This window comes from Turicibacter sanguinis, assembly GCF_013046825.1.
GTDB classification, from domain to species: Bacteria; Bacillota_I; Bacilli_A; order MOL361; family Turicibacteraceae; genus Turicibacter; species Turicibacter sanguinis.
The window spans coordinates 2,195,344-2,253,014 of the sequence record NZ_CP053187.1; the positions used below are offsets into that span (position 1 = coordinate 2,195,344).

The following is a 57,671-nucleotide window of genomic DNA, read 5'->3' on the forward strand; positions in this document are numbered from 1 at the left end:
ATGAAAAAGTTAAGCATCTTGGTTTTAGGAAGCTTTATTTTAATCAGTATGTTAACAGGATGCGAGAAAGCAACCAATGTCTCACTAGAGCAGATTAAAGAGGCGCTACTCGTCGATGAAACGCGGGTTAAAGAGGTGGGGAGTAAGGAGTTAAGACGGTTCATTGGAGTTAATCCAAATGAGATTTCGGGTTATGTTTATTACGTGTCGATTTCATCGATGGAAGTTGAAGAGATATTGGTTGTCGAGGTTAAAGATCGTTCGCAACTTGAGGACATCGAGTCAATGGTTGAGGCTCGCGTTGAAAGTCAAATCAATCGTTTTAGCGGCTATAAGCCAGAAAATTGTAGCTTACTAGATAACTATGAGCTAAAAGTTCGAGGGAGTTATTTGTTTTTTGCGGTATCAAACGAAGTCGACACATACTGTGATGCCTTTTTGAATGCATTTAGGAAGTAGGGTGAGAATCAATGGTTTTTAGTAGCTTGTTTTTCATGTTTGTCTTTTTTCCTATCGTGTTTCTGGCTTATTTTTTGATGCCAAGACGGGGACGAAATCTCGTTTTATTAATCGCAAGTTTAGTATTTTATGCGTGGGGAGAGCCAAAATATATCGTCTTGATGCTTTTATCCATTGTTGTTAATTACGTGTTGGTTCTTTTGATGGAAAAAAATCCGAATCAAAAAAAAATCTTATTTATGGTGGCACTTCTTTTTAATTTAGGGTTACTTGGATTTTTTAAATACTATGATTTTTTCATTGAAAATGTTAATTACCTCTTTCATTTAAGCTTAGAGGGTCAACATATCCCGCTTCCGATTGGAATTTCATTTTACACGTTTCAAATTTTATCGTATGTTATTGATGCATATACTGGAAAAACTAAAGCGCAACAAAATATTATTTCATTCGCCTTGTATGTCACGATGTTTCCACAACTTGTAGCGGGACCGATTGTCAAATACACTGACATCCAAATTCAATTAAGCGAACGTCAGGAGAGTTTTGAAAAGATTGGATTAGGTGCGGAGCGCTTTATCGCAGGTCTTGCTAAAAAGGTGTTGCTTGCGAATACTATTGGGTATTTATTTACAACGATTCAAGAGATGGAATTTGGTAGTTTGTCAGTCCTAACGGCATGGCTTGGTATGATTGCTTTTACATTACAAATTTACTTTGATTTTAGTGGATATTCAGATATGGCGATCGGTCTTGGAAAAATGTTTGGCTTCGATTTTTTAGAAAATTTTAATGATCCGTATATTTCAAAAAGTGTCACGGAGTTTTGGCGACGTTGGCACATGTCACTGGGAGGGTGGTTTCGAGAATATGTTTATATTCCACTTGGAGGAAATCGATTAGGAATAAAAAAACAAATCAGGAATTTACTGATTGTATGGTTATTAACTGGACTTTGGCATGGAGCGAGTTGGAATTTTGTGATATGGGGCGTTTATTATGGCGTCTTGCTTTTTATTGAAAAAATCATCTTAAAGCAATGGCTTGAAAAATGGCCTTCATGGTTAAGACATGCGTATACATTAATCCTTGTGAGCATAGGTTGGACGTTTTTTAGTATTGAAAATCTAGGGGACGCCTTTTCTTATTTAAAGGTGATGTTTGGATTTTCAGGACACGCGTTGTATGATAAAACGTCGATGTATTATTTGATGAGTTATGGCCTCTTATTGATTCTAGGAGTTATTTGTTCGACGCCACTTTTAAAACAGATTCAAATGACCTTAAAAAGCACCAAGTGGGGTGGATTACTGCTAGTGGTGCAAGTCACGCTCCTTCTTTTAAGTACGGCTTATTTGGTGACAACGACGTATAATCCATTTCTATATTTCAGATTTTAGGAGATGAGCTCATGAGGAAAGGGATGTATTGGAGTAGTTTAGCGTGTGTGTGGGTGATTTTTATTTTTGTGTTTTTTACGTTGAATTTATTAAGTGATAATGTAGCATTTTCAGAAATGGAGAACCGGAGCTTAGCACAAAAACCAACGTTTAAATGGGATCGGGTGCTAGAAGGTCGTTATAGCAGTAAATATGAAAAATATGTAAACGATCAGTTTTTTGGGCGAGATGCTTGGGTCCAAATGAAGTCTCAAACCGATTTGTTACTTGGACAAAAGGAGAATAATGGTGTCTACTTTGGATCTGATGATTATTTAATAGAGGCTTTTCATCCCGCTTCAGAGGAGATTCTTAATCAAAATCTGATAGCGATTAATGATTTTTCTAAGGAGTTAAAAACGTCTTTTTTAATGGTTCCCAATGCGGTCTATGTGTTAAGTGACAAACTTCCAAGAGAGGCACCGGTTATCGATCAACAGGCGTCTATTTTAAATTTTGCGAGTCAGTTAAGAGAGGATATCTTATTTGTAAATGCTACTGAAGCATTGAAATCGCATAAAGAAGAAGCGATTTACTATAAGAATGATCACCACTGGTCAACTCTTGGTGCCTACTATACATTTTTACAGTTGGCAAAGAGTTTGGATTTAGAAGTGGATTTGGACTATCATGTTTTGACGGTCACGGAGTCATTTGATGGAACGTTGAGTGCGAAAAGTGGATTTGAAGCGAGAAGTTTAGATACGATTGAGGTGTATTTACCACAAACGGATGTTTTGTATGTCGTAACGTATGTAGAAGAACAGCAAAAAAGCACTACGGTTTATCAAACAGAGGCGTTAGAGGGAAGAGATAAATACACTGTTTTTTTAGGTGGCAATCATTCGCTAGTTAAAATTCAAACGACCTCTTCAAGTGAGAATCGGTTGCTAGTCCTTAAAGATTCTTATGCCAATGCCTTGATTCCTTTTTTGATTCCGTATTATGATGAGATTTTAGTGGTGGATCCGCGTTATTATTTTGATGATTTAGAGGCACTCATTGAAAAGGAAAAGATTAATGAATTGTTATATGTCTATAATGCGAATACTTTTTTTAGCGATAATTCTTTGAATTTAGTCTTAAATAATGACTAAAAAAAGCAGAGCAAAAAAGAGACATTGGCAAAACGCCCATTCCTCTATTGTGCTTTTCGCATATATAAATAGTGGGCACTTATTAAAATAGAGGAGTGATAGAATGCCTTATATTGTAGTGGATGCAGGACATGGTGGACATGATAAAGGAGCTCATTATCATGGGTATAATGAAAAAGATATTACCTTAACAGTGGCAACCAAAGTAACAGCTCGCTTAAGAGAGCTTGGATTTAAGGTGACACAGTTACGAACAGATGATACATATGTTGGAAATGCCTCAGCCAGAGGACGCGAAATTGCTGAATTACAACCTAATTTAGCGATTAGTATTCATGTTAATAGCGCAGGTGGTGGAGGGGAATCAAGTGGAGCGGAGATCTATACCCCACTTAAAGAAGATAGTGCACGTTTTGAATATTATTTAAAACAAGAATTAAGTCGTTTAAATAATTTCCGTGCGATTTATTCAAAAGCCTATACAGGTGAGCTTTATGAACGATTTATTGATCCTGAAACCTTAAGATATACACAAACGTATAATTATACGGATTATTATGGAATTATCCGTGAATCTTGGCGTGGAGGTGTTTCAACGGATATTATTGAAATGTTTTATTTAGATAATGAAGCGGATTTATATACGTTCTTAAATCAAGAAGATGCTTATGTTGAAGCAATTGTTGTCTCATTATGTAAAGCGTTTAATGTAGATTATGAACGTGGAGGACTACGAACAGAAGAATCAGACTTAGTGAAAGAAACGAAAAAAGAAACCTATTATCGTGTGATTTGTGGTTCTTATTCAAGCTTAAATGATGCGAAACAAGTTCAACAAAATTTAGTGAATCAAAATTATTCAGGGGTATGGATTCAACCGGTTGAAATGAAACGTTAACGAAATGAAAAGGTAAGATTCTCTTACCTTTTTTTTTATGTTATCATAAATTTAACGAGGTGAATCAGGAGCGTTTTACATGTGTTAAATGGAAGGATGCAGTTTAATGAATTTAAGTGAGCGAATCGGATGAAACCAGGAGAGGGATATGTTTTATTTAATCAAGCAATGTATGTGAAAGGGAAAAGCTATTATCTTTTCTGAATCATCTAGTTAAACTCGAATTAAAGCGTGAAAAATCACCTCAAAAGAATATTAAGCTATTGTCCTACAGTTGTTCATTCCATTAGTGATAAATTTATTTAGTCAAATCAGATTTTATTTTAAACACGATCTGTTTGGTCAACTGAATCAGTTGAGATTAATTGCTCTTTTAGAATAGATTAACTTTCAAGGAATGATTTCTCTAAAAGCTCAAGGCTAAAGGAAACGGGCGCTTTAATTTACTATCGTCAGTTCGTTTGTCAAAGGAAATGAAAAGTCTTTTTATCAAAAAGAAGCGGTGATTCAATGTTTGAGTTACGTTGAAGAAGGATAAAAAATTAAGGCTTACATCAAGTTAAACCCCAATAAGAGCAAAGAGGACTTGATCTTGTCCTTGGTGAAACAAGGTGAAGCTGATGGACTGCGTTAATTGATGAAGGTCGAAAAAAATAAAGAAAAGGTTAGCAAGGATGGGGAAGCAACATGAAATTACAATTCGAGACGTTTGAAGTTTTACTTGAACGTAAAAATATTAAAAATATGTACTTAAAAATTAGACCAAGTGGTGAAATTGTCGTGACGGCGAATTCGAAGATGGAACTTTCGTTTATTAAAGACTTTATTTTATCTAAAGAAACTTGGATCCATCAAAAGCTGCAGCAGATAGCGAATACTTCAACGGTTCTGTCAAAAGATGAGATTCGTTATTTGGGGCAGACATTAAAAAAGCGTCGATTGGCTTCTAATCACACGTGTTTTTCAATTGAGGCAGATAGTTTACGACAAGAAATGCCGCCAAGTGTCAGCGAAGAGAGGGCTGAACGGTTATGTGAGGCGTGGCTTCAAAAGCAGTTAGAAGCGTTAATTCATCAATATATGAGAAAGTATTGGCGATATTTTGAGCAGTCAGGAATTCGGCCTGTTGAAGTGAAATATCGTCAAATGACATCAACATGGGGTGTTTGCCGTCCTGTTAGAGGGAGTATTACGTTTAATAAGCGTTTGATCCATGAGAAAGAGACGTTTATTGAATATGTGGTGGTTCACGAATTATGCCATTTGATTCATCCTAATCATAGTACGAAGTTTTATGAGTTAGTCGCTTGTTTATTACCTCAGTGGAAAGTATATGCTAAAAAATAATTTTTCAAAAAAAACAGTAAACTTTTCCATAAAATGGTAATATAATGAGGTATAGACAAAGAGGTCTTAGATAAAAGATAAAAGGTGGACAAAGGCGTTCTCAAAAGAGGACGCCTTTTTGATTTTCTTCTGACGTCAAAGAACAATCGTAACTCACCCCATTTCGTTAAAGAAAACAGTTTTTTAAAAATTGAGGAGGGAATGAATATGACGATTGATTTAAGTGTAGTGATTGATACGCTATGGATGGTCATAGCATCCATTTTAGTGTTTTCGATGCAAGCTGGTTTTGCTTTAGTAGAAAGTGGATTTACACGGTCTAAAAATGCCGCCAACATTATGATGAAAAACTTTATGGATTATTCCATTGGAACGATTATTTTCTTTATTGTTGGGTTTTCACTTATGTTCCATGGTAGTGTTGCCGGTTTATTTGGTATTCCGGATTTATGTGTAAGTGGTGATTATACCTCTTTAGGATTGATAGTTCCGCTACTTGCTTTCGTCTTTTTCCAAAGTGTGTTTTGCTCAACTTCAGTGACGATTGTTTCAGGAGCCGTAGCTGAACGAATGAAATTTTCAAGCTATCTGATTTTTAGTTCCTTGATGACGGCTATTATTTATCCGATTAGTGGTCACTGGGTTTGGGGTGGCGGTTGGTTAGCACAACTTGGATTTCATGATTTCGCTGGTTCATCAGTTGTCCATGCGCTAGGTGGATTTGCCGCTCTTGCTGGTATTATATTGCCTGGAGCTCGGCGTGGAAAATTTAATCAAGATGGGAGTTCAAATACTATTCATGGTCATAGCCTAACAATGGCTGCTCTTGGTGTTTTTATTTTATGGATTGGATGGTTTGGATTTAATGCAGGTTCAACATTAACTGCGAGCGATCCATGGGCCATTGCTCATGTTGTCATGACCACCAATTTAGCACCAGCAGCGGCGGCTGTTACAACGTTGATGATGTCATGGTTCAAAGGCAAACCAAGTGTGGGAGCGGCATTAAATGGTTCATTGGCTGGATTAGTCGCTATCACGGCAGGTTGTGATTTAGTTTCACCACTAGGAGCGATTGCGATTGGGGTCATTGCCGGAATGGTTATGATGTTTGGAAATGATTTATTAGAGCGAAAATTTAAACTTGATGATGCAGTAGGGGCAATTCCTGTTCACGGTTTTTGTGGGGTTGTCGGAACAATTTTGACTGGACTATTTAGTACAAGCAACGGCTTGTTTTATACCGGAAGCTTTAGCTTTTTAGGAATTCAAATAATAGGTGCCTTCGTGATTGCTTTGTGGGGATTTGTCATGGGATATCTTCTACTAGCTCTTTTGAAAAAAATCAGTGGAATACGGGTAAGTGCAACAGAGGAAGAGAATGGATTGGATTTATCTGAACATGCTGAATCTGCTTACGGTGAATTTTTACTCAAAGAAGATGTCAAAACATCTGAAAACTAAAAAAACACCCTAGCTCTGAATTGAACTAGGGTGTTTAACTATCAAAAAGGAGGCCAATAGGCCTCATGAAAAGTAAATAAATTTGGGGTAAATTTATTGGTTCTCTGGAAAAGAGAGTAAACTAGATTGGTTCATCTAATTTTCAAAATATAGAAAAGAACAGCCATTCAAGTGGCTTGTTTCAATAATAACATATTTTTCCTTAAAATGAAAGTGTTTTTGGATAAAAATGTAATAAAAAGCCAATAAATGTAATAAAATGTTATCTAAAAGAGGTGCAATTCTTTCTAAACTCTAAAATAGAGGATTTAATTGAAAGGGGAGTGAAATTGTAAAGAAAGGAAGCAAGTGAAGATGAGATCAATGCGTTTAAATAGTGTTAGCTATCTTATTTTAGTTGGAACTCGTTTAGTTGTTTAATGAAAAAACTAAACGACCTAGCGTAAATAAATAATATGACTATTTATGAAACCTTGTTAAAGGATTAGAAAAAAGAAGTGTTCTCTCGGACACTTCTTTTTTTCGGAGTTTTAATGGTATATTTTTTCACAATCCGAACAAAAGTTTAGTTTTCATTGACACAAAAGGTAAATCTTATGCTATACTATAACAAACAAACGTTCGAAAGAAGTGGTAAGAATGGAAACGAAAACTAGGTTTCGTTCTATTTTGTGTATTGATTTGAAAAGTTTTTATGCTAGTTGCGAGTGTGTCGCTAGAGGGTATGATCCCTTTCAGGTTTCCCTTGCCGTTGTTGGAAGAATGGGGGAATCAGGGAGCATCGTTCTCGCAGTTTCCCCCCGCTTTAAAAAGACAAGGAGCTAAATCAAGGTGTCGAGTTTATGAGTTAGAAGGTTATCAAAATGTATGGTTTGTCCCATGTAGAATGAATCACTATTTGAAAGTATCACAAGATATTTTGAAAATATATTTGAGGTATGTTTCTTATGAGGACCTTCATATTTATTCAATTGATGAGGTATTCATCGACATCACGTCATATTTGCGTTTATACAAATGTGATGCATACACGTTAGCTAAGCAGATGATGTGCGATATTTTAAAAGAGACGGGAATTCCCTCAACTTGTGGAATTGGTCCGAATTTATTACTTGCTAAAGTTGCCCTTGATATAGAAGCAAAGAAGGCCGTTAATGGCATTGCACAGTGGAGTTATACAGATGTTAAGACAAAATTATGGCCATTGACCCCGTTATCTAAGATGTGGGGAATCGGTATTCAGCTTGAAAAACGTTTAAACCGGATGGGGATGTATTGTGTTGGAGATATTGCACAATATCCACTTGACTTTTTAAAACGTGAATTTGGTGTTTTAGGTGAACAATTATATCAGCATAGTCATGGAATTGACGAGAGTGATTTACATGACGTTTATCAAAGTAGGTATCCAACAATCGGAGGAGGTCAGGTTTTAATGCGAGATTATTATGCTTATGATATTAAAACAATCTTACTAGAGCAGGTTGAGGAAGTGATGTTCCGCTTACGAAAGAAAAATCTTTATTGTGAAGTGGTGCATCTGGCAATCGGCTATAGTAAATCCGTTAGAGGTGGATTTTCTAGACAAACAAAACTTTCTCAGGCAACTGATTTGACAGAATCCGTATTTGAAGCCTGCTTGAGACTATTCGAGGCCAATTACACAGGACAACCGATTCGAAAAGTGTCCATTTCACTTGGTGGATTAGTTGAGCGTGGGCAAACTCAACTTAGCTTATTTGAAGACGTGACGAAAAAACAGCAGTTGAGTTATGCGATGGATGAAATTAGAATAAAGCATGGTAAAAATGCCTTGTTACGAGCTATTTCTTATGAAAAGGGAGCAACAGGACGTTATCGTAATACGTTAATGGGTGGTCATCAGGCAGAATAAAGAGGAGGTGATAACGATGAAAGATCGAGGGATGATGAAATGGAAAGCCTTTGTCTCGATAGTAGAACAACAACAAGCTATTGAGGAGGTTCTAAACGAATTGTCAAAGATAGAAAAACCACTACTAGATGAGTGGCAACATGAGCAAAACTCTAATTTAGTTGTTGAAGGCTTTTTAAATCAAACAACCATTACGCTTGTTTACTTTGAGCGAGGACAGTTACTTAGGGTAAAGGGAAACGTTGAAAAAATCAATGAGGCCTATCGTTATTTTATCCTATCGGATGGTCACCAAAGAAAGAAGATTTCATTTAGTAGTGTCGTCGAAGTAAAAGGATAGAAAAGGTCATCTTTATATTTTTATGGTATAATGGGGAGAAGTTATGAATTAGGAGAGATTAGTTTGGAGCAGTTTTTAGTTGAGATTGATTATGTCCTTGAATTGTTAAATCAAGCCCATTGGACTGATTATTTAGTGATTACCCTTATGTATCTAATTTTAATTTTAATGATGATAGGAAAGTGGAAAAAAAGTAAGCGACAAATTTGGTATAACTATTTGTGGCTGATGTTATGTCCACCTGTTGGAATTTATTTAGTTAGCCAGAACCGTAAAATTAAAAAGAAAGAAAAAAAACAAGTCATTACCATTTCAGTAACAGGATGGGCCATTATATTATCCTCTATTTTCATTTATTTAGGATGGATGCCAAAACCACAGTATCAAGAAAGTCTAAATCAAAGTCATGTTGGACTTGAAGTTCGGCCTAGTCATCAAGAACTCCAGGTTCATTTTATTGATATTGGACAGGGGGATTCGACCCTGATTATTTATGATGATTTTCATATTTTAATTGATGGTGGAAATAATGGAGCAGAAGATATTTTATTAAATTATTTAGAAGCCGTTGGTGTTGATGATTTAGAAATTGTGGTGGCAACTCATCCCGATGCCGATCATATTGGAGGATTGGCAGAAGTGCTACAGACATACTCGGTTGATTTGATTATTGATTCGGGCGAAGCCCATACCTCTCAAACTTATAAAGCGTATTTAAAGCAAGTTGAAGAACAAAAACAACTAGGGGCTCAATACTTAGAAGATGATGATTTAGTATTTGAACTTGCAGATGGAGTGACGTTTGAAGTAATCGAAACGGGTGATGATAACGGTGATCGTAACAATAACTCAGTTGTAACGAAGTTAACATATAATGATGTTGCCTTCTTATTTACAGGAGATATGGAATCTGACGTTGAAAAGAAAATTTTATCTCGGGATTTAGATGTAGATATTTTAAAGGCAGGACATCACGGTTCAAAAACGTCGTCTTCGATGGCTTTTTTAGAGGTGGTAAAGCCTAAAACAGTCGTGATTAGTGCTGGAAAAAACAATACCTATGGGCATCCACATCCGGTTTTATTAAACCGCTTAAAAGCTTATACGGAGGATATTTATGTGACAGCTGATCTTGGACATATCGTGATTACGACGGATGGCCAAACATATGAGGTAGAGACTGTTAAATAGCACAATATTTTACAAGTATAGACGCTTTATTAAAGTGGGAAACTAAAAGTAGCAAAAAATGCTACTTTTTTTACTTTAATGAGGTGATGGTCTTGAAAAAATCGATAAGTTTCTTACTTATTGTGATGAGTTGGTTTGTAGTCTCACAAATCATTCAAGCTCATGCTGAATCGATAGATGAGACGGCTGTAAAAGTCATAGAACCTAAAAAAAATTATCAAGGATTTTATTCGATAGATCCGGAAACATTTGATTATTTATATACGTTCAAGCAAACAGACTCCAAGCACTTTGCCAATTTTATTGATGGATTGATTGAACATGATGCGTATGGGAATTTAGTTGGCGCTGTTGCTAGTCATTGGGAAAGTAATGAGGATGCAACGATTTGGACGTTTAAGTTGAAAGAAGGAATTAAATGGTATACAGATGAGGGGAGTGTTTACGATGAAGTCAGGGCGCATGATTTTGTGGCTGGACTTTGGCATGCTGCTGATTTTCAATCTCAAACCTTATATCTTGTCAAAGATGTTATCAAAAATTTAGAAGCCTATGTCAATGGAGAAGTAACATTTGATGAAGTGGGGGTAAAAGCGATTGATGATTATACGTTACAATATGAGCTAAATTCTCCGACTCCGTACTTTCCAAGCATGACGACATACTCGATTTTACTACCGGTGAATCAAAGTTTTCTAGAATCGAAGGGAAGTGGATGTCGTCTTGGAAGTCCAGACTTATCGAATTGTTCATTTGGAAATTTAAATCCAGAGTCTATCCTTTATAATGGCGCGTATCGTTTAACAAACTTTACTTCAAAATCTGTGATTGAGTATACCGCAAATGTTGATTATTGGGATGCAGAATCAGTTTATATTCCAAAAGTAAAACTCATTTATTCGGAAAGTTTGGATCCGACTAGTCTATTTTTAGCTTTTGAACGAGGAGAAATTACATCAGCTCCGATTGATGTTTATAATGCGGCTATTTATGCCTTTGCGAAGAAAAAGTATGGCGATTCTATTTTTGTGACGGAAACAAGTAGCGCAACCTCTTTTGCTTGTTTTGTGTTTAACCGTCAAGCGTATCACTCTCCGTTAGATCCCCGAATTGACATTTCGCCTAAAACAGCTAAGCAACGTGAGGATACGAAGTTAGCGATTTTAAATCAAGCTTTTCGCCAGGCCATTTTACATGGACTGGATGTATCAGCTGTTAATGCACAAAGTGTTGGTGAAGAACTGAAAGAGATTTCCGTTCGAAACTTAATTACCCAACCTGACTTTGTTCAAACCTCTTATCATCAAACATATGGTGAGCTAGTCGGCGATTCATTAAAACGACTCAATCCAATGTTATATCCCGAAAACTTTACGGTTGAAGATGGTCAAATGAGCTATTTTAATCCAGGACTTGCAAAAGAATTGATGCAAGTAGCTAAAGCGGAATTAATGGAACAAGGGGTAGATTTTCCAGTTTATCTCGATGTTTTAATCAATGGTGAGAGTGAAATGAGTTTTAGAAGTGCCCAAGCATTAAAGAATAGTCTTGAAACTGAGTTAAAAGGAGATGTGGTGATTAATTTAATCACGACTTCAAGAGAACATCTGGCCGCGACTAAGTCAGCTAGTCTAGTGAATACCGATCTTTATTTTGCAACCGCATGGTCACCTGATTATGGTGATCCTAAAAGTTATATGGATATTTTAGATCCTAAGCAGGGAGATATGTTGAAATATTTTGGATTGAATCAAGCCGTGATTGAAACCGAAGAAGATCGTCAAATTAAAGAACAAATTGGACTAAATAAATTTGGATATTTAAAACAAGCCGCATCTGATGTTGTAAATGACCCAGATTTACGGTATGAATTGTATGCGCAGGCTGAAGCTTTTGCGATTGATCAGGCGTATTTTATTCCTCTTTCAACCTCTGGTGGAAGTTATGCCGTCTCAAAAATTATTCCGTATACCAAACCCTATAGTTCTTATGGTTTATCGACGATGAAGTTTAAAGGAATGCAAATTAGTGATCATATCATTACCGTCGTGGAAAGAAACCAATATAAAGAACAGTGGATACAAAAACGTAATCAAATCGCTCCGTCTATCAATGTCGATAAAATCCTTCCTTAACTAAAATTAACAACTGAATTTTTGAAAATGTTCTTTTCATCTTTTCAAATCTTAGATATAATCGAATAAGGAAAATTTCAGTCGAAGGGCGCAACGTCGTCACTTGGGAAAGGAGAGTCACGATGAGTGTTTTAACTGTTACCAACTTGAGTCATGGGTTTGGGGATCGTGCGATTTTTGAAAATGTATCATTCCGTTTATTAAAGGGTGAGCATGTCGGTTTAATCGGAGCAAATGGTGAAGGTAAATCAACATTTATGAATATTATTACTGGAAAATTAGTGCCAGATGAAGGGAAAGTAGAATGGTCACGTAATGTTCGTGTTGGATATTTAGATCAGCACGTGGCACTACAACCTGGTATGACCATTCGTGATGTGTTAAAAACAGCCTTTCAATATTTATTTGATATGGAAGCTAAAATTAACGATTTATATATGAAAATGGGAGAAGTTGATCCTGATGAGATGGATAAACTTCTTGAGGAAGTCGGGGTTTTACAAGATATTTTAACAAACAATGACTTCTATGTCATCGATGCAAAAGTAGAAGAGGTGGCTAAAGGATTAGGACTTCAAGATATTGGACTTGACCGCGATGTTTCAGAATTAAGTGGTGGACAACGTTCAAAAGTATTATTAGCGAAATTATTACTGGAGAAGCCAGATATCTTATTACTTGATGAGCCGACGAACCACTTAGATGAGGCGCACGTGACATGGTTAACTCGTTATTTACAAGAATATGAAAATGCTTTTATTTTAATCTCTCATGATATCCCATTCTTAAATAGTGTAATTAACTTAATCTATCACATGGGGAATCAAGAATTAAACCGCTATGTAGGAGATTACGATAACTTTGTTCGTATCTATGAAGCAAAAAAAGCACAATTAGAGTCTGCTTATAAAAAACAACAGCAAGAGATTGCTGATTTAAAAGATTTCGTTGCTCGAAATAAAGCCCGTGTTTCAACACGTAATATGGCGATGTCACGTCAAAAGAAATTAGATAAAATGGAAGTGATTGAGCTAGCTTCTGAGCGTCCAAAACCAGAGTTTAACTTTAAAGGGGCTCGTACAGCCGGTCGTTATATTTTCCAAACAAAAGATTTAGTGATTGGATATGGTGAGCCATTATCATCTCCATTAAACTTAACAATGGAACGTGGGCAAAAAATTGCGATTTGCGGAGCAAATGGAATTGGGAAAACAACGCTACTTCGTAGCCTTTTAGGTGAAATTCAACCGATTTCAGGATCTGTTGAACGTGGAGAATTTTTACACATTGGTTACTTCGAACAAGAAATCAAAGGTGGAAAAGATAAAACATGTTTACAAGAGTTCTGGGATGAGTTTCCTCATTTAACACAAGGGGAAGCTCGTGCTGCGTTAGCGAAATGTGGATTAACAACGAAACACATTGAAAGTAAAGTCATGGTCTTAAGTGGAGGAGAACAAGCTAAAGTTCGCCTTGCTAAGTTAATTAATCGTGAATCAAATGTTTTAATTCTCGATGAGCCAACGAACCACTTAGATGTTGATGCGAAAGATGAGTTAAAACGTGCCATTAAAGAATATAAAGGAAGTGTGTTACTGATTTCCCATGAACCTGAATTCTATCGTGATGTGGTGACAGATATTTGGGATGGAGAAAAGTGGACCACTCGTTTAGTTTAGTTAAAAAAGCATGAAAGCCTGTTAAAGAGCTTTCATGCTTTTTCTTATTTTATGAAAGTGCCACCTTTTGATGAAGAGCTTGTTGTTGATTGGAAAGTGACATCCTTTAATGATGTTATTTTTCTTTATAAGGAGAAGTAAAAGATGATTTGGATCGTGGATTTCTGTCTGTTTTGTCATAAGAGAGGGTTAACGTTCATAAAGACTTAGATACTGAGAATGTAAACTAAGGATAAAAACAAGGAAAATTTCGTGGAATTGCTAAGTTTCTTGTATATTTGCACTTTTTCTCTCTTATAATGAAGTGAAATGCAAAATTTTTAGGTAGGGATGAACATGAAGCGTAAAAAAAAGGTGGAATATAACGAAATTTGGGTAAAATCAAGTGTTTGTGTTTTACTTGGGATTGGCGTCATTGGAGGAGTTTGGTTAAAACGTCGCGAAGAAAAAGCGGAACAGGATTTAAAGGAAATTGGGCAGGCATTGTTGAATGAGCATATCAATGAATTAAAACAAAAATTTGGATATGAAGAGATTGACTGTCAGTGTACATTAAATCAAATTGAAGTGGTTTCTAAAAAAAGAGATGAGTTTTTGTTAAGGCTTAACTATGATTTAGTGATTGCAAATGAGATTGAGCGAGATTATAGCACTCAGACCTGGATGATGAGAGTCAAACACGTCAATGCAAAAGGATATGAAGTTATTGAGCAAGGGGAACAGTTGAATGATTTATAAAAGGGTTTACAAAAAAAGAAAAAGGTGATAGTTATTCAACGGAAAATGTGATATAATGACAGATATTTACATATTCCGGAGGGGATAGAATGAAGCAGGGTGAGTTATTAGCGACAGATGGGATTAAAATTGACTTAGAGCGCGAGGACATGCTAGATGTCATTGAAAATGATTTAGAACATCACCATCACATTATGGCCTATTTTTACGAATTTCCCAAACATTCAGTTAACCATCAAGAGATTTATTTAAGTGTGGTTGTGCAGCCCGTTTTTTATGAGAACTTTGTTAAACATAAGCGTTCTTTGGTTGCAGCTTGGGGAAAAGTTTTATTTTATGAAGAGGATTACTATGATGTCACACGATTAGTGGTTCAATATGATAGCTTAGTGAAACTACATTTAAAGTTATATGAACCAAAAGATGTAAAGCCATCTGTGCATCATAAAAAAATTGAAGTGGCGTATGACCCATATGGTTTAATGAACTATGTGGCTGAAAAGTCTGAATGTAGCGCGTACCAGTTAAATTATGAAGCATTAGATAATTGGCGTAGTAAATTCTTCGCTAGTTACTATGAACTTTATCGAAGTATCAATGCCCGTGAATCGTATCAAACCTTACATAGCTTAGATAGGATGCGTTGGTTAATTTCAACGATGTGGATTCTTAAAGCTGGAAAAGTCCCGAATCATTATTTGAATTGGTCTAGAATGGAGGGTCCAGAGTCAATTTTAACTGCTGAAGAACAGGAGAAATTAATCAGCTGGCGTGTTGAGGGGACGCTAGAGGATTTAAAAGAAAAGGTCGACCTGATTCTAGAGGAATTCAAAACTTTACATAAAGAAATTTGTTGGAAATTAGATTTAATCGAAGATGAAGCATTCATCGAACGGATTCTGACGCGAATTCAAATTAAATAATGAAAAAGTCATCTTAGTTAAGCTAAGGTGACTTTTTTGATGAAGGTGGAACAATTTATTAGCTAGGATAATGTCAAAAAAAATGATATGATGAATAATAAAAATGAAGTTTGGTGAGAAATATGGTGATTCAAAAAGGTGTTAAAGAGGTGGTGGGATATGTCTACCAACAAGGCGATTTAAACTTAGAATATTTTCAAGCTAATCGTGCACAGCATGGGACAAATGCTCATCAAGCAATTCAAAAAAAATATCTTGATGAGGAGTGCGAAGTTTATCTCGAAATGAGTGTAAAGCATCAAGAACACGATGTTATTTTAAGTGGTCGTATGGATCTATTACTTCATCGAGATGAACGCATCATTATTGGAGAAATAAAATCGACGACCCGACGATTAGAGCTCATTGAAGAAAATGACCGTCCGGTACACTATGCTCAGGCCAAAGTCTATGCTTATTTATATTTACTTAAACATCCCGAGCTAAATTCAGTCATCGTTCGGTTAATTTATTGTAATTTAGACGGGACAGAGGAGCGGGCTTTCGATCAAGAATATACACTTGATGAGTTAGAACCTTTCATGAATCACACATTAGAGGTTTACTTACAGTGGTATTTTATTTTATTAAAATCAATGCAGTTAAAATTAAAGACAGCCAAAACCCTTCAGTTTCCATTTGGGGAATTTCGTGAATATCAACGTGAACTCTCAGGTGCCGTGTATCAAACCATTAAGCAAAAAAAGAATTTATTATTAAGAGCGCCAACCGGCATCGGAAAAACAATGGGAACTATTTTTCCAAGTATTAAAGCGTTAAGTAACACAGAACAAAAAATTTTTTACTTGACCGCTAAAACGATTGGACGGGACGTGGCAGAGAAAGCATTTGACCGTTGCCATGCAAGTGGATGGCAAGCTAAAGTGACCACTATCACTGCTAAAGAAAGAATTTGTTTTATGGATGAAGTCAAATGTGATCCGAAATTTTGCCCTTATGCCGCAGGTTATTTTGATCGTATTAACGAGGCAACTAAAGATTTATTCGAATCAGAACAACTGTTTAATCGCTCAAGAATTGAAACCTATGCTAAAAAACATCAAGTTTGTCCATTTGAGTTTTCACTTGCCATGGCGTCAATTAGTGATGCGGTTATTGGTGACTATAATTATATGTTTGATCCTCGCGCTTTTTTAAGACGTTTCTTTGAGGAACCTTCGTCTCATATTGCGCTCATTGATGAGGCACATAACTTATATGATCGAGCCTGTGAGATGTATAGTGCGAGTTTGTCAAAAGAACCAATTCAAGAGCTTAAACGTTTATTTAAAGACCGTCATAAAGGCTTATCTAAGTCACTCGCTAATTTAAACATGAAATTTATTGAGTATCGTCATGAATTAGAAGAAAAGAAAGTATTTGATTTATTTAAAGAGGATATGGACTTATCCTTTTTAAATCGTGCCCAAGATTTACTTGACGTCCTAGAGAAGTATTTGTATCAGCATCAGGACACAGAATACAAACCACAATTGATGAATTTATACTTTGAATTGCATCAATTTTTAAGAATCTCAGACTATTTTAATGAAAGTTTTAGAGTCCGTTATGAACGGTTTGGCATTGAGGTCAAAGTAAGTATCGTTTGTTTAAATCCAAGTCTTTATTTGAGTGAGAAAATGGAGAAAGTTCGCTCGACCATTTTATTTTCAGCGACGCTACATCCACTAGATTATTATCAAACGGTGCTACTTCATGAAGAGGCGTGTGAAAAAATCTTTTTACCATCCCCGTTTAAACGTGAGCATCTTGATTTATATGTTCAGCACGGAATTTCGACAAAATATAAGCAACGTGAGCGTTCACTTGCTCATCTCATTCAGATGATTTATCATGTGACGAGACAACGAGTTGGTAATTATATGGTCTTTTTACCCTCCTATCAATATTTAGAAATGGTTTATGAGGCTTACCTTGCGTTAGTTCAGGATGAGCAAGAGTTACTTTTTCAGCAGCGGGATATGAGTGAAGAAGAGCGTGATGCCTTTTTAGAAAAGTTTAATGAAACGAATGTCACAACGTTAGTGGCTTTTTGTGTACTAGGAGGTATCTTTAGCGAAGGAATTGATTTGATTGGAGATCGTTTAATTGGGTCATTGATTGTAGGAGTAGGATTGCCTCAAATCAATCCGTTGACTGAGCAACGCCGTGATTACTTTGAAGAAAAGTTCCAAAAAGGTTACTTATACGCTTATGTTTACCCTGGATTTAATAAAGTCATGCAAGCAGTCGGGCGCGTGATTCGAACAGATGAAGACCGAGGAACGGTGATGTTAATTGATGAACGGTATTTAGAGCCGACTTATTTAGCTCTATTTCCTTACGAATGGCAGCACGCAAAGTTTATAAGATAAAAAAACAGCAAGTTTATTTGCTGTTTTTTAAATATATTTGGGATTGATTGACAATCTAAATAGTCTATGTTATTAATTAGATAGCTAATAATTAGATATCTAATTATATAAAAGCGGAAGGAGAATCATACCTATGAATCCTCATCAATCTAAACATTTACATCATGTTTTGTTTAAAACATTAAAAGCTCATCGTACGATTTGTCATGAACAATTTACGAAGCTTGATTTGACGGTAGGTCAGCCCAAAATATTAGATTTCTTATGTGAACACAATGGTTGTTCTCAAAAAGAATTAGCGAAACACTGTCATATAGAACCTGCTACAGCTACAAGTTTACTGGGGCATTTAGAACGCAATGGCTTAATATATCGTCAAGCAAATGATAGAGATCGCCGTGTTTTAAATGTGTATTTAACAGATGAGGGAAAGAATCGTCAACACATGGTTCAAAAAGTATTTGAACAAATAGATGAAGATTCATTTAAGGGATTTACAGAAGAAGAAAAAGCAAAAACAGTCGAGTATTTAAATCGAATTTGTCAAAATTTAAAGGGAAGGGAGTCTCAACACGATGAGTAATTTATTAAAATACTTAAAAGGGCATGCTATTTTATGTGCTATCATAGCACCTCTTTTAATGCTTGTAGAAGTAGCGATGGACTTATCATTACCGACACTACTTTCAAACATTATTGATATCGGGATTGCAAATAATGACTATGCCTATGTCGTAGCAACAGGGATTAAAATGTTAATCTTTGCCATCATCGGTTTACTTGGTGGAGTTGGATGTGGGATTTTTGCCACGATTGCTGCCCTGAATTTAGGTCAAAATCTTCGTGAGGGATTATTTTCAAAAATTCAAAGTTTATCCTTTTTAGAGATTGACCATTTAAAAACATCTTCATTAATCACGCGTTTAACAAATGATATTACTCAAGTTCAAACGATGTTTTTAATGGCTTTAAAAATCTTAGTTCGTGCGCCATTTTTATGTATTGGGGGACTATTTATGGCTTATCGATTAAGTCATAAATTATCGATTATTTTAGTCGTTGCTATTCCAATCATTTTAATCTTTGTCGCTCTAATTATGTCAAAATCATTCCCGTTATTCAAAACCATGCAAGAAAAAATTGATAATGTAAATAATGTGATGCGTGAAAACTTACTTGGGGTACGTGTAATAAAAGCCTTTAATATGGAAGAAAAACAACATGAACGCTTTGATGAAACAAATGATGATTTAATGAACCAAAGTATTAAAGCGCAAAAACTCATGATTTTATTAAATCCAGTTGTGATGCTAGTCGTTAACTTTAGCGTGATTGCCGTCTTATGGTACGGAGGATATCTCGTGAACGATGGTTTGCTTGAAACAGGGAAAATTTTAGCGTTCATTAACTACTTAACTCAAATTATGATGTCGATGATGATGGTCATTATGATTTCGATGAACTTATCACGTGCAAAAGCATCAGCTGATCGTATCAATGAAGTTTTAAAAACTGAATCAAGCATTAAAGAATCGAATCACCCGCAACACTTAGATGCCTACGATATCGAATTTAAAAATGTTTCCTTTAAATATCATGATCACAGTGAAGAGGTTTTAAAAAATATTTCATTCCATATCAAACAAGGGCAACAAGTCGGAATTATTGGAGGAACAGGATCAGGGAAAAGTTCTTTAATTAGCTTAATTCCACGCCTTTATGATGTAACAGAAGGAGAAGTTTTAATTGGTGGGAAGAATGTTAAATCTCTTCGCCTCAAAGATTTACGTGATCAAATTGGGGTCGTACTACAAGAAAGCATCTTATTCTCAGGAACGATTGCTTCAAACTTCAAATTTGGATATCATGAGGCAACAGAGGAAGAATTAAATAGGGCTGCAATAGATGCTCAAGCTTTAGAGTTTATTCAGACAAAAGAAGATGGCTATGATACGGTGGTTGAACAACGTGGGAAAAATTTATCAGGTGGTCAAAAGCAACGTGTCTCAATTGCCAGAACGTTAATTAGAAATCCTAAAATTTTAATTTTAGATGATGCCTCGAGCGCTTTAGATATGGCGACTGAAAGTAAATTACAACGTGCGATTAAAGAGCGTATGAAAGATAGTACCGTCATTTTAATTGCTCAACGTATTTCAGCAGTTATGGATGCAGATCAAATTATCGTCCTTGATCATGGTCAAGTCTCAGGGATTGGAACCCACGAAGAATTATTAAAAACGAATGAGATTTATCGTAGCATTGCCATTTCACAATTAGGAGAGGAGGCGGTTATGAATGAGTAGACCACAACCATCATTTGGACCTCGCCCTGGAGGCGGACCTGGTGCTCGATTTGGACATCAAAAAGAAAAACTTAAAAATCCTAAGCATACCATTAGACGTTTGCTTGGCTATATTGGGAATCAAAAACTTGCAATTATCATTGTTTTTATTTTATGTATTATTACAACACTCATCAGTGTCTTAGCGACTCGTCTATATGGAGATATTATTGATGATTATATTATTCCAGGTGACTTATCAGGCCTTCAAAGAATCTGTTTAATGCTTGGGGGAATGTATGTTATTAGTGTCTTAGCAACCTACATTCAAAACTTAATCATGTTAACTTTATCGCAAAAAACAACGGCAAAAATTCGCCGTCATCTATTTAGTAGTTTACAAAAGTTACCACTCCGTTTCTTTGATACGCATTCAAGTGGAGATTTGATGAGTCGTTTAACAAATGATGTTGATAACATTAACATGACCTTATCTCAAAGCATTACCCAATTATTCTCAGGTATTATCATGATTCTTGGAATGTTAGTGGCTATGATATTATTGAGCCCAGCGTTAACCATCGTTGGCTTATTAACGACACCGTTGATGTTTTTAGTTTCACGCTTTTTAGTCAAGAAAACTCAACCTTTCTTTGTGAAGCAACAGCAAGATTTAGGGGAGTTAAATGGCTATGTGGAGGAAATGGTTTCAGGTCAAAAGGCAGTCTTCTTATTTTCTCAAGAAGAATTTGCTGAGGAAAACTTTGCAACGATTAACCGAAAACTAACGAAAAGTGCAGTGATGGCCCAAGCTTTATCAGGATTTATGGGACCTGTCAACAACTTTATTAATAATATTACCTTCTTAATTGTTGCTGTTTTTGGTGGAATTTTTATTTTATCAGGAATGAATATGACGGTTGGAATTGTGTTTACGTTTATTTTATACATGCGAAACTTTACAAGACCAATCAATGAAATTTTAAACTTAGCGAATACGATTCAGTCTGCATTAGCTGGAGCAGAGCGAGTCTTTGATATTATGGATGAAGCGCCTGAAGAAGATTTAGCTGATGCTAAGGACGTTGAAAATTTAGATGGTGATGTCATCTTAAACCGTGTTAAGTTCTCTTATGATACCGGTAAAACGATTTTAAAAGATGCTTCAATCCATGCTCGCCGTGGTGAAACGGTGGCCATTGTAGGACCAACTGGAGCGGGTAAAACGACAATTATTAATTTACTAACGAAGTTTTATGATATTGAGAGTGGTGAGATTTTAATTGATGGTGAAAACATCAATGGGATGACTCGTAAGAGTTTACGCCAAAGTATCTCGATGGTTTTACAGGATACCTACTTATTCTCTGAAACGGTTCGTGAGAACATTCGTTATGGTCGTTTAAGTGCAAATGATGATGAGGTGATTCATGCGGCAAAGATGGCCAATGCTCATCAGTTTATTATGCAATTACCAGACGGTTACGACACCATCTTAGCCGATAATGGAAGTAATCTCTCTCAAGGACAACGTCAGTTACTCGCGATTGCTCGTGCGATTTTAGCACAGTCTTCTATTCTCATTTTAGATGAAGCCACGTCATCCATTGATACGAAAACAGAAGTTGAAATTCAAAAAGCGATGTTACATTTAATGGAAGGTAAAACGACGTTTGTGATTGCTCATCGTTTAAGTACGATTCGAAATGCCGATCAAATTCTGGTGTTAAATCAAGGTGAAATCATTGAACGTGGAAATCATGATACTTTATTAGCTGCAAATGGTTTCTATGCTAATCTATATAACAGTCAATTCCGTGAATAATGAAAAAAGATGTTAAGGACTTAGTCTTTAACATCTTTTTAAGTTTGAATGAGAATATCTTGTTATGAGATCATATCAGGTCCTTTACTTGAAATTCTAATCACCTATTGCAAAGTAGCTAGGTAATAAGTCGTCAAAAAAGAAAGAATTTTGCATAAAGTAATAATATAAACAGAAAAAATATGGCAAAAATTATGAAAACGTTTATAATTAAATTAGGAAGAAAAACTAATCGTTAAAAGGGGAGGCGGTTAAGTTGAAACGTTTATTTGATATTGAAATCTCATTATTGTTAATGGTATTACTTTCACCACTTTATCTCATCCTTTCCGTGATTGTTCTATGTGATTTAGGTTGGCCGATCATTTACAAACATCGTTATCCAGGATTAAATGAACAACTATTTACGATGTATCGCTTCAGAACCATGACAAATGAAACAGATGAACGAGGGCATCTGTTAAAGCCAACGCAACGATTAACACGCATTGGAGCTTTTTTGAAAAAATATAGTTTAGACGATTTGCCAGAACTTTTCAATGTCTTAAAAGGTGACATGAGTTTGGTAGGGCCACGTCCGGTATTAATTCGAGCAATTCCCTCAAAAAATCAAATTCGCATCAAAAGACATGCCGTCCGTCCTGGGATGACAGGATGGAGTCAGATTCATGGACACAAACAGTTAACATGGGAAGAAAAATTTAAACTAGATTTATATTATATCGAGCATCAAAGTTTAGCTTTTGATTTGAAAATTATCGGAATTACGATTCTTCAACTGTTCGGAGTTCATCGAATATAAAAAAAGTCATCTTAAGGATGACTTTTTTTTATATTTTATTTTGCTGCTAATTCAGCGATTTTAACAATGACTTCTACTCCTTTTTCCATTGAAGGAATTGGAATATATTCAAATTTTCCGTGGAAGTTATGTCCACCTGTGAAGAGATTAGGCGTTGGTAACCCCATAAATGATAATTTTGAACCATCTGTACCACCACGAACTGGAACAATTAACGGTTCAACCCCAACTTCAATCAATGCCTTTTTAGCAAGTTCGACAATGTGCATTTTATCTTTGATATGAAGGTTCATATTATAGTATTGGTCTTTTAATTCAAGTTCGACTGTATGAGACGGATACTTTTGATTAAAGTCTTGAACCACTTTTTCGACGAATTTTTTACGTGCATTAAATTGCTCCGTATCAAAGTCACGGATGATGTATTTTAAAACGGCTTCTTCACAGTGACCACTAATGTCAATTAAATGGTAAAATCCTTCGTAATGCTCTGTATGTTGTGGTGTTTCATTCACGGGGAATTGGTTTGCAATTTCAGTGGCGATTAACGCCGCATTAATCATTTTATTTTTAGCATCCCCTGGGTGAACGCTTTTTCCATGAATGGTAAGTTTAGCGCCCGCCGCATTAAAGGATTCATATTGTAGTTCACCTAGAACACCCCCATCCATCGTATAAGCAAAATCAGCCTTAAATTCTTCAACTTTGAAGTGATCAGCGCCACGTCCAATTTCTTCATCTGGGGTGAATGCTACTTTAACCGTTCCGTGTTTAATTTCAGGGTGTTGAATTAAATAATCCATTGCTGTCATAATTTCAGCAATTCCTGCTTTATCATCTGCCCCAAGTAAGGTTGTTCCATCTGTTGTAATGAGCTGTTGACCCACGTATTGATTAAGAGATGGGAAGTCAGTTGGGGATAAGACAATGTTTTTTTCCTGATTTAAAATAATGTCTCCCCCTTGGTAATCGATAATTTGAGGTTTAACATGGTCAGCATTAAAATCAGGGCTTGTATCCATATGAGAGATAAAAGCGATGACTGGCGCATCTGATTCACAATTTGCAGGTAATGTCGCATAAATATAGCCATTTTCATCCTTTTGAATGTCTTGTAAGCCTAATTCTTTTAACTCTTCAACTAATACATCACCAAATGCTAATTGTGATGGAGTGGAAGGAGTCGTCGTAGACTCAGGATTTGATTTTGTGTCAAAGGAAACATATTTGATAAAACGATCGACAACAGTACGCATAATAAACCCTCCAATTTTTGTTTGTCTATAGTTTGGTCATCTAAAATCAGATTATGTATAGCATAGCATAGATTGGAAAATATAAAAAGAATTCATAAAAATATCCATTCTTTTTAATCGGGTGTGATGTGATATAATAAAAAGAGTCAAATAAGATGGGGTGAATGAGCGTGGAAGAAAAAAATACATTCCTAGATGATGTGATTGAAATAGGCGTTAGTTTAATGATTGGATATGCGATTTCAAGATTTGTTCGAATTGCTTTAGCACGTGGTGAGTCAATGGTTCCAACGATTAAACATAATCAAATTGTTCTGATTGATCGTCGTGCTTACAAAAGGCGAGAACCTAAAATTAACGACTTAATTGCCTTTAATGCACATGTTAAAAATCAGCATAAATTTTTCTTAAAACGTGTCATTGGGGTGAGTGGTGATCAGATTAAAATTGATCAACATCGCGTCTATGTGAACGGGAAATTAATTGATGAACCTTACTTGAATGAAACGATGATTGAAGTAGGGTCAAAGACATGGCGTGTCCCAGAGGGAAAACTGTTTGTCATGGGGGACAATCGAAATCATAGTTTAGATTCACGTGCCATCGGATTTATAGATGTTAAAGAGGATGTGTTGGGCGTGGTCAGACAAATCAAAAAATAAGTGTGTGGTGGAAGAAATGAACGTAACTCGTGAAGCAAATAACTTAAGATTTGAAATAGAAGAAAAACAAGCCGGGCAAAGTATCCGAGACTTTTTGATGACGTATCATCTTGCTCGTAAAAAGATTCATGAGTTATATATGTCAAAAAAGGTACAACTAAATGCTCAGATTGCTGATTTTAATAAAATTCTAGAAGTGGGCGATATCTTATTAATTCCCGTCTTTGAATCAGAGGGGATTGACTTCAAGCCACAAAAAATGAACCTTGATATTGTGTATGAAGATGAACATTTACTCATTTTAAATAAACCGGCGGGAGTGATGGTACATCCTGATCAAAAAGATGGACTAAATACGTTGGTGAATGGCGTAGCCTATTATTATGAGCAAAAAGGTTTCAATGAGCGGATTCGTTATATTCATCGGATTGATACTGATACAAGTGGTGGCATCATTTTTGCCAAACACTTTATGGCGCATAGCTTAATGGACTATCAATTATCTGAAAAACAAATTAGACGTTGGTATTTAGCTCTCGTCAGTGGCAATCTGAAAACGAGAAAAGGGCGTATTGATGCTCCAATCGGAAAGGATCGCCATCATCGTGCCAGACGTCGTGTCGCTAAAAATGGGGATCAAGCTGTGACTTTATATGAAGTCAAAAAACAATTTAAGACGTATTCACTCGTTGAATTAGAACTTAAGACAGGGCGTACACACCAAATTCGAGTTCATATGAGTCATTTAGGACATCCATTACTAGGGGATGTCTTATATGGAGGGGTGGCTAAAGTAGGAAAATTAAAACGCCAAGCCTTGCATTCAGCAAAAATTCAAATGCAGCATCCAATGACAAAGGAGAACTTATCATTCAGTATTCCAATGCCATTAGACATGCAATCTTTAATTAAATAGCATCAAAAAATGTCCGAAGTTCTTATTCAACTTCGGACATTTTTGATTGACGCCAATCATAAGGTAATAAATCAATCAGTTTAACCGCACGTTGACGATTAATTAAGACTTCAGCCTCAATGTTCGCATCATTTAATTGACTAATAAATTCACGACATCTCCCGCAAGGAGGAAGGATATTTCCACGCTTGTTAATTGCGACCATTTTAACAATTTCACTTTCACCAGCTGTAATCATGGCAGCAGCAGCTGAATGTTCAGCACAAAATCCCATTGAACAAGCTGTATCAATACAGACTCCTGTATAAATATGACCTTCTTTCGTTAAAATAGCAGCGGCAACACTTGATGCTTCAGCAGTAGATGATAGTCGTCTTGGTTTTAAAACGGCTTCCGCTTTTTCAATTAATTCTTCAAACATTTTAATCACTCCGATTCAAAAATCGTCAATTACCTATTTAAAGTTTATGCAATCATACTAAAAACATAAATCATGAAAGAATGTTGGTAAAAAGAAGCATATTGAGAACTCTAAATAGTGGGGTAAATAAGGTTAACATAATTTAAAAGGAAATGCAAGGGCTAAACATGGATTTTGAAGGATTTTAAAAAAATTAGTCTTTTAATGCCATTAAACTTAACTTTGAGTTTAAAGAGCGTTGATCAATTATTTTTTAAGTGATTAAAGAGGTGACTTTAAACGTTATTCAGGATTCAAGATACAAAGAAAAGGTCAATCAACTGGCCAAAAGTTTTCATCAATTAGGTGGTTCTAAAAAGCATCAGATTTTATTTTAGAAGTTAGTCGTCAATCTCACTAAACCACTCAAGGAAAGGGTTGTTTTTTTATTGAAAAATTACCGAATTTAAACAAAACAAACAGTCCTAGCAGAAGGTAATGTGGTAAAATAAGGTTAATGTTGTTTGAGATAACAGTTCAAGACTGGAGGGAAACGATGAATCGAATTTTACATTATCAGTTGAGTCTTGATGTTTTGCGACATGATGAAAAACTTAAAGGAAGAAGTATCATTCAAATAGAGGGGGAATCTGAAGATTCAACGCTTTTTTTCTTATTGTATCATGAGTTAAAAGTCCTCGAAATTAGGTTGAAGCAGGGTGCGCTCTTATCTTTTGAACAGGAAATTAAAACAGTTCAGACCAATTATCAAGTCAATGAAATCAAAGTCTTTTTACCTCAAGGAGATATTGACGAACTAGAGATCAAGTATGAGGGAACAATCAGTGGCTATGAATCAATTTTTCCATATATTAAAGATTCGCTTTCACCTGAGTTTTCAATCCTTCGAAATGATTGTCTCGTTTATCCGATTCTTGCGAAGGCGAATGAGGAAAGCATTAGACTTGGAATTTTAAATGAATTTCATTATGACATATACGTCACCGTTCCAATGCCTTATGTGGTAGCTAGTGGGGGACGATTCATTGGGGTTGAAAAAACACCTCAATTCCAAACGTATCATTATAAAAGTCATCGCAAAATGTGGCGAATTGACATTTGTGTGGCCAAGTATCAAATCATTGAAACTGAATCTATTCGGTTATTTGTCTTTGAAGAAGATGTCAAGAGAACATATGAAAAAGTTATACTAGAATTAAATCGAGTCTTTGAATTATTTGAACAACGATTTGGATGTTGTGAACGGGTGGTACCATTTAGTATCATTGAAATTAAAGAGGGATTTGGTTCTCAAGCAGGCGAAGATTATTTATTGATGGAAGAGCATGGATTTAAAGAAGGTAAATACGATCACACACCTCTTTATCATGAAATTGGACATGGGTGGAATCCTCGTGTGAACCATGAAATGAGAAAAACGCGTTTCTTTGACGAGGCCTTTGCCTCCTATTTTGAAGCCATTGCAATCAAGAAATTTTATGGAATAACCCGATATGAGGAAAAAATGGAATCCTATCGACAATCTTTTTTGCAAAGGGTTCAATATGATCGTCTAAATCTCGAACCGATTTGTGATTACGGTCAATATAATATTTCGTATAATAGTTATACAAAAGGGCCGTTTGTTTTAGCAGCGTTAGAATCGTTAATGGGAGAAGCAACGTTTAATCGATTTATTCAATTACTTATTCAAACCTCTAAAAAGCACCCCATTGATTTTAATGACTTTCAAAAACTAGCTGAAAATGTTTTATCCTATGATTTATCGACGTTTATGAATGATTGGATTTATGGGAAAGAAGCCCTTGATGCGTTAATAAAAAGGTATTTCGATGGGGAGGGTCAGAGATGAAAATTGAAAAAGTACCGAGTGGCAGTTCAATGTTTCAGGTTCATCTTCAACTTCATCATACGTGTTTTAAGATTCAAGAAGAAGATGAGGTCTATGAATACGCATTTGATATTTTAAATCAAGAACAAGCGTTATTATATGCGAGTACTGACCATTATTTAGACGAGGTCATTGAGGAATTTTTGTTTTACAGTGGCTTTATTCATGTCATAAAAGATCAGCAAGGCACTCTTTTATACGAGGCTCCTCCTAAAAAACGATTTAAAGTGTTATTAAGTGAGATTCAACCGAGCCAATTTTATATTAATGAAAAAAAGTTAACAGAGTTAGCAACCTGGGTTAAAAGTGACAAAGATATTTTGATTCCTGTAACAAAGTTTCAGGGTCAATGGGTTGCACTAGATGGACATACTCGATTGAAGCTAGCACAGTTGTTAAACATTAAAGAAGTTTATGCATATGAAGAAGAAACAGATGCATATATTGAGGACTTTGTTTTGTTTTGTAAAGAACAACAAAAAGACTCCATTTACGATCTTCCGATTATTTCAGAAACGGAATATGAAGTCTTATGGAATCAATTTTGTGAAAACTATTTTAAGTTTTTGAATCAAGAAAATTAAATAGTTGGATTTAACACAAACGTCTCAATTAATTCATCACCATTGATGATTTCAATCGGTTTATTTTGAATGAAGCTATAGCATTCAGGATTAAAAGTTCCAAGGGTAACAAAAATTCCGTGATTCACTTGGTTTTGTTTCATTTTTAAGTAAAGACGATCTAAGTAAGCCTGACCAATGCTTTGATTTTGGCCTAATAAACAAGAGACCAATACTTTGTCGTCATCTAAATACATTTCAAGATCATAAAAATGTTGATTCATGTGTGGGGTTAAAAAGACGCGTTTATAACCTTTAGCACGGAATAAATCAGCAACAAGTTCCCCAAAATCATAGGGATTCATGGATGCGATTTTATCTTTTAGTTGAGATTTTTTAAACGTTAATTGCTTCATTTCTAAATCAAGTACTTCTTTTTCTTGCTTTAATTCTAATGAAAAAGTATGGTATCTTAGGATACAAATTAATAAGAAGCATCCAACTAAAATAAGCAATGTATATTGTGTTAAATCCCAGTTTTTGATTGAAACGTTCAGTGTATAGCGAATTTGAAATAAGAAAAAGATAGAAAGTAAAATAGATAAATAGAAAAAGACGGTAAACTTAATTTTACTTTCTTTAAATTGTTTAGAAGACATTATCATCACTCCCAAAGTCATTTGCTTATATTATGATAAGAAAAAATGATATTTATACAAATAATGGACAAATGAGGTAAAAAATGAAATTCTTTTTAATTTTAATAGGAACTATTTTCTTTTCAGTAGTTGCCTATTTAGCGAAAGCTCTAACTTTATCCGGTGCTATTTTGGCCTTAATAGTAGGCATTTTAATAGGATTAGGTGGCGGCATGTATGGATATGGGTTGTTAGGATTATTTTTTATTAGTTCGATGTGGTGGTCTTACTACAAGGAAGAAAGAAAATATCATCTCTATCATTTGCATGAAAAAGGAGCTAAGCGAGATAGCATTCAAATCATATGTAACGGTGGAATTCCAGCGCTTTGTTGCCTAGGCTATGGAATCAGTCACGAAGAAGTCTTTTTAGTTGCAACGGCTGTTAGTTTAGCCAGTGCAACGGCAGATACATGGGCATCAGAAATCGGTGTTTTAAGCTCACATCCACCTCGCTCTATTTTAAATTTTAAGCCATTAGATAAAGGGTTATCAGGTGGGGTCTCAGTTATTGGAACCCTTGCTTCAATTGCTGGTGCTTGTTTAATTGCTAGTTTTAGTGCCACTTGGTTGACGGTTTTTAGCCTTTCATCACAGACTTGGGGCACGCTATTTTTAAGTGTTTGTCTCCTAGGAATCCTAGGTTCAATTCTAGATAGTTATCTGGGGAGTTTAATCCAACCTAAATATGAATGTGTGGAGTGCCACCTTATAACAGAGCGACGTCTTCATCATGATCAACCAACGAATTTAGTAGGCGGTTGGTCATTGATGAATAATGATTGGGTTAATCTATTAAGTCAATTCATCGTGACGTTACTTGCGTTCCTCTTGATGAAATAAAAAATCCCCTACTTTCGTAGGGGATGTAAGTTAGTGTTTTTGATTCATTTGACGTGTACGTCTAGTTTTGGCAGATTCTGTATAACGGGCGGCTTCAGGCGTTGATTTTTTTACATCGATACGAACATCAGCCACGTTACCTGTTCCAAACTCCACATCTGATTTTTCTTTAACACTTTGCATAGAGGCGTTCATTGGAGAACCCATTTCATTTTTACCCATTTTAGATCTTCCTTTCAAAATTCCATTATATTTGATTTGGAATTTTGATATTATTATGTGAGAAAAGAGTGATAATTATTGAAAGAAATTAATATAATCAGAAGGGAAATGGTGCTAAGATGACATTAGACTTTTATAATCAACATGCAAAGGAATACTTTTTTCAAACGGTTAAAGCAGATTTGAGCGCGACTTATAAAAAGTTTTTACCGTTTATAAAAAAGGAGGGATTGATTTTAGATTTAGGGTGTGGATCAGGTCGTGATAGTTACTATTTTAAACAAAATGGATATCAAATCGTAGCTGTAGATGGGTCGAAGGAATTAGCGACGCAAGCTAGTCTTTTACTTGGACAACCTGTCTTAAATCAATTATTTGAAGACATACAATTTAACGAAGAATTCGATGGTGTTTGGGCCTGTGCATCTTTATTGCATGTTAGCGCTAAAGAGTTACCATCAATTTTAATTAAAATAAGAGAGAGTTTGAAAAAAGAGGGTGTATTTTATATCTCAGTGAAAGAAGGGGAAGGAAGTGGGGTTGAAGACGGACGATTTTTTCAATATTACTCACCGTCGCAATTTCATCACTTAATTAGCCAATGTGGTGGATTAAAGATTGAGACAGCTTGGAGTCATACTGAATTAAGAGATGAAGGAAATAAAGTCGTTTGGCTCAATGTCATTGGCCGTAAATTATGAGATGAATAGGATTTGATTTCGATAAAAAGAAAGGACGTATCGGATGAATAGCATGGGGGCAATGAATCAAAAGAAACGTACTAATACAAAAAGAAAAAACGTTATTAATGACTCAATGAGAGGGGAGATTAATAGCAAGATGGAAATGGAAGAAACGAAATCAACAATTAGTCCAGTAGCAGGAAGTGCGCATAATTTATTAATGCGTAAACATACCAATGAGTATCAACATAATTTAGAATATTTAAAAAAATACCGTTTAGAAAATGATGAAACAGCACTTGAATGGTTAATTTTTAATAACACCAATTTAGTTCATAAAATTATTGGACGTTATACAAAGTTTTATCATCATAAATTAGATTACGATGATTTATTTTCAGTGGGACTTGAAGGGTTAATGAAAGCCATTGAAAAATTTGATTTTACATTTGATAATAACTTTTCAACTTATGCGACTTACTGGGTTAAACAAGCAGTAACTCGTACGATTGCAGATGAAGGGTTCACGATTCGAATTCCCGTTCATATGTTTGAATCGATTAATCAGGTCATGCGATATGAACAAAAAGCGGACCAAGAAGATGAACCCGTTGATGTAGATAATTTATGTGGAGAATTAAAAATTCCAATTGAAAAATACGAAGCGGTTAAGCGTGTGCAGACTTATATGTTAAAGCCAACATCATTAAATGGATTTGTATCTAAAGAAGACGAAGATACTGAACTTCAAGATTTAATTTCAAATGAAAATGAAATGTTAGTTGAGGGAATGTCGCGTATTTATGATAATCCTGAAAAACAAGCGATGGATGAAGATTTAAAAGCATACATGGATAAAATGATTTTAAGTTTAAATCCACGCGAACAATTTGTGATTATTCATCGCTTTGGATTAAATGGTGAAGAGAAGAAAACATTAGAAGAAATCGGTGAGATTGAAGGCGTAACACGTGAACGTATTCGTCAAATTGAAGCAAAAGCAATGAGAAAATTAAGAACATTATTGATGCGTTATAAAGAATACTTAGTTAATTAGATTAAAAAAAGAGACGATTTTTGTATTTAGTGCATAAACGTCTCTTTTTTTGAGTTATAATGTAGGTTGAATAAAAATAAAAAAGTAAAGGTGAAAATAAATGATTCCAATTGATGCACAAACGCCATTAGATGTGTTTGAATTTGATGCTTTAGTTTATTATCCTGAATCCACGGAGCTATTCCCTTATGGAGTCGTTGTGAAGAGACTGCGAGAGTTTCAATTTGCCATTGGCTGTTTGAATTTTAAACCGATGCCACGAGTACCCAATCAAGGGGAGTTATTTTTAAAAACGCCTGGATTTCTTTGGACCTGTCCAACGCTTTTAAAAGAAAAATTTTTAGATAACCAAGTCACAATTCGCGATGTTCTCTCGCATTATCTGCAGGCAAATATTGAAATTGGATTAATCAATACAGCGTTTCAACCTTTGAATGTCTCTGCACTCCTCGAGCTATTTCCAAGAGAGTTGCTAATCATTCCACCACTTAAAACAGAATTGTTGGAAGAATCTAAAACTTTACAAGAAGTTGGGATTCATGAGTCTATCTTTTTCAAAGATTCTTATGGTGGAGAATGGATTCTGAATCGGAATAATATTTCAACGGTTTGTTTAATTCGAATTGCTTTACAAACAGACCCTATTAAGTTGAAAATTCTTTCACAAGCCTATATCATGAATGAAATGACTTTAAACCTGGTTCGAGAAAATGAAAATCCAGATGAGTGGGATCAGTTGACTCTAAGAGAGTTATTAGAGTTAAAAAACTGGCTTGAAAATTATACGGCATTTCATCCATTATCGAAACCGTATAAGGATGCTTTTCGTACTCATTCTATTGAAGATGTTGAAGCTTGGATTAGTATGCTTAAATTTTCAAACTAAATGAATAAGTAAGTCAAAAGAGGAACGAGAAGATTCAATGAGTCTTAACGTTCTTTTTTTATCTGATGATAAAGAAAATACTAGTTTGATGAAGTGAGAAGTCATCATAAACAGAAATAAGATTCAAAACTAAAAGCTATTAGCAAGAGGGAGTATCATTTAAGTTTTGCAAAAGATTCAATGATTTTAAGGTTTGTTTGAATTTGGAAGTAAAGTTTTGGGTCGATTTATGATAGAATGGGGTATATTGCACAATTAGTTGAGGGAGGAGACGGGGCAGCATGATTAAAAAAATAGACCATACCCTCTTAGGGACAGCCTATCACACGTGGTTACAAAGTCTTTTTCATTTTTCTTATGCAGATTATTACCAACCCTATATTAATAAGTTTGGCGTAATCCGTGTTATTAATGATGATATTTTGCATGTAAATAGTGGGCATGATTTACATAAACATAAAGACGTAGAAATCATCACTTATATGATTTCAGGGGAGTTAACACATACCCCTAAGATTGGGATGCCAAAGAAATTAACGCGTGGGGAACTTTATTATATGAGTGCAGGTAGTGGAATGGAGCATGCGGAATTTAATTGGGGAGAAAAACCAGTTCGTATGATTCAACTCTGGATTAGACCGAATCAAAAAAATGTGGCGCCAAAAGTAGAATATGGATGCTTTAAGCGAGAGCAACGATTTAATCAATGGCAAAAAATCGTGAGTGACTTGGAACATGAGGCTCCCATTCAAATTCATCAAGAGGTTAATATTTGGGTTAGCGAAGTTGAAGCTAATCGAGACCTTGATTTTGACATTTTAAAAAATAGACAAGCTTATCTGATTCAATTAGAAGGTGAGTCTATGATTAATAACATTGCTATGTCAGAAAAAGATGGCATGGAAATTTTTGAAGAGCCGATTAAGATTAAAACGGTAAGACCGTCTTTATTTATGATAATTGAGATGAATATAAACGGGAAGTAGCACATAAATATAAAAGCGACATAGAATATATTGTCCCACAGCAAAACACACGATCAATCGGTTTCCTGGGCTAGGATTAAAAAGATCGTGTGTTTTTTTTTTTTTTTTTTTTTTTTTTTTTGAAAAAAGCTTAAATTAAATTAAGAATTAGGCTTCTACGACTTTAGCTGTAATTAATGGTAACCATTCAACAACAGTTTGAATGATGACTTCGTCTTGAATTTGATTAATATAAATACTTCTGATGATAAAATGACAATTTTTTTGAATTTGATATTGAACATTTTCCAGTTATTTTAATAAATTTTGCAGGTTAGTCATTTCTGAATTTGATTACTGTGATTAAAAATAATGGCTTGAATAGCTACTTGAAAGGATAATTGAATTGCTGTAAAATCTTGAATTTTCGTTGATTAGGGGTGACGTTATAGCTATCTTTAAGAATCATACGTTATTGATTAATTTGAAAGGGTTGAAGGGATTCAATCCTTTTTTGAATCCTCTTAACGTTCTCATCGTTACCATTAAAATTAAAGGCAATCACAATAGCATTAAGAGCAATTTGAAGAACGATAAGAATGAATCATTTTGGTTGTGAAATAGTTGCAGAATTAGAATCTTTAATGAAAATCCTTTGTGATTGAGCTTGTATGATTTCTGTCGTTATTTGAACAGATTTAATTGGACGGTAGTCTGGATATTTAAAATATACAGGTTTTAAAAACTTTGGAGTGTGAATATCCAGAAACTCTTTTTAGAGGGAGAAAGGATGAGACATTCTAAACGAGATTTAAAAAGAAGGAAGGTTTGAAAATAAGTAAAATTATGTTAAACTATTAGAGACTGATGAAGAATTTATCAGAAAGAGATAATAGTAAGCGAATAATTAGGGTAGCTTATTTATAGTAGAGGTGTAAATCAGAAAGGATGAAGGTCATGAAAGTATTAGTAACTGGAGGAGCTGGATACATTGGACGAACAGTTGTATCAGCACTTGAAGAAAATGGGCATATCCCAATTATTTTGGATTCATTAGTGACAGGGCGTCTTGAATATACGGAAGGAAAAATCTTCTATAAAGGAGATATCGCGGATCGTGATATTTTGGCGCAAATTTTTAAAGATCACCCAGAAATTAAACATTGTATTCACTTTGCAGCTTTAATTGTCGTGCCAGATTCAGTGGCTAATCCTTATGAATATTACACGGAAAATGTTGCAAAATCACTAGATTTATTTAAAAATTTAAATGAGTTTGGATGTAAAAATGTTATTTTCTCATCATCAGCATCAGTTTATGATGTAGTTGAAGGATTCAAAGTAACAGAATCAGCGCCATTAAAACCATCAAGCCCTTATGCACGCACAAAATTTATGATGGAAATGGTGTTAGAAGACTTCTGTCGTGCGTATGGAATGCACGGAATTGCACTTCGTTACTTTAATCCAATCGGGGCAGATCCAAAATTACGTTCAGGCGCACATGTTCAATTTCCTTCACACGTATTAGCGAAATTATTAGAAGCGGCATCAAGTGAAGACGCATTATTTAATATCACAGGTGTTAACTGGCCAACACGTGATGGATCAGGAATCCGTGACTATATCCATGTCTGGGATTTAGCGATGGCACACGTTAAAGCGGTTGAAAACTTTGATCAAGCATTCGCTAAATCAGAAAATCCAGAAGAATCATACTTAGTGATTAATATTGGAACAGGAAACGGGGTAACGGTTAAAGAACTAGTTTCAATTTTTGAAGGGGTCTTAGGCCGTCCTGTCAATAAGGCGGAAACAGAAGCACGCCCTGGAGATGTGGCAGGTGCTTATGCAAGCTGTGACCGTGCTAAAAACTTAATTGGTTGGGAAGCACAGTACTCAATTGAAGATGGAATTCGCGATGCATTCCGTTGGGATGAAATCCGTGAAACGATTTTAAATTATAATTAAGGTAAAAATCCCTCAAGGTTGATTGAGGGATTTTTAAATCAAATAGAGGTAGAGATATGAAACGGTTTATCAAATGGGGAGCGATGATTGCTTGGATGATTGTCATTTTTAGCTTTTCAGCGCAAACCGGTGAACAATCTTCACAAAGTAGTGGACTCATTGAGCGATTATTAGCTCAGTTTAGTTTTATGCCGAATCAAATCTTTGGCCTAGACATCCAATTTATGATTCGTAAAACTGCTCATTTTTCAGAATATTTTATTTTATATTTATTGATATTTAATGTCATCAAGGAATATCAACCAAAGAAACAATCACTTGCCTTTAGTTTAGTTGGTGTCTTTTTATACGCGTGTAGCGACGAGATTCATCAGGCATTCGTTCCAAGTCGTGCCTGTTTATTTACCGATGTTTTAATTGACACGGCAGGTGGAACCCTGGCGATGATTCTAGTGGCACTCCTAAAGCGAAATAAAAAGGTTTAAAGTTTGTGTACACTTTAAACCTTTTTATTTTGGTGGAGAACTATAAGTGTCAGATTGAACAAAATGAGTAGAGTTTAATTTTTCACTTGCTTCGGGACAACACGTCATCAATATTTCTTGCATCTGGGCCATTGTTTTTTTCATCTCTGCTAATTCTTTTTTTAATTCTTCTTTTTCAAGATCAGCTACCTTATCACTTCGACGATCTTGTAAGACCTGAAGATAGAGACCTTGAGCGGCGATATACTCTATATTCGTTCCAATCGATTCGAGAAAGACCCCAATGATATTTTGCTCATCTGGGTATTCGGCCTCCTTAGCAATGAGTACCGCAATTAGAATACTTAAAATCCAAAAGGTATACGGATCAAGAGATAGGAGATAAGGGAGAAATTTAGGACATTCTGGTGGAACAAGATCTTCGGCATCAAGGGTTTCAAACGAAGCTGCTGACTCATTCTCAAGTCCAATATCAGAAACAGGTGGTGGTGGTGGGGGTGTTGGAGGAGTTACACGCATAAAAAATCCTCCTTTAAAAGAGATTTTAAATTAGGTAATATCGTGATAAACAAAGAAATGGACGATACCCTAATTTTAGTTTATGTTTAGGTAGGGGAACGGTGAATAACAAAAGACATGATTCCAAAGAATCATGTCTTTTGTTATTAAAGTTGACGATTATAAAATTGAACAAATTGACTAATTTCGTCGTAAAGTAATCCATTATCGACAATATACCAACTGCCTTCGATATTTTTTAGTTTAAACGTGTTAATCATTTCGGTTGAATCTAAGTCCTCACACGAATTATTAATCATCTCATTCATGGTTGTCATGAGCGAGGTTTTCGCATTAAAGTCTTCGACATTCGTTGAGGCATAATGTTGACGATAGACTGAAATGACGTCTGGTAATGATAACTCGAGGAGTTCAGTGTAATTAGGAATGGTCATTTTAACAGCGACAGTTGCATCTTCGTTAACTTGCTGAACTTCTAAGATTTCATAAGTGGAGTTATTAACAATTGCCGCTAAATAATGAAGAATCAAAAAGTTTTCGAATGGAGAAGAGGCAAAGGGGTCTGTTGCAATATAACTTGCTGTATAATCTGTCGCCATTTGAAAAGCAGTAAATTCATGATATTTTGATATGTTTTTATCTTGGAGTGAATTAAGTGCTGCGATGACTGTTTCAACCGGTTTATGATCGGAATGATTAGCGACATAAGAAACGGGATGTGTTGATCCATTTGAACGACTACATCCAATAAGGATAAACAGATAAGCGATTAAGAGGAAACGGAATTTTCGTTTCAAAATGAACCTCTCCTTTATCAGAAATATATTTTATAGTATTTACAATAAATTCAATATTATGATAAAAAAGGTTGAATAAAAATAAAAAAAATATGAGAAAAAGTTTTGTTGAAAAATGCATGAATGAGTTGAAAAAAATAGAAAATATAAGGTATACTAAGTAATATTAAATTATATATTTTGTATATTATTAAAATATCAGTTTACTTGTAGCAGATAGGGATGACGATAAATGAAAAAAATAATGTGTTGTTTATGCTTAATGATTTTATTCATAGGAAATTCTTTCGTTATGAGAGCCGATGCAAGGATATTATTAGAACAAATCAATAATAACTTACCGGATCATTCTTATTTTCAAGAGCGAGAAATACCACTAAAGTGGAACGGAAAAGAGCTAAAAGTGGTGTATTTGACATTTGATGATGGTCCAAGTAAACGAAGTGAGGAATTTATTGAGATTTTACAACGCTATGATGTCAAAGCGACCTTCTTTTATATTGGATCAAATGTTTCAAGATATCCAGACACTGTTAAAGCGGTACATGAGGCAGGTTTTTATATTGGTCTTCACTCAATGACACACGATCGTCAAATTATCTACAATCCAGATACACCTGAGGCGCTAACGCAAGAATTACTTCAAGAACAAGATTTGTTAGAGGGGATTATTGGGGTTCGACCGACTTTGTTTAGACCACCTTATGGAAGCGTTCCAGGCATTACACCAGCGATGGCTGATTCATTGATTGAGCATGACTTTAAAATATGGGACTGGACCATCGACTCGAAAGATTGGAAACAAAAATCAGCTAATGAAATTTTAGAAACCATCAAAAAACAAACCAATGCTCCGGTTGAAATTGTTTTAATGCATGAAAAAGAACTAACGCTTGAAGCATTGGCAAACATCATTGAATTTTATCAATCTCAAGGATATGAATTTAGAATGTATGATTCAAATCACCATCTAATCAATAATTTTTTAAAAGACAATAGACTTTAATGGAAAAATTTTTAAGGATAAATGGTAATGATGTATGTTAATTTTAAAATTGGATAAAATAAACAATAAGTTTTTGAAGTATTAAAGGAGCGTTGAATGCAATGAAAATAACGAGAATTATACCGATTTTATGTTTGTTACTTTTAGTAGGTTGTGGAGGTAAGGGCGAAACACAGGTTTTTACGATTTTAAATGATCAAATTGTCAGTCAAAATAAATGTAATGAAAATAATACCCAATTAACTGATTTAATGGCTAAAGAAACAGAGATTTATAATCGTATAATTGAAAAAGGAACAGATTCTTTTGATGATATCAAAGGATTTGTTGAAGAAGGCCAACAAAATGTTGAAAATAGTAAACAATTATTAAGTGAATATGATTTATGTATTCGTGGTGCCTTAGTTGATCAAAATAAGTTAATAAAAGAAAAGGATAAAGTAAAAGATAGTACAGCTTTACAAGAGGCAACGATGTTAATTGAACAATATACGATTTATGAATCAAGTTTAGTGGATTATGTCGAATCATTAATCCGTTTAAATGAGGCTCAAGCTCAATTTTATAATCAGTTGAATGAATCAACGGATATTCAACAAATGGAAGCTCTTGTGACAAATATTAATACAGCCATTGATGAGGCTAATATAGCCTCTGAAACTCATCATGATGCATTAATTTCGTTTAATGAGTTATATAGTAACTATTATGAAACCTATATTCAATAAAAAAGTGAAAGGAGGGATTTGAGATGGAGATTGTTTTAGCAAGTACTCAAAAGCATTTTGCAGATGTATTTCGAATTCGTACGAATGTCTTTATTGGAGAACAGCATGTTCCAGCACAGGAGGAAATTGATGAATTAGATCAATTTGTACCTATTTTAGTGGCATATGAGGGGGATATGGCGTTAGGCACAGCTCGTGTGATTGAAACAAAAGAAGGATATGCCAAAATTGGTCGAGTGGCTGTCTTAAAGGAAGCGCGTCAAAAAGGCGTGGGGCGTGCCTTAATGATGGCAGCTATGGAATATATTGAAGATAAGATGTCAGTGAATCAGATTAAACTAGATGCTCAGATTAGTGCCCAAAAATTTTATGAGTCTTTAGGATTTATAGCTCACGGTGAAGTCTTTTTAGATGCAGGAATTGATCATATTTCAATGGTTAGATTTATTAAAAGATAAAAAAAGCAATGGATGCAGGGCATCTATTGCTTTTTTTAAGTAAATGAAAGTTGTGTAGAGGAAGTCAAAGAAGAAGGATTAATATGATAAGCCTGTAATTCGGGTTGGCTATTTAACAGTTGGATAAATTCTGTAAATTTGTCTGCATGGTTTGCAATATAGCTTAAACGCTCTTGAATTTCGTTTTCTGTTAGCGGGCGCAGTGAATATTCTAAAATAAACGAAGAATCATCACCAGTTGTAAAACAAACTTCATATTCACAATGAACTCTTTCAATAATATGCGATCTTTTTACGAATCCAAATCGTTCAATTCCCAAATCTGAACGGTGAAGATCTTTGTTTTTGAAAGCTATTTCTTGGACAAATTGAAAAGATTTAAATATAGGTTGTGGTTCTAACATGTAACATCCTCCTGAACTTGTATCATCATGAAAACATTTTTCCATATTTAGTATACTAAAAAGAGGTTGTCGGATGATGTAAAAAGTGCGAAAATATGTAAGTACTATATGACAAAAAACGACATGAATAATTTTTTATGAGCTCGTTAAAAATATAGTATCAACATTAATCGATGCTAATAAACTTTTTATTGGCAAAATAGATGAAGTTTTTGTTAGAGAGAAGGTAAGAAATATGTCTCAACGTCAAAGTGGTAAATTGACTTTAATGTCATTAATACTGATGATTTTTACGTCAGTTTTTGGATTTGCGAATATGCCACGTGGTTTTTATTTAATGGGATATGCTGCTATTCCCTGGTACTTGATTGCAGCCATTACGTTCTTTATTCCATTTGCATTTATGATTGCTGAATTTGGAGCTGCGTATAAAGATTCAAAAGGTGGTATTTATTCGTGGATGGAAAGTTCAGTCGGGCCACGTTATGCATTCGTCGGTATTTTTATGTGGTATGCCTCTTATGTAGTTTGGATGGTCAATGTGGCCTCAACTCTTTGGATTCCACTTTCTAATGCCATATTTGGAAAAGATACAACCGCATCATGGGGTGTCTTTGGATTATCTAGTACACAAGTGTTAGGAATTTTAGGTGTTTTATGGTTAATTCTTGTTTTATTTTTAATTTCGCGTGGACTTGAAAGTATTAAAAAGGTTACCTCAATTGGTGGATCAGCCGTTGCGTTATTAAATATTATTTTATTAATTGCAGGCATCGTGATTTTAATTTTAAATCATGGACAATTAGCACAACCAATTCAAGATGCTGCTCATGCTTTCACTGTTTCTCCAAATGCTAAATATACAAGTAATATTGCGATTCTTTCTTTCTTAACCTTCGCAATTTTCGCTTTCGGTGGAACAGAAGTTGTCGGTGGATTAGTCGATGAAACAGAAAATCCAGAAAAAACATTCCCTAGAGGATTATTAATTGCAGCAGGTGTTATTTCACTTGGATATGTCATTGGAATTTTTATGATTGGGATTTTTACAAACTGGGATTCCGTTCTTTCCGGAACTGGGGTTAACAATGGTAACGTGACATACATTATCATGCAAAATCTTGGATATGAGCTTGGGTTGGCACTAGGATTTGCTCAAAGTACAGCCTTAACCATTGGAGCATGGGTAGCACGTTTCGTTGGATTATCAATGTTTTTAGCATTAAGTGGGGCCTTTATGACATTGTCTTATAGTCCGCTTAAACAATTAATTGAAGGAACACCTAAAAAAATCTGGCCTAAGTCAATGACCGTTATTAAAAATGGGATTCCTATAAATGCGATGCGTGTTCAAGCCGTGATTGCGATTGTTTTAATTTTATTAGTGTCATTTGGTGGAGAGTCAGCTTCAGAATTCTTTGATAAATTAGTCTTAATGACTAATGTTGCCATGACGATTCCATACTTATTCATCGCGTTTGCCTTTGCTTCATTTAAGAGACGTGATGACATTCCTAAACCATTCGTCATTTATAAAAGTAAAGGGTTAGCCATTACGATTGCGTATATTGTGACAGCAGTTGTAGCGTTTGCGAATATCTTTACAATTATTGAACCTTTAACATCTGGTGATTATGTTAAAACAATTTGGATGATAGCTGGACCATTATTATTTGGTATTATTGCTTTATTATTATATGGACGTGGAGAACGTCAATAACCAAAAAGGACCTATCAGTAATGATAGGTCCTTTTTTTATTCTCCAGCAACTATTAATGATTTAATGTAAAGACTTGGTGATCCAATATTTGATGGTCCAAAATCTAAATCATTTCCAATAGCTTCAATTTGTTGAAGAAGATCAAAGAAGTTTCCTGCAATGGTGATTTCATGAATAGGATCATCTAATTTTCCGTCTTTAATCAGAAATCCACTTGCAGAAAGTGAAAAATCTCCTGAGATTCCATTTAATCCAGAATGTAGTCCTTGTACATCGGTAATATACAGTCCGTTTTGAATGATTGTTAATAAGTGATCAAATGAAGTTTGAGTTGGCTTGATGTACATATTAGTAGGTGAAATGTTGACAGAACTTTTAAAGCTTGAGCGTGAAGCATTTCCAGTTGGTGCTACGTTAAACGTTTTAGCTGTTGTTAAGGAGTGAAGATAGGTATTAAGCACCCCATTTGTCACGATTTCTTTTGTATACGTTGCGACGCCTTCACCATCAAATGAAGAACTTCCCATTCCATTTTCTAAATGGGGATCATCAATGATACTGACAATGGGACTTGCAATCACCATTCCAACTTTATCTTTTAAACGCGATAAATCTTTTAAAATGGCTTCGCCTGAGAAAATATCGCTCATGGCTTCTAAAATATCTCCAGCAACTAAGTTGCGAAGTAAAATCGGGTAAGTTCCTGATTTTACTTTTTTAGCGCCTAATTGAGCTAAAGCACGCGAGACGATTTTTTTAGCAAATGATTTAGGTTCATAGTCAGTAAAGTTTGTGCTAATGATGAAGTCTCCATCTGTTTTATTTTCACCATTTTCTGTGACAAGAACACTGACATACGTATAGGCGAAGTTTTGACGCTCTGATAAATCTAATCCCTTTGTATTTTTCAACATGATTTCTGAGGTACCATTAGAAAAAGCACAGTAATTAACCGATTTAACGCGAGGATCGAGTGCAAAACATTCTGATTCCACTGCTTTTAGGAAATTAATTTTTTCAAGTGGCGTTATTTCATTAAAGGCCGGATGATATAAATCAAGCGTGGTATAAAACTCATCACCACCATAAAGTTCTTCATTTTCCGATTTTTCTAAAATAATGGCATTATTAATGACACTAGAGATAATGAACGGAATGGAAGAATCATCACATTTTTCAGTATAGGTATAACCCATTTTTCCTTCATAAAGGCCACGGAAAGATAGACCTTGTGTGACAGATACTGAGTAGGAATCCACGTTTTGCTCGAACACCTTGCATGAAAAGTTATCATTTTTCACGACATAAATTTCCATATCTGTTAATCCGGCAGCATGTCCAGCTTCAAATAAAGTATTAAAGTTAATCATTGCTTATTCCCCCTTTGCTCCACCAACTGTAATTTCTTTAACACGTAGGGCAGGTTGACCGACATCCGTTGGAATTGAGCCACTTGAAGCCCCACACATTCCTTGTGCTCGTGCTAAATTTTCACCGACCATATCAATTTGATGTAAGATTTGAGGTCCATTTCCGATTAAAGTAGCTCCACGAACGGGTTCTGCGATTTGACCATTACGGATTATATAACCTTCGTTCACTGCGAAGTTAAAATCACCTGTTGCAGGATTAACAGAACCACCACCCATGCTTTTAGCATAAAGACCGTATTCAGTATTTGCGATTATTTCTGCACGTGTATGAGGTCCGTTAGCGATAAAGGTATTGGTCATACGAGAGGTTGGAGCAAATCGATAATTTTGTCGGCGTGAAGAACCGGTAGAAGCCATATTCATGCGACGCCCATTTAATTTATCAACCAGATAGCTTTTTAAAATCCCATTTTCAATTAAGACGTTACGCTGTGTTTTCGTTCCTTCATCATCGACATTCAGTGATCCCCAAGCATTTGGAATCGTTCCATCATCAATGGCTGTCACAAACTCACTGGCTACCTTTTGACCTAATTTACTAGAAAAGACCGACAAGCCTTTTGAAACGGAACTAGCTTCGAGCCCATGACCGCAGGCTTCGTGGAAAATCACGCCTCCGAACCCGTTATCAATCACAACTGGCATTTTACCACTTGGGCAAAGCCCAGCCTTTAACATCGTAACAGCTTGTCGAGCCGCATCTTTTGCATAGAATTCAAGGTCAAGATTTTCAATAAATTCAAATCCTTGATGAGCACCAGGTCCATGAGATCCTGTTTGCATCTCAGATTCATTTGAGGCAACAGCTGTGAGATACATACGTGTATATGTACGTGAGTCTTCAACAAGAGCTCCCTCAGAGTTAGCAATCAAAACATTTTGTTTTTTCTCAGATAGATTAATCGAGCTTTGAGAAATAGAAGCATCATAGTTTTTAATCCATTCACTCGCTTGCCGCATTTTTTCAATTCGTCTTGAAGCAGGAACATCTTCTAAATTTAATTTTATAAGATGTTGATTTACAATCTCTTGACGCACTAAGTTTAAGGGTTTTATAATTTGTTGACCAACTAAAGCTTGTGCAATTTCACGTGCGGTTTTGAGTAAGTTTTCGCGAGTGGAATCATTGGTGTAACCATAGACACAATTGGTTCCTTGAAACAATCGAATACCAACTCCATAGTCTTCACCACGATTAGCTTTATCCACTTTTCCTCCCACCATCGTGATGGTTTGAGAATCGGTTTGCTCAACGTAAAGTTCGGCAAAATCAGCGCCCATAGATAAGGCTTCATCTAACACATCTTGAATTAACAAGTGATCTAGCATCTAGTTACTCCTCCTTTGAAATAATAAGACGATGATTGCTCCCTATCAAAGTTATAGTCTGGGATCTTCATTTCCCAATCCTAATTAGTGTCTGGGGTTACAGGTCTTTTTATTTACAGTTTAAGATATTATACCACATTCTACTAAAATCTAAAGAAGGTTAATAGAAAAAATTACCAATTAAAGATGGGTTTGAAAAATGATCGATCATTAATAAAAATATCAAGTAAAGAAAAAAGGATGTATGATTCAAAACACGTAGAGGAGAAAGGTGACTAATCAGTCTTATATCTAGAGGATGATTCACTTTATATATGTGGAAGTAGATTTAGGCTTGGATTGGTACAAAAGTAAATGACGCCGTTGGCAGAGCAAGAAATACTAGAAAAAATATCAAAATCAGAGGGTGATAAACAACCGGATAAACTCAATGAAAATATGGGGGATGATTAAATGAATTAGCATTTCGCTGTTATGAAAAATTGGAGTTAAAAAAGCAGTACGAATGCAAGCGGCTCGCATGATGTCAAGCAGACAGGGATACTTTTTTGATGAATAGCTTTTAAAAGGAGTGATAAACTAAAGAAGAATGATTTGCAAGGGATGTGAATATGACGCGAAGCGGTTGCGTCTTTTATCAAATGAGACAGAGATTAAGTCAATTATTCATATTAATCGGATTCATTTGCTTTTTAATCCCGATTGGAAATTTAGCTCGGATGCAATATTATAAAGAACAAGCATCCTTAACGTGGCAACTACCACTGGGATTAAATAGCCTTGATTTATCGATGCGAGAGTTATTTTCAATGGTATATGATGAGATTCCCTCTACTAATGCTCGCATTGGAAGTGTCAGTTACTTAAAAGAAATTCCTATCCCGCTCTATCAGGGGATTGAGAATCAGCAATTGACGAAGGGGCTTGGTCATGATCCTTTATCCGTGTTACCTGGTGAAAATGGGAATTGCTTAATTTACGGGCATCGAGAGGAGTTTTTATGGGAACTTCAAGCCATTGCAGTCGGTGATGAGATTTTCGTTCAAACGATTTATGGGACATGGATTTATGAAGTGAATGAGATTCATGTGTTAAATCCGGATGATTCCTTTATTTTCGAGCAAACGAAAACTCCCACGTTAACTTTGGTAACTTGTCATCCTTTCATCTACTTTGGGCCGATTAAAAATCGATTTGTGGTTCGTGGAACATTAATTGGGAAACTTTAACTATATTTTGATGGTAAAAATCTAAATATAGTTAAAGTTTTTTTTATGACCTATGATATAATCTAATTATGAATTTGATAATCATTATCAACAGTAGATAGGAGAGAAGTGTATGATGATTAATAAACGACTCATCTCGATTTGTGAAGAGTCTAAAAAATATATGTTTTTAACCCTCCTTTGTAGTTGGATTGGGATTATATGTAACATTGCCATTATCTTTATGATGGGATTATTTATTAATGCAATGGTAGCGGGGGAGACGTTATCAAAAGGATTAAGTCATTTTTATTTGACGAAACATTTAACATTAGCGGTTGCTATTCCGTTACTTATTATCTTATTGATTGCAAAATTTATTGCTCACCATTATTATGGAAAATTCTCGTATAAATCATCAGCAAAAGCACGTAGTACCTTACGTTCTTTAATTTATGAAAAGTTATTACGCTTAGGAATGGATTATCAAAAATCACAGCCAACCTCAACAATTGTTCAGATTTCAATTGAAGGAGTTGAACAGCTAGAAATTTATTTTGGGAAATATTTACCTCAATTTTTCTATTCATTATTAGCTCCTTTAACTCTATTTGTCGTCATTTCAACGATTTCTTGGAAAGTCGCGTTAGTATTTATTGCCTGTGTCCCATTAATTCCAATATCAATTATTGCCTTAATGAAAGTCGCTAAACGTATCATGAAAGATTATTGGAATAACTATGCGGATCTTGGAGATACATTCCTCGAAAACTTACAAGGACTAACGACTTTAAAAGTTTATGGACAAGATGACATTAAGCATCTTGAAATGAATGAAGAAGCGGAAAAGTTCCGTCGTATTACGATGAAATTGTTAAGTATGCAGCTAAATTCAATTAATATTATGGATTTAATTGCTTTTGGGGGTTCAGCACTAGGAACGATTGTCGCTCTTTATCAATTCCAAAAGGGTGCCATAAATGTTGGAGAATTAATTGTCATTATTTTACTATCATCTGAATTCTTTATTCCAATGCGATTACTTGGATCTTACTTCCATATTGCGATGAATGGAATGGCGGCAAGTGATCGAATCTTTGCTTTATTGGATACAGAAGAAGTGGCAGTTAAGAACCCTTGTGATTTTAAAAAGGATTCATCTGTGAAGATTGAAGTGGAGAACATTAACTTTAGTTATGATGGAGAACGCCAAGTTCTAAATGACATTTCATTTGACTTAACAAATGGCGGTTTAACTGCAATTGTTGGGGAAAGTGGAAGTGGAAAAAGTACAATGGCGACGTTATTAATTGGACAAAAACGACCAACTAGTGGACGTATCTTAATCAATGGAGTAGATTTAACTCAGTTAAAAACTGAAGCTTTATATGAGCATGTGTCATTAGTTTCAGCGCATAGTCATATTTTTAAAGGAAGCATTAAAGAAAATTTACTAATGGCAAAACGTGATGCTACATCAGAAGAAGTGAATCAAGCCTTAAAAATGGCACGACTTGATCAGTTTATTGCTGGACTACCAAAAGGTTTAGAAACTGAAGTTTCAGAAAATGGAAGTTCATTATCAGGTGGACAAAAACAACGTTTAGCTTTAGCACGTGTGATTTTAGCGAATCGTGATGTGATTATTTTTGATGAAGCAACTTCAAATATTGATGTTGAAAGCGAAGAAGCGATTTGGGATGCTATTTATGAGTTATCACAGCAAAAAACAATTTTAGTCATTTCACATCGTTTAGCAAGCGTGAAACGTGCGAAAGCAATTCATGTGTTTAAATTAGGAACACTGGTTGAATCGGGAACACATGATCATTTAATGAGTCAAAATGGAGTTTACGCTCACATGGTTGAAAGTCAACAACAATTAGAAATGATTAGGGAGGTGGAGTAGATGAAACGTCAATCTGGATTTAAGATTATGATGCGCCTCTTAAAAGAATTAAAGCCTTTAGTTGGGGTGATGATGATTACAATTACCCTTGGAGTTTTAGGGTTTTTAACAGCTATCTCCATTGCTAGTTTTGCAGCAGTAGCACTTGGAACATTAGTTGAAGGAGCTACTATTGTTTCATTTAAAGCAGCTATCACCATCATGGCAGTTTGTGCCGTGATGCGTGGATTACTTCGTTATGGAGAACAATTATCAGGACATTATATTGCCTTTAAAATTTTATATTTATTGCGTGATAAAATCTTTGCTAAACTTCGTACACTTGCTCCCGCAAAATTAGAAGGACGTGATAAAGGAGATTTAATTTCACTGATTACATCTGATATTGAATTACTTGAAGTCTTTTATGCACATACGATTGCGCCGATTGCAATTGCGATTTTAACCAATTCGATGATTACGGTACTTTTATGGTTCATTCATCCGATTTATGGGGTGTTAGCAGCCTTCTTCTTTATTTTAGTTGGATTTGTGGTCCCTTACGCTTCTTCGAAATTAGTAAGTGAGGCTGGGGTTAATTATCGTCGTGAGTTTGGAAGTAGTAATCAATATATTCTAGATTCATTACGTGGATTAAAAGAGATTTTACTATTTAATCAAGGACAGGAACGCTTAACTCAATTAAATCAAAAGTCTGAGGAGTTAAATGAAAGTATTCGTAAAATTAAAGATCACGAAGGGATCGTGACGGGAATTACAAGTACCATTATTACGCTTGCAATGCTTGTATTCCTAGGAGTTGGAGCATACCTTTACTCAATCGGAGCCGTGACTTTAACATTAGTTTTAGTAGCGCTTGTTGTGATTGCTTCTTCATTTGGACCGGTTGTTGCATTAAGTAATTTATCGAACACATTAGCTCATACGTTTGCCTGTGCCGAGCGTTTATTCGAGTTACTAGATGAAATGCCACAAGTTGAAGAAGTGAGCGGACAAATGCCACTGACGATGAATGAGATGACACTAGATCGAGTTTCATTTGCCTATCCAAATAGTGATCACTTATTACTTGATGAAGCATCGATTCACATTGAAAAAGGTGAAAAGTTAGCATTAATCGGAGAAAGTGGAATTGGAAAAAGTACGTTTATTAAGTTATTAATGCGCTATTTTGACACAAAAAAAGGTCATGTCTTCATTGACGGAACGAATATTAAGTCAATTCCAACGGCCTCATTAAGATTGAAACAAACTCTTGTTAGTCAAGAGACGTATTTATTTAATGATACGATTGAAAATAACATTAAAATTGGTTGCAAGGATGCAAGTCTTGAAGAGGTAATAGAAGCTGCTAAAAAGGCATCGATTCATGAATTTATTGAAAGTTTACCGAAAGGTTATCAAACAAAAGTTGGGGAGCTTGGTGGAATGGTCTCATCTGGTGAGAAGCAACGTTTAGGATTAGCTCGTGCGTTTTTACATAATGGTGATGTCTTAATTTTAGATGAGCCAACAAGTAACTTAGATGCTTTAAATGAAGGATCGATTTTAAAATCAATTCAAGACTATGGACAAGATAAAACGGTTATTTTAATTTCACATCGTAAGTCAACGACTGCAGTCTGTGAGAAGGTCTATCGTTTAGAAAATCAAAAGTTATATCAAAATTAAAGAGGATTTCAATAATCCTCTTCCTTTTTAAAACTATAGTGATAATGATTATCATTGATAAGGAGGGTTTATGAAAAAGTTAGGAAGAGTGGAGAAAGAAAAACAAATTATTCAGTTAATGATTGAAATTTATTGTCATAAAAAACATCAACAACAAAAGGACCTTTGTGAAGAGTGCCAAGCATTATTAGAGTATGCGCACAAACGATTAAGTTTTTGTAAGTTTGGTGATGAAAAAACGGCTTGTCGAAAGTGTCCGATTCATTGCTATAAAAAAGATATGAAAATGAAAGTCAAAGAAGTGATGAGATTTTCAGGGCCAAGACTGTTGATTTATCGCCCAGTTGAATTTATCAAACATTGGTTTTATTAAGGAGAGGAAAAAGTATGAACAAAGTAAAAAAAGGTTTATTAGTAACGATTGGATTACTTTCAATGGGACTTGGATTGATTGGTGTAATCCTTCCAGTTTTACCCACGACGCCCTTTTTACTTTTAGCATCAGTTTGTTTTGTAAAAGGTTCGGATCGCTTTGATCGATGGTTTAAAGGAACAAAGTTATATCAAAAGCATTTAGAAACGTTTGTTGAAAGTAAAAAAATGACATTAAAACAAAAATGGATGATTTTATTATTTGCCGATTTTATGTTAATGTTTCCATTTATTTTAATTGATAGTTTACATATGCGTTTATTTTTAATCCTTTTAATTCTTTGTAAGTTTTACTACTTCTTCGTTAAAATTGAGACTATTAAAAATTAAGGAGTTGAACAAATGTTATCACATACGTGTTTTTTTGGAGCATTATTAATCTATTACATTCCTAGAATGATGAATAAAAAATCAAAGTTTTTACGAAATACTCATATTGTATTAGGATCATTAGCTATTTTAGGAATGCTTGGGGAGACCATCATGAAATTTGGAACACCAAGTTTCATGAAGTATTTAGGATTTTCAGCAGTTATGTTGTTCATTGGAATCACAGGTTATCTCATGACAAAAGCTAAAAATATGAGACGTTGGCATATTATCGCGACGTTATCATTCTTTGCTTATTTAGCTCTAATCATCATCTTATAATCAGAAAAAGCACCTAGTTTTAGGTGCTTTTCCTATACGCGAATCATGAAAAAGAATAGGGTATAGAGGGAGGGAATGAAATGGTTAATTTGCAGCGAAATATGAGTGTGACAACGACGGATACGACGTGCCAATCTTGTTCGACAACAGATACAGGAATTACAGAAAATGGTTATACAGGAAGTTCGTTTGCAAGTCTCTTGGTCATTATTCTATTTGTGATTTGGTTTTTATATCGAATGGGAAAGTTATCAAATCAATAAAAAACCTCTTATCAATCTGGATAAGAGGTTTTTTATTTTAACCTAAATTTTAAGTGAATAGTTTAGGATTTTAATTAGGTATGACAAATAGACGGATGATGGTTGAAAAAAATGATAGTTTTAATTTTTTTGGTTTAATTGTATGATAGTGAGTAACAGTGGGTAGAAAATAAATAGAAAAGAGTGAGTTGAGACGCAAAGATAGGAGCGAAGAATGGATATGCAAAAAATTCATGAGTCGGTTTTCAACAAAATGGCCTTATTTTCAACTGTATCAAAAAATACCATTCAAAAGTTAAAAGAAGAGGTACGAGTCTGTCATTTTTCAAAAGGAGAGTACGTCATTCGGGACCGTGAGGTGACAGAATTAGTTTATATTGTGTTAAGTGGAAAGGTTTCTGTTTATAAATTAAGTGAGAACGGTGAAAAGCGAATTATTTTTATTCTAGACCAGGGTCATATTTTGAATGATGATTTAGTTCAAAATCTTCCCAGTGCCGTTAATTGTGAATGTTTTGAAGAATGTTGTATGTTAGCGTATGAAAAGGCGATGTTTATTAAATTAATGCAAACAGATTTTGAGTTAACAAAAGCTGTGTTGGGTCAGTATTCATCTAAACTTCGACGAACATATCGACAATTAAAAAATGCTCCAACTAATATTGCAATGGAAAAAAAATAGCAGCTAAACTTTATCGCCTTTGTCATGACTATGGAATTCCAACATCAGATGGATATGTGATTGATATTCCGTTAAGTGTTGTTTATTTATCACAATTGGTGGGTGCACAACGAGAAACCGTCTCAAGAGCGTTGAAAAAATTAATTGATGCTGGGTTAGTTAGATATGAACATAAGAAAATATATATATCGGACCTTAAAGCATTAGGTGATTACCACAAAACTAAATAAAAGTCAAAAAAAACACTTATTTGTGATAAAAATCACCCAATGTGTGATTTTTATCACGGAATTTAGTTGTGAAATAGTATACAATAACCTCGTTCTAGTGAAAACTAAGCAACGAGTTTTTTTATTTCCTAAGAAATGAGGTTTTATGATGGGATTAAAGATGAATAAATCAGATTTTAATACAGTCTTAGCCACACTTAACAAAGAGTATCGTATTTATGCTCCTAAAAATTTTAAGGGGCAAGGGACATTTTCAGATACTGATCGTGTTCGCTATGGAGAGATTCAATCAATTGAAGAGATTATTTTTGATGTTAAATCAAGTTTTTCATATAAAGAAGTGATTCTACCAATCACACAAACGTTATTCTTCTTTACAGAGGATGAGGTAAAAGAAGCAAAGATGAATGAAGAGAAAATATTAATTTTCTTAAGAAGCTGTGATATGCATGCCGTTCGTCGTTTAGATGAAATCTATTTAAATAATGGTGGATTCGAGGATATTTATTATAAAAAGTTCCGTGAAAAAACAAAGTTCGTTGTTATGGGATGTGCACAAAGTTTTGAAAGTTGCTTCTGTGTGGATATGGAAACCAATCGCTTTGATCAGTATGACTCATATATTCATGTTGAAGGAGACGTCGTTTCATTCGATGTAAAGGATGAAGAATTAAGAAAGCTTTTAGTGGAATTAGACCATAATTCAACTGAAATTAAACCACAATTTGTGACTAGTAATCCGACTCGTGTTAAGATCCCAGAAAAATTAGATCTTCGAGTTGTCTACTCACCTGTTTGGGAAGAGTATAGTGCTCGTTGTATCGGTTGTGGACGTTGTAATTTTGTTTGTCCAACGTGTACTTGCTATACAATGCAAGATATTTTTTACAAAGACAATCAAAAATGTGGAGAACGTCGTCGTGTTTGGGCTTCTTGTCAAGTTCATGGCTTTACGGATATGGCTGGGGGACATTCATTTAGACAAACAAATGGACAAAAAATGCGTTTTAAAGTCATGCACAAAATTTATGACTATAAAAAGCGATTTGGATATCATATGTGCGTGGGTTGTGGACGTTGTGATGATATTTGTCCAGAGTATATCTCGTTTTCAAATTGTATCAATAAATTAGAAAAAGCGATGGATGAGGTGGAGTAATATGGAAATCAATGAATACATCCCATTTTTATCAGAAATAAAAGAAGTCATTCAACATACTGAAATTGAGTATACATTCCGAATGTCATTCACGGGAGATGTGAAACCAGGACAATTCTTTGAAGTATCGATTCCAAAGTATGGAGAGGCTCCCATCTCAGTAAGTGGAATCGGAGAAGATTTTGTAGATTTAACCATTCGTAAAGTGGGGCGTGTGACAAACGAAATCTTCAATACATATGTTGGTGACAAGTTATTCTTACGTGGTCCTTATGGAAATGGATTTGATGTGGAGCTATATAAAGATAAAGAATTAATTGTCGTAGCAGGTGGAACAGGATTATCGCCGGTGCGTGGTGTAGTGGATTATTTTGCGACGCATTCAGATCAAACGAAAGGATTTACATTAATCACAGGATTTAAGTCACCTGAAGATGTATTATTTAAGTCAGATTTAGCACGATGGGAAACATCAGCCAATGTGATTTTAACCGTGGATCAGGCACCAGAAGGGTATACTGGAAATGTTGGGTTAGTAACCAAGTACATTCCAGAGTTGAACATTGAGAATTTAAATGAAGTTCAAGTGATTGTGGTTGGACCTCCTATGATGATGCATTTTACGGTTCAAGAATTTTTAAAACGTGGCATTGCACAGGAGCAAATTTGGATTTCGCAAGAACGTAAAATGTGTTGTGGAATTGGGAAATGTGGTCACTGTAAAATTGATGATACGTATATCTGCTTAGATGGACCCGTTTTCAATTACACTAAAGGAAAAGATTTAATCGATTAGGGAGGTTAGTCACATGGATATGAATACAAAGTCACTTAAAAAAAATGCTTTCCGTGTTACTAAGCATCGAGGGGTTACAGCATCTAGGGTGCGTGTACCGGGAGGTTATTTAAAAGCTGATTTATTATTAAAAATTTATGATATTGCTAATACTTATGGAAATGGATCAGTGCATATTACAATCCGTCAAGGTTTTGAAATTCCAGGCATTAAATTTGAAGATATTCCGAAAGTTAATGAATTACTTCAACCGATTATTGATGAACTTGAGATCAATCAAGAAGTGGAAGGAACAGGATACTCAGCAGCGGGAACACGTAACGTTTCAGCTTGTATTGGAAATAACGTTTGTCCTTTTGCAAACTATAATACAACGAAGTTTGCCAAACGTATTGAAAAAGAAATTTTCCCAAATGATTTACACTTTAAAATTGCATTAACGGGATGTCCAAATGACTGTATAAAAGCACGTATGCAAGACTTTGGAATTATTGGGATGACAATGCCGCAATATGATAAAGATCGTTGTATTTCTTGTGGAGCTTGCGTAAGGGCTTGTAAGAAAAAGGCAACGGGAGCTTTAAGTGCTGAGAACTTTAAAGTGTTACGTGATGGATCTAAATGTATCGGATGTGGAGAATGTGTGATTCAATGTCCAACAGCTGCCTGGACGCGTAGTCAGAAAAAATATTATCGTTTAGTGATTATGGGACGTACAGGTAAGAAAAATCCACGTTTAGCGGAAGACTTTATGATTTGGGCAGATGAAGATACAATTGTAAAAGTCATTACAAATACGTATAAATATGTAACAGAATATATCGATAAAGAAGCACCAGGTGGAAAAGAACATATCGGCTATATTGTGGACCGAACAGGATTTATGGAGTTCAAAAAATGGGCACTTGACGGAATCGAGCTAAATGATGAAATCATTGTTAAAGATAATGTGTATTGGAATGGTGTTCGATACGTATAATCCATCAGATGATACCGTTGATGATGTGAGATTGAAATGTCAGGGATTATTCATGAATTTGAAAGTTTTGGATACAATAAGGAAGAAAAAATCCCGTCTTAATAAAAGGAGTTATTTATGAAAAAAGTACAATCAACTTGTAACTATTGTTCTTTAGCATGTAATATCGATTTTATGGTTGAAGATGAAACAATAAAAAAAGTCATTCCAACAAAAGGGTATCCTGTCAATAATGGATTTTCATGTATAAAAGGTCTTAATTTAGATAAACAACATTCTATCATTAAACCTAATCCATTACCTCGTTTAAAACAGGAAGATGGAAGTTTTAAACATGTTTCTTGGGATGAAGCGTTTCAATATACGGCCTCTAAATTAACAGAAATTAGCGAAAAATATGGTCGCGAAAGTGTAGCCGGAATTAGTACCGGACAATTAACTCTTGAAGAAATGGCGTTATATGGACATGTCATGCGTAACTTCATGGGGGCTAATGTAGATGGAAATACACGTTTATGTATGGCGACAAGTGTTGTTGCACATAAACAAAGCTTTGGATTCGATGCCCCACCGTATACGTTAAATGATTTTGAATTATCGGATACGATTATTTTAATTGGGGCCAACCCTGTGGTGGCACATCCAATTATTTGGGGACGAATCAAAGCTAATAAAATTCCAGGTAAAAAAGTGATTGTCATTGATCCACGTAATTCTGAGACAGCTAAACGTGCCGATTATTTCTATCGTTTAAAAGCGAAGTCAGATTTAACGTTAATGTATACGTTAGCAAATACGTTAATTGAAAAAGGATGGATTGATGAAGCTTATATCGAAGCTCATACTGAAAACTTTGAAGCTTTTAAAGAATTTGTCAAAGACTATACATTAGATCAAGTTGAAGAAAAAACACATATCACGGCACAACAAGTTCTTGAATTAGCAACGATGATTCATGAAGGAAAAAATGTTTCACTTTGGTGGACAATGGGAATTAACCAAGGCTATGAAGCCGTTCGTAATGCTCAGGCCATTATTAATATTGCTCTAATGACTGGAAACATTGGACGTCCAGGAACAGGAGCTAACTCGATTACCGGACAAAGTAATGCAATGGGATCTCGACTTTTTAGTAATACAGCCGGATTATATGGGGGTGGAGATTACGATAATTCAGTGAGACGTGCAGCTGTTGCGAATGCACTAGGAATAGAGGAGTCTTTACTTCCAACTAAACCAACGCTTCCTTATAATGCAATCATTGAGAAAATCAATGCAGGAGAAATTAAAGCTCTTTGGATTTTATGTACAAATCCTCGTCATTCATGGATTAATAATGAAACCTTTAAAGAAGCTATGGAGAAATTAGAACTCTTTATCGTTCAAGATATTTATGATGATACAGAAAGCTCAGAAAATTGTGATGTGTTCTTCCCAGTTGTTTCAGGTCTTAAAAAAGAAGGAACGATTATTAATACAGAACGTCGTTTATCAGCCGTTCGTCCTGCGTTACAAATGGAAGAGAACGAAATGAATGATTTCAATGTGATTTTAAATGTTGGAAAAGCACTTGGAATGGGGTCATTACTAGATGCGTGGCAAACCCCTCGTGATGTGTTTAACTTAATGAAAAAATGTTCAAAAGGAATGCCATGTGATATTACAGGTGTGGACTATGATGGATTAGTAGATTCTAAAGGAATTCAATGGCCATTTAAAGAAGGCGATGTTTTAACAGAAGATCAACGTCGTTTATATGAAGATGGTCAATTCTATACACCAAGTAAAAAAGCAAAATTTATGTTTGAAAATCCAATGGATAACCCATTAAAACTGAGTGAGGATTTCCCTTATATCCTAAATACAGGTCGTGGAACGGTTGGACAATGGCATACTCAATCAAGAACACGTGAAATTCCTTACGTTAATGATGCCGTGTCACATCAAGCCTACATTCATATTAATGAAAAACTTGCTAAAGAATTAGGAATTGAAAATCAAGAAATCATTGAAGTGTCTTCAATCAATGGTGTAAGTAAACAATTTATGGCCATGATTTCAGATACAGTTGCTTATGATGAGTTATTTGCACCGATTCACTATATTGAAACGAATGCCTTAACACCATCATTATATGATAGTTATTCAAAAGAACCATCTTATAAGAGTACACCAGTTCAAATCAAAAAAGTGAAGGGGGCATAAACATGGAACGCATTAAGATTGATCGCAGCAAGTGTATTAGTTGTTTAACATGTGTCACAGCATGTATTGTGTCTCATGATAGTGAAGATTCAAGAAACCGTGTCGTGATTGATAGTAAAGGAAAAAATAGTCCTATTTTCTGTCGTCATTGTGATTTACCAGAATGTGTTTATACGTGTATGACAGGTGCCATGAGTAAAAATCAAGAAACAGGATATGTTCAATATGATAAAACACGTTGTGCAAGTTGCTATATGTGTATTATGGCATGCCCTTACGGTGTCTTAAGAGCGGACCGTTTTGAACAAAAATATATTATGAAATGTGATATGTGTACTTCGACAGAATGTAAAACACCTCAATGTGTCGCAAATTGTCCAATGGAAGCTATCACACTTGAGGAGGTAAAATAACATGAACTATGTCATTGTCGGTGCCTCAGCCGCAGGTGTGAATGGTGCAAAGTATTTACGCCAAATGGAACCAGACGCTAACATCACCTTAATTTCAAAAGATGAGTACATCTATTCACGTTGTATTCTACATCATTATTTAGAGGGAATCCGAGATATCAAAAAACTTGAATTCGTAGAAGATGGATTTATTGAAAGAAATAAGATTAACTGGATTAAAGGAGTAAGTG

General features: G+C 35.0%; 58 protein-coding genes (2 of these 58 only partly in view). 49 read left to right on the forward strand and 9 right to left on the reverse strand.

The features are described from left to right. Window position 1 carries a 1-nt sliver of an SGNH/GDSL hydrolase family protein gene (locus HLK68_RS10645; RefSeq protein ID WP_006785826.1) on the forward strand. It extends 791 nt beyond the left edge of the window, so just 1 of its 792 coding nucleotides falls inside the window; the start codon falls outside the window, past its left edge; only part of the stop codon is in view: it crosses the left edge, with 1 base visible at window position 1. Next, the gene (locus HLK68_RS10650; RefSeq protein ID WP_238843651.1) at window positions 1-459 is read left to right on the forward strand and encodes a DUF4358 domain-containing protein; all 459 of its coding nucleotides are present in this window, start codon (window positions 1-3) and stop codon (window positions 457-459) included. Before HLK68_RS10645 ends, HLK68_RS10650 begins: the two co-directional genes overlap by 1 nt. Before the next feature lie 11 nt (window positions 460-470). After that, window positions 471-1,859 (forward strand): MBOAT family O-acyltransferase, encoded by a 1,389-nt coding sequence (locus HLK68_RS10655; RefSeq protein ID WP_132942646.1) that lies wholly within the window; start codon window positions 471-473, stop codon window positions 1,857-1,859. A gap of 11 nt (window positions 1,860-1,870) precedes the next feature. Then, on the forward strand, window positions 1,871-2,995 hold the full coding sequence (locus HLK68_RS10660; RefSeq protein WP_040764171.1) for a DHHW family protein: 1,125 nt from the start codon (window positions 1,871-1,873) through the stop codon (window positions 2,993-2,995). 103 nt (window positions 2,996-3,098) lie between these two features. Continuing rightward, window positions 3,099-3,893 carry an N-acetylmuramoyl-L-alanine amidase gene (locus HLK68_RS10665; RefSeq protein ID WP_006785830.1) on the forward strand — a complete coding sequence of 265 codons (795 nt, stop codon included), beginning with the start codon at window positions 3,099-3,101 and terminating at the stop codon, window positions 3,891-3,893. Between the two features lie 687 nt (window positions 3,894-4,580). Continuing rightward, the gene (locus HLK68_RS10670) at window positions 4,581-5,240 is read left to right on the forward strand and encodes a M48 family metallopeptidase (protein WP_006785831.1); all 660 of its coding nucleotides are present in this window, start codon (window positions 4,581-4,583) and stop codon (window positions 5,238-5,240) included. A 207-nt stretch (window positions 5,241-5,447) separates the two neighbouring features. Beyond that, on the forward strand, window positions 5,448-6,704 hold the full coding sequence (locus HLK68_RS10675; protein ID WP_132942645.1) for an ammonium transporter: 1,257 nt from the start codon (window positions 5,448-5,450) through the stop codon (window positions 6,702-6,704). Between the two features lie 751 nt (window positions 6,705-7,455). Further along, window positions 7,456-8,598: a DinB/UmuC family translesion DNA polymerase gene (locus tag HLK68_RS10680; protein ID WP_238843581.1), complete on the forward strand. Its 1,143-nt coding sequence runs from the start codon at window positions 7,456-7,458 to the stop codon at window positions 8,596-8,598. Between the two features lie 16 nt (window positions 8,599-8,614). Further along, window positions 8,615-8,938, forward strand: a complete 324-nt coding sequence (locus HLK68_RS10685; protein WP_006785834.1) for a YolD-like family protein — start codon at window positions 8,615-8,617, stop codon at window positions 8,936-8,938. Window positions 8,939-9,001: 63 nt separating this feature from the next. Beyond that, window positions 9,002-10,129 (forward strand): ComEC/Rec2 family competence protein, encoded by a 1,128-nt coding sequence (locus HLK68_RS10690; protein WP_006785835.1) that lies wholly within the window; start codon window positions 9,002-9,004, stop codon window positions 10,127-10,129. Window positions 10,130-10,215: 86 nt separating this feature from the next. Next, the gene (locus tag HLK68_RS10695; RefSeq protein ID WP_229040091.1) at window positions 10,216-12,264 is read left to right on the forward strand and encodes a peptide ABC transporter substrate-binding protein; all 2,049 of its coding nucleotides are present in this window, start codon (window positions 10,216-10,218) and stop codon (window positions 12,262-12,264) included. 122 nt (window positions 12,265-12,386) lie between these two features. Then, window positions 12,387-13,943: an ABC-F family ATP-binding cassette domain-containing protein gene (locus HLK68_RS10700; RefSeq protein ID WP_006785837.1), complete on the forward strand. Its 1,557-nt coding sequence runs from the start codon at window positions 12,387-12,389 to the stop codon at window positions 13,941-13,943. A gap of 336 nt (window positions 13,944-14,279) precedes the next feature. Then, on the forward strand, window positions 14,280-14,681 hold the full coding sequence (locus HLK68_RS10705; RefSeq protein ID WP_006785838.1) for a hypothetical protein: 402 nt from the start codon (window positions 14,280-14,282) through the stop codon (window positions 14,679-14,681). Between the two features lie 89 nt (window positions 14,682-14,770). Then, the gene (locus HLK68_RS10710) at window positions 14,771-15,604 is read left to right on the forward strand and encodes a hypothetical protein (protein WP_006785839.1); all 834 of its coding nucleotides are present in this window, start codon (window positions 14,771-14,773) and stop codon (window positions 15,602-15,604) included. Window positions 15,605-15,726: 122 nt separating this feature from the next. Next, entirely contained in the window at window positions 15,727-18,018 is a 2,292-nt protein-coding gene (locus HLK68_RS10715) for an ATP-dependent DNA helicase (RefSeq protein ID WP_006785840.1), read from the forward strand. Between the two features lie 133 nt (window positions 18,019-18,151). Beyond that, window positions 18,152-18,601 carry a MarR family winged helix-turn-helix transcriptional regulator gene (locus tag HLK68_RS10720; RefSeq protein WP_006785841.1) on the forward strand — a complete coding sequence of 150 codons (450 nt, stop codon included), beginning with the start codon at window positions 18,152-18,154 and terminating at the stop codon, window positions 18,599-18,601. Beyond that, window positions 18,594-20,324, forward strand: a complete 1,731-nt coding sequence (locus tag HLK68_RS10725; protein ID WP_132942644.1) for an ABC transporter ATP-binding protein — start codon at window positions 18,594-18,596, stop codon at window positions 20,322-20,324. The genes HLK68_RS10720 and HLK68_RS10725 overlap by 8 nt, the downstream gene beginning before the upstream one ends. Further along, entirely contained in the window at window positions 20,317-22,128 is a 1,812-nt protein-coding gene (locus HLK68_RS10730) for an ABC transporter ATP-binding protein (protein WP_006785843.1), read from the forward strand. The genes HLK68_RS10725 and HLK68_RS10730 overlap by 8 nt, the downstream gene beginning before the upstream one ends. A gap of 256 nt (window positions 22,129-22,384) precedes the next feature. After that, window positions 22,385-22,930 (forward strand): sugar transferase, encoded by a 546-nt coding sequence (locus HLK68_RS10735; protein WP_006785844.1) that lies wholly within the window; start codon window positions 22,385-22,387, stop codon window positions 22,928-22,930. Window positions 22,931-22,965: 35 nt separating this feature from the next. Here HLK68_RS10735 and pepT read toward each other — a convergent pair whose 3' ends face one another. Next, on the reverse strand, window positions 22,966-24,186 hold the full coding sequence (pepT, locus tag HLK68_RS10740; protein WP_009607314.1) for a peptidase T: 1,221 nt from the start codon (window positions 24,184-24,186) through the stop codon (window positions 22,966-22,968). A gap of 164 nt (window positions 24,187-24,350) precedes the next feature. Here pepT and lepB point away from each other — a divergent pair, with 164 nt between their 5' ends. Together lepB and HLK68_RS10750 are read left to right on the forward strand one after the other, a co-directional pair. Beyond that, entirely contained in the window at window positions 24,351-24,848 is a 498-nt protein-coding gene (gene lepB / locus HLK68_RS10745; RefSeq protein ID WP_039930977.1) for a signal peptidase I, read from the forward strand. A 16-nt stretch (window positions 24,849-24,864) separates the two neighbouring features. Then, a complete protein-coding gene (locus HLK68_RS10750; protein WP_006784880.1) occupies window positions 24,865-25,764 on the forward strand; it encodes an RluA family pseudouridine synthase in 900 nt (299 codons plus the stop codon). Window positions 25,765-25,786: 22 nt separating this feature from the next. On the opposite strand, the gene HLK68_RS10755 is transcribed toward HLK68_RS10750, so the two are convergent. Next, window positions 25,787-26,185: a cytidine deaminase family protein gene (locus tag HLK68_RS10755; RefSeq protein ID WP_009607312.1), complete on the reverse strand. Its 399-nt coding sequence runs from the start codon at window positions 26,183-26,185 to the stop codon at window positions 25,787-25,789. A gap of 535 nt (window positions 26,186-26,720) precedes the next feature. Here HLK68_RS10755 and HLK68_RS10760 point away from each other — a divergent pair. Both HLK68_RS10760 and HLK68_RS10765 read left to right on the forward strand, forming a co-directional pair. Next, window positions 26,721-28,037, forward strand: coding sequence for a M1 family aminopeptidase (locus tag HLK68_RS10760; protein WP_132942643.1), 1,317 nt, complete (start codon window positions 26,721-26,723; stop codon window positions 28,035-28,037). Continuing rightward, window positions 28,034-28,660: a hypothetical protein gene (locus HLK68_RS10765; protein WP_006784877.1), complete on the forward strand. Its 627-nt coding sequence runs from the start codon at window positions 28,034-28,036 to the stop codon at window positions 28,658-28,660. The genes HLK68_RS10760 and HLK68_RS10765 overlap by 4 nt, the downstream gene beginning before the upstream one ends. Here HLK68_RS10765 and HLK68_RS10770 read toward each other — a convergent pair. Beyond that, window positions 28,657-29,298 (reverse strand): restriction endonuclease, encoded by a 642-nt coding sequence (locus HLK68_RS10770; RefSeq protein WP_006784876.1) that lies wholly within the window; start codon window positions 29,296-29,298, stop codon window positions 28,657-28,659. The genes HLK68_RS10765 and HLK68_RS10770 overlap by 4 nt on opposite strands. Window positions 29,299-29,381: 83 nt before the next feature. On the opposite strand from HLK68_RS10770, the gene HLK68_RS10775 reads away from it, so the two are divergent. Continuing rightward, window positions 29,382-30,179, forward strand: coding sequence for a DUF92 domain-containing protein (locus tag HLK68_RS10775; RefSeq protein WP_009607313.1), 798 nt, complete (start codon window positions 29,382-29,384; stop codon window positions 30,177-30,179). Between the two features lie 30 nt (window positions 30,180-30,209). Here HLK68_RS10775 and HLK68_RS10780 read toward each other — a convergent pair whose 3' ends face one another. Next, window positions 30,210-30,401 (reverse strand): hypothetical protein, encoded by a 192-nt coding sequence (locus HLK68_RS10780; protein WP_006784874.1) that lies wholly within the window; start codon window positions 30,399-30,401, stop codon window positions 30,210-30,212. Between the two features lie 119 nt (window positions 30,402-30,520). On the opposite strand from HLK68_RS10780, the gene HLK68_RS10785 reads away from it, so the two are divergent. The 6 genes from HLK68_RS10785 to HLK68_RS10810 all read left to right on the forward strand — a co-directional run bounded on the left by HLK68_RS10785 (window position 30,521) and on the right by HLK68_RS10810 (window position 36,448). Further along, complete coding sequence (locus HLK68_RS10785) at window positions 30,521-31,102, forward strand: class I SAM-dependent DNA methyltransferase (protein ID WP_006784873.1); 582 nt, start codon at window positions 30,521-30,523, stop codon at window positions 31,100-31,102. A 43-nt stretch (window positions 31,103-31,145) separates the two neighbouring features. Continuing rightward, window positions 31,146-32,141: a sigma-70 family RNA polymerase sigma factor gene (locus HLK68_RS10790; protein ID WP_006784872.1), complete on the forward strand. Its 996-nt coding sequence runs from the start codon at window positions 31,146-31,148 to the stop codon at window positions 32,139-32,141. A gap of 100 nt (window positions 32,142-32,241) precedes the next feature. Next, a complete protein-coding gene (locus tag HLK68_RS10795; RefSeq protein WP_132942642.1) occupies window positions 32,242-33,027 on the forward strand; it encodes a hypothetical protein in 786 nt (261 codons plus the stop codon). A 281-nt stretch (window positions 33,028-33,308) separates the two neighbouring features. Further along, complete coding sequence (locus tag HLK68_RS10800) at window positions 33,309-34,013, forward strand: pirin family protein (protein WP_006784870.1); 705 nt, start codon at window positions 33,309-33,311, stop codon at window positions 34,011-34,013. A 936-nt stretch (window positions 34,014-34,949) separates the two neighbouring features. After that, entirely contained in the window at window positions 34,950-35,963 is a 1,014-nt protein-coding gene (gene galE / locus HLK68_RS10805) for a UDP-glucose 4-epimerase GalE (RefSeq protein WP_009607604.1), read from the forward strand. A 56-nt stretch (window positions 35,964-36,019) separates the two neighbouring features. Then, window positions 36,020-36,448 carry a VanZ family protein gene (locus HLK68_RS10810; RefSeq protein WP_006783514.1) on the forward strand — a complete coding sequence of 143 codons (429 nt, stop codon included), beginning with the start codon at window positions 36,020-36,022 and terminating at the stop codon, window positions 36,446-36,448. A 24-nt stretch (window positions 36,449-36,472) separates the two neighbouring features. Here HLK68_RS10810 and HLK68_RS10815 read toward each other — a convergent pair whose 3' ends face one another. Together HLK68_RS10815 and HLK68_RS10820 are read right to left on the reverse strand one after the other, a co-directional pair. Then, a complete protein-coding gene (locus HLK68_RS10815) occupies window positions 36,473-36,967 on the reverse strand; it encodes a hypothetical protein (protein WP_006783515.1) in 495 nt (164 codons plus the stop codon). Between the two features lie 146 nt (window positions 36,968-37,113). Then, entirely contained in the window at window positions 37,114-37,764 is a 651-nt protein-coding gene (locus tag HLK68_RS10820) for a hypothetical protein (RefSeq protein WP_009607605.1), read from the reverse strand. A 232-nt stretch (window positions 37,765-37,996) separates the two neighbouring features. Here HLK68_RS10820 and HLK68_RS10825 point away from each other — a divergent pair, with 232 nt between their 5' ends. The 3 genes from HLK68_RS10825 to HLK68_RS10835 all read left to right on the forward strand — a co-directional run bounded on the left by HLK68_RS10825 (window position 37,997) and on the right by HLK68_RS10835 (window position 39,956). Then, on the forward strand, window positions 37,997-38,770 hold the full coding sequence (locus HLK68_RS10825; RefSeq protein ID WP_229098567.1) for a polysaccharide deacetylase family protein: 774 nt from the start codon (window positions 37,997-37,999) through the stop codon (window positions 38,768-38,770). A gap of 101 nt (window positions 38,771-38,871) precedes the next feature. Beyond that, a complete protein-coding gene (locus HLK68_RS10830; protein WP_132942770.1) occupies window positions 38,872-39,498 on the forward strand; it encodes a YkyA family protein in 627 nt (208 codons plus the stop codon). A 23-nt stretch (window positions 39,499-39,521) separates the two neighbouring features. Next, on the forward strand, window positions 39,522-39,956 hold the full coding sequence (locus HLK68_RS10835; protein ID WP_006783519.1) for a GNAT family N-acetyltransferase: 435 nt from the start codon (window positions 39,522-39,524) through the stop codon (window positions 39,954-39,956). 35 nt (window positions 39,957-39,991) lie between these two features. Here the strand turns inward: HLK68_RS10835 and HLK68_RS10840 are convergent, their stop codons facing one another. Next, the gene (locus tag HLK68_RS10840) at window positions 39,992-40,360 is read right to left on the reverse strand and encodes a hypothetical protein (RefSeq protein WP_006783520.1); all 369 of its coding nucleotides are present in this window, start codon (window positions 40,358-40,360) and stop codon (window positions 39,992-39,994) included. 235 nt (window positions 40,361-40,595) lie between these two features. On the opposite strand from HLK68_RS10840, the gene yjeM reads away from it, so the two are divergent. Then, on the forward strand, window positions 40,596-42,080 hold the full coding sequence (yjeM, locus tag HLK68_RS10845; RefSeq protein WP_006783521.1) for a glutamate/gamma-aminobutyrate family transporter YjeM: 1,485 nt from the start codon (window positions 40,596-40,598) through the stop codon (window positions 42,078-42,080). Between the two features lie 36 nt (window positions 42,081-42,116). On the opposite strand, the gene HLK68_RS10850 is transcribed toward yjeM, so the two are convergent. Then, window positions 42,117-43,451 (reverse strand): TldD/PmbA family protein, encoded by a 1,335-nt coding sequence (locus HLK68_RS10850; protein WP_006783522.1) that lies wholly within the window; start codon window positions 43,449-43,451, stop codon window positions 42,117-42,119. Between the two features lie 3 nt (window positions 43,452-43,454). Then, complete coding sequence (locus tag HLK68_RS10855) at window positions 43,455-44,843, reverse strand: TldD/PmbA family protein (protein WP_009607593.1); 1,389 nt, start codon at window positions 44,841-44,843, stop codon at window positions 43,455-43,457. Window positions 44,844-45,454: 611 nt separating this feature from the next. Between HLK68_RS10855 and HLK68_RS10860 the strand changes: the two genes are divergently transcribed. The 15 genes from HLK68_RS10860 to HLK68_RS10925 form a co-directional block, all read left to right on the forward strand. Next, window positions 45,455-46,072: a class D sortase gene (locus HLK68_RS10860; protein ID WP_006783524.1), complete on the forward strand. Its 618-nt coding sequence runs from the start codon at window positions 45,455-45,457 to the stop codon at window positions 46,070-46,072. Window positions 46,073-46,184: 112 nt separating this feature from the next. Beyond that, a complete protein-coding gene (locus HLK68_RS10865; RefSeq protein WP_132942771.1) occupies window positions 46,185-47,960 on the forward strand; it encodes an ABC transporter ATP-binding protein/permease in 1,776 nt (591 codons plus the stop codon). Then, window positions 47,961-49,631: a thiol reductant ABC exporter subunit CydC gene (gene cydC, locus HLK68_RS10870; protein ID WP_132942772.1), complete on the forward strand. Its 1,671-nt coding sequence runs from the start codon at window positions 47,961-47,963 to the stop codon at window positions 49,629-49,631. It abuts the gene before it with no gap. 70 nt (window positions 49,632-49,701) lie between these two features. Continuing rightward, the gene (locus HLK68_RS10875) at window positions 49,702-50,004 is read left to right on the forward strand and encodes a nitrous oxide-stimulated promoter family protein (protein ID WP_006783527.1); all 303 of its coding nucleotides are present in this window, start codon (window positions 49,702-49,704) and stop codon (window positions 50,002-50,004) included. A 14-nt stretch (window positions 50,005-50,018) separates the two neighbouring features. Then, window positions 50,019-50,393, forward strand: coding sequence for a YbaN family protein (locus HLK68_RS10880; RefSeq protein ID WP_132942773.1), 375 nt, complete (start codon window positions 50,019-50,021; stop codon window positions 50,391-50,393). A gap of 12 nt (window positions 50,394-50,405) precedes the next feature. Then, a complete protein-coding gene (locus tag HLK68_RS10885; RefSeq protein WP_006783529.1) occupies window positions 50,406-50,714 on the forward strand; it encodes a hypothetical protein in 309 nt (102 codons plus the stop codon). 80 nt (window positions 50,715-50,794) lie between these two features. Further along, on the forward strand, window positions 50,795-50,977 hold the full coding sequence (locus HLK68_RS10890; RefSeq protein WP_006783530.1) for a hypothetical protein: 183 nt from the start codon (window positions 50,795-50,797) through the stop codon (window positions 50,975-50,977). A gap of 214 nt (window positions 50,978-51,191) precedes the next feature. Further along, window positions 51,192-51,659 carry a Crp/Fnr family transcriptional regulator gene (locus HLK68_RS10895; RefSeq protein ID WP_238843584.1) on the forward strand — a complete coding sequence of 156 codons (468 nt, stop codon included), beginning with the start codon at window positions 51,192-51,194 and terminating at the stop codon, window positions 51,657-51,659. A gap of 35 nt (window positions 51,660-51,694) precedes the next feature. Then, window positions 51,695-51,889 (forward strand): Crp/Fnr family transcriptional regulator, encoded by a 195-nt coding sequence (locus HLK68_RS14605; RefSeq protein WP_238843652.1) that lies wholly within the window; start codon window positions 51,695-51,697, stop codon window positions 51,887-51,889. Window positions 51,890-52,037: 148 nt separating this feature from the next. Continuing rightward, the gene (gene asrA, locus HLK68_RS10900; RefSeq protein WP_055164074.1) at window positions 52,038-53,048 is read left to right on the forward strand and encodes an anaerobic sulfite reductase subunit AsrA; all 1,011 of its coding nucleotides are present in this window, start codon (window positions 52,038-52,040) and stop codon (window positions 53,046-53,048) included. A gap of 1 nt (window position 53,049) precedes the next feature. Further along, entirely contained in the window at window positions 53,050-53,844 is a 795-nt protein-coding gene (gene asrB / locus HLK68_RS10905; protein ID WP_006783533.1) for an anaerobic sulfite reductase subunit AsrB, read from the forward strand. 13 nt (window positions 53,845-53,857) lie between these two features. Continuing rightward, complete coding sequence (gene asrC, locus HLK68_RS10910) at window positions 53,858-54,823, forward strand: sulfite reductase subunit C (protein ID WP_009607592.1); 966 nt, start codon at window positions 53,858-53,860, stop codon at window positions 54,821-54,823. Window positions 54,824-54,940: 117 nt separating this feature from the next. Then, the gene (locus tag HLK68_RS10915; protein ID WP_132942774.1) at window positions 54,941-57,028 is read left to right on the forward strand and encodes a molybdopterin oxidoreductase family protein; all 2,088 of its coding nucleotides are present in this window, start codon (window positions 54,941-54,943) and stop codon (window positions 57,026-57,028) included. Between the two features lie 2 nt (window positions 57,029-57,030). Then, entirely contained in the window at window positions 57,031-57,441 is a 411-nt protein-coding gene (locus HLK68_RS10920) for a 4Fe-4S dicluster domain-containing protein (RefSeq protein ID WP_006783536.1), read from the forward strand. A 1-nt stretch (window position 57,442) separates the two neighbouring features. Then, window positions 57,443-57,671: the start of an NAD(P)/FAD-dependent oxidoreductase gene (locus tag HLK68_RS10925; RefSeq protein WP_132942775.1), read on the forward strand. It continues 1,007 nt past the right edge of the window; the window shows 229 of its 1,236 coding nt (coding positions 1-229); it begins with the start codon at window positions 57,443-57,445; its stop codon lies off the right edge, out of view.

What these genes read in the sequence shown, in the direction of transcription:
- HLK68_RS10785 (WP_006784873.1), top strand. Translation starts at nt 30,521, where the DNA reads ATGACATTAGACTTTTATAATCAACATGCAAAGGAATACTTTTTTCAA.
- HLK68_RS10830 (WP_132942770.1), top strand. Translation starts at nt 38,872, where the DNA reads ATGAAAATAACGAGAATTATACCGATTTTATGTTTGTTACTTTTAGTA.
- HLK68_RS10755 (WP_009607312.1), bottom strand. Translation starts at nt 26,185, where the DNA reads ATGTTTGAAGAATTAATTGAAAAAGCGGAAGCCGTTTTAAAACCAAGA.
- galE (WP_009607604.1), top strand. Translation starts at nt 34,950, where the DNA reads ATGAAAGTATTAGTAACTGGAGGAGCTGGATACATTGGACGAACAGTT.
- HLK68_RS10705 (WP_006785838.1), top strand. Translation starts at nt 14,280, where the DNA reads ATGAAGCGTAAAAAAAAGGTGGAATATAACGAAATTTGGGTAAAATCA.
- HLK68_RS10790 (WP_006784872.1), top strand. Translation starts at nt 31,146, where the DNA reads ATGAATAGCATGGGGGCAATGAATCAAAAGAAACGTACTAATACAAAA.
- HLK68_RS10710 (WP_006785839.1), top strand. Translation starts at nt 14,771, where the DNA reads ATGAAGCAGGGTGAGTTATTAGCGACAGATGGGATTAAAATTGACTTA.
- HLK68_RS10895 (WP_238843584.1), top strand. Translation starts at nt 51,192, where the DNA reads ATGGATATGCAAAAAATTCATGAGTCGGTTTTCAACAAAATGGCCTTA.
- HLK68_RS10890 (WP_006783530.1), top strand. Translation starts at nt 50,795, where the DNA reads ATGGTTAATTTGCAGCGAAATATGAGTGTGACAACGACGGATACGACG.
- HLK68_RS10840 (WP_006783520.1), bottom strand. Translation starts at nt 40,360, where the DNA reads ATGTTAGAACCACAACCTATATTTAAATCTTTTCAATTTGTCCAAGAA.
- asrC (WP_009607592.1), top strand. Translation starts at nt 53,858, where the DNA reads ATGGATATGAATACAAAGTCACTTAAAAAAAATGCTTTCCGTGTTACT.
- HLK68_RS10650 (WP_238843651.1), top strand. Translation starts at nt 1, where the DNA reads ATGAAAAAGTTAAGCATCTTGGTTTTAGGAAGCTTTATTTTAATCAGT.
- HLK68_RS10815 (WP_006783515.1), bottom strand. Translation starts at nt 36,967, where the DNA reads ATGCGTGTAACTCCTCCAACACCCCCACCACCACCACCTGTTTCTGAT.
- HLK68_RS10730 (WP_006785843.1), top strand. Translation starts at nt 20,317, where the DNA reads ATGAGTAGACCACAACCATCATTTGGACCTCGCCCTGGAGGCGGACCT.
- HLK68_RS10720 (WP_006785841.1), top strand. Translation starts at nt 18,152, where the DNA reads ATGAATCCTCATCAATCTAAACATTTACATCATGTTTTGTTTAAAACA.
- cydC (WP_132942772.1), top strand. Translation starts at nt 47,961, where the DNA reads ATGAAACGTCAATCTGGATTTAAGATTATGATGCGCCTCTTAAAAGAA.
- HLK68_RS10665 (WP_006785830.1), top strand. Translation starts at nt 3,099, where the DNA reads ATGCCTTATATTGTAGTGGATGCAGGACATGGTGGACATGATAAAGGA.
- HLK68_RS10810 (WP_006783514.1), top strand. Translation starts at nt 36,020, where the DNA reads ATGAAACGGTTTATCAAATGGGGAGCGATGATTGCTTGGATGATTGTC.
- yjeM (WP_006783521.1), top strand. Translation starts at nt 40,596, where the DNA reads ATGTCTCAACGTCAAAGTGGTAAATTGACTTTAATGTCATTAATACTG.
- HLK68_RS10655 (WP_132942646.1), top strand. Translation starts at nt 471, where the DNA reads ATGGTTTTTAGTAGCTTGTTTTTCATGTTTGTCTTTTTTCCTATCGTG.
- HLK68_RS10920 (WP_006783536.1), top strand. Translation starts at nt 57,031, where the DNA reads ATGGAACGCATTAAGATTGATCGCAGCAAGTGTATTAGTTGTTTAACA.
- HLK68_RS10775 (WP_009607313.1), top strand. Translation starts at nt 29,382, where the DNA reads ATGAAATTCTTTTTAATTTTAATAGGAACTATTTTCTTTTCAGTAGTT.
- HLK68_RS10760 (WP_132942643.1), top strand. Translation starts at nt 26,721, where the DNA reads ATGAATCGAATTTTACATTATCAGTTGAGTCTTGATGTTTTGCGACAT.
- HLK68_RS10835 (WP_006783519.1), top strand. Translation starts at nt 39,522, where the DNA reads ATGGAGATTGTTTTAGCAAGTACTCAAAAGCATTTTGCAGATGTATTT.
- HLK68_RS10885 (WP_006783529.1), top strand. Translation starts at nt 50,406, where the DNA reads ATGTTATCACATACGTGTTTTTTTGGAGCATTATTAATCTATTACATT.
- HLK68_RS10765 (WP_006784877.1), top strand. Translation starts at nt 28,034, where the DNA reads ATGAAAATTGAAAAAGTACCGAGTGGCAGTTCAATGTTTCAGGTTCAT.
- asrA (WP_055164074.1), top strand. Translation starts at nt 52,038, where the DNA reads ATGGGATTAAAGATGAATAAATCAGATTTTAATACAGTCTTAGCCACA.
- HLK68_RS10880 (WP_132942773.1), top strand. Translation starts at nt 50,019, where the DNA reads ATGAACAAAGTAAAAAAAGGTTTATTAGTAACGATTGGATTACTTTCA.
- HLK68_RS10700 (WP_006785837.1), top strand. Translation starts at nt 12,387, where the DNA reads ATGAGTGTTTTAACTGTTACCAACTTGAGTCATGGGTTTGGGGATCGT.
- pepT (WP_009607314.1), bottom strand. Translation starts at nt 24,186, where the DNA reads ATGCGTACTGTTGTCGATCGTTTTATCAAATATGTTTCCTTTGACACA.
- HLK68_RS10695 (WP_229040091.1), top strand. Translation starts at nt 10,216, where the DNA reads ATGGTCTTGAAAAAATCGATAAGTTTCTTACTTATTGTGATGAGTTGG.
- HLK68_RS10670 (WP_006785831.1), top strand. Translation starts at nt 4,581, where the DNA reads ATGAAATTACAATTCGAGACGTTTGAAGTTTTACTTGAACGTAAAAAT.
- HLK68_RS10860 (WP_006783524.1), top strand. Translation starts at nt 45,455, where the DNA reads ATGACGCGAAGCGGTTGCGTCTTTTATCAAATGAGACAGAGATTAAGT.
- HLK68_RS10915 (WP_132942774.1), top strand. Translation starts at nt 54,941, where the DNA reads ATGAAAAAAGTACAATCAACTTGTAACTATTGTTCTTTAGCATGTAAT.
- HLK68_RS10715 (WP_006785840.1), top strand. Translation starts at nt 15,727, where the DNA reads ATGGTGATTCAAAAAGGTGTTAAAGAGGTGGTGGGATATGTCTACCAA.
- HLK68_RS10795 (WP_132942642.1), top strand. Translation starts at nt 32,242, where the DNA reads ATGATTCCAATTGATGCACAAACGCCATTAGATGTGTTTGAATTTGAT.
- HLK68_RS10865 (WP_132942771.1), top strand. Translation starts at nt 46,185, where the DNA reads ATGATGATTAATAAACGACTCATCTCGATTTGTGAAGAGTCTAAAAAA.
- HLK68_RS10780 (WP_006784874.1), bottom strand. Translation starts at nt 30,401, where the DNA reads ATGGGTAAAAATGAAATGGGTTCTCCAATGAACGCCTCTATGCAAAGT.
- HLK68_RS10800 (WP_006784870.1), top strand. Translation starts at nt 33,309, where the DNA reads ATGATTAAAAAAATAGACCATACCCTCTTAGGGACAGCCTATCACACG.
- HLK68_RS10855 (WP_009607593.1), bottom strand. Translation starts at nt 44,843, where the DNA reads ATGCTAGATCACTTGTTAATTCAAGATGTGTTAGATGAAGCCTTATCT.
- HLK68_RS10825 (WP_229098567.1), top strand. Translation starts at nt 37,997, where the DNA reads ATGAAAAAAATAATGTGTTGTTTATGCTTAATGATTTTATTCATAGGA.
- asrB (WP_006783533.1), top strand. Translation starts at nt 53,050, where the DNA reads ATGGAAATCAATGAATACATCCCATTTTTATCAGAAATAAAAGAAGTC.
- HLK68_RS10685 (WP_006785834.1), top strand. Translation starts at nt 8,615, where the DNA reads ATGAAAGATCGAGGGATGATGAAATGGAAAGCCTTTGTCTCGATAGTA.
- HLK68_RS10675 (WP_132942645.1), top strand. Translation starts at nt 5,448, where the DNA reads ATGACGATTGATTTAAGTGTAGTGATTGATACGCTATGGATGGTCATA.
- HLK68_RS10850 (WP_006783522.1), bottom strand. Translation starts at nt 43,451, where the DNA reads ATGATTAACTTTAATACTTTATTTGAAGCTGGACATGCTGCCGGATTA.
- lepB (WP_039930977.1), top strand. Translation starts at nt 24,351, where the DNA reads ATGAGCGTGGAAGAAAAAAATACATTCCTAGATGATGTGATTGAAATA.
- HLK68_RS10660 (WP_040764171.1), top strand. Translation starts at nt 1,871, where the DNA reads ATGAGGAAAGGGATGTATTGGAGTAGTTTAGCGTGTGTGTGGGTGATT.
- HLK68_RS10725 (WP_132942644.1), top strand. Translation starts at nt 18,594, where the DNA reads ATGAGTAATTTATTAAAATACTTAAAAGGGCATGCTATTTTATGTGCT.
- HLK68_RS10770 (WP_006784876.1), bottom strand. Translation starts at nt 29,298, where the DNA reads ATGTCTTCTAAACAATTTAAAGAAAGTAAAATTAAGTTTACCGTCTTT.
- HLK68_RS10875 (WP_006783527.1), top strand. Translation starts at nt 49,702, where the DNA reads ATGAAAAAGTTAGGAAGAGTGGAGAAAGAAAAACAAATTATTCAGTTA.
- HLK68_RS10750 (WP_006784880.1), top strand. Translation starts at nt 24,865, where the DNA reads ATGAACGTAACTCGTGAAGCAAATAACTTAAGATTTGAAATAGAAGAA.